Raw genomic sequence first — 53,290 nt, forward strand, 5'->3', positions numbered from 1 at the left:
CCTCGTCCCCCACACCACCAGTGGTATTGATGACTAGGTTCATTACAGGGTTGAATGAAGCTCCTCCATTTCCGCCGCCCTGCATATCCTTATTGCTAATCACCCGCCCGTTGTCACCCGGTATCATGTACTGACTGCCATTGTTGGCCTTGAAGATTTCAGGCTTACCCCTCTCTCCCACGCGATACATGGAATTAGCTGATACCGGACCTCCGTGTTCACGGCCTCCCCCATAAGATACCCCGCCTATTGAAGAAATTAATTGACCGCCCGCAGCAGCAACCTGAGCCATGGCGGCCATATTCCACGGGAATGGACCAGACGCCATTGCGTTTGAGATTGCCAGTTGAAGATTTAACCCAGCTTGGGCAACTGCGAATCCTTTGCTTACAGCGAAAAGTGCTTTATAGGCGGTGCTGCTTTCTCCAGCTGACTTGGCAACAATATCTGCTAGCCCACTAAACCCTTCGCCAATTCCTCCAAGAAGCATATTCATGCTGTCAAATTGCCGTTGATTCTCATCCTTGAGTATTTGCTCTCGATCCAGCGAGGCTTTTCTGGCAATAGCCGTTTTAGCATCTTCATACTGCTGAGCGGTAACCGCCCCCATTTGCTGATACTTCTCTAAAGCTTCTAACTTTCTCTGTTCATCAGCAGCAATCTGGGCCGTTGGATCTTCTACGGTGCCGCTGTAGGGGTCTCGGGTGGTATTGGCGGCAGCCACCTCCTGATTCACGAAGCGGGTTGCCTGCTCTGCTTGCTGTCTCGCCTTAAGTGCATTGGCCTGATCCCATATTTTGGCGGCATATTCACCAGCCTGTCTTATTTGATCATCCGTGGCTGCTTTGCCCAGAGACTGCTGTGCTTGCAGGACAGCCTGTGATCTCGACAGCTCTTGAGTAGAATCAGCGGTCAGCTCAGATTTTTGCCGTAGAGCCTCCAGCTTGTCAGTTACAGCCTGTTGCTCTGATTCGAGCTTTTTGGCTGTATTAGCAGCAGGTTTGTTGGCTTTTACTTGGGCGTCAGCTATTTTCTGACTCAAAACTGCATCAGCTTTTGCGTAAGTATCCTTATCCAATAGCTTTTTGTCGTAGTTGGTCTTTAACTGAGTTCGCTGAGTTTGTAGCTTCTCTATCTCTGATTGTCCTGCACTAATGATTGACTGTGCTGAGCTCGTGGCTGACTTTGCGGCCAAATTTTTAATATAATCTGGTGATTCTTTGCCTGTGGATTGGCCTGATGTAACTGCCTCAACTTCCTTAGCTGTTTGCTTGGTAAGGTTGAGAATTCGCTGCTCACCCTTCAGACGGTCAACAGTTGCCTGAGCTAGATCTACAGCATTTTTAACACCCGATTTTCTCGCTAGGTTAAGGGAGTTTTCAGCGATTTTAAGATTGTCTGCATTCTTAATTAACTTTTGTTCTATTTGATCGCCCGCTGATGCATTGCCGGTAACGAGATTAATTGTTAGCGCTGCACCATCAAGTAATTTGGCGAAGTATTTTGTCGCTCCGATTTTTTGGTCGACTTGCGCAGCAGCCATTCCAAGGCTGTTAACCAAGGCGTTGCTCGCCTGAGCAATTGTTCTTGGCATGTCTTCAAATTTAGAATTAACCTCATCGGTCTGACGATAAATAGCCTCAAGAACGGAGCCAATATCCAACTTTCCAGCAAGCATTAATTGTCTGAGTTGATCAAATGGTATGCCCATTCCATCCGCAATTTGACGTCCCAACTCGGGCATCTGTTCAATGATTGAATTGAACTCTTCAGCCTGAATGCGCCCAGATGCCATGGATTGCATAAACTGGCGTAAAGCATTATTCATTTCCTCCTGAGATGAGCCGCCAATTGTACCGATCTTTTGAAGTGTACTGACAAGCCTTTGTACGTCACCTGATGTTGCACCGACGCTTTTCAACGTCGCGCTCATTTGTGTGAATAAATTTACAGTCTCTTTCAGGTCCGAGCCGTTACGCGCAGATATAGCCAATAATGCCCTGAAATTTGCCTCGCCCTCTGCTGCACTTTTGGATGCCATTGTCACACGAGTAGATAGCAGCTCGAATTGCTGAGCCGTCTCCACAATTTTCATGGCGGCTTGGACAGTAATATAGGCCTTGACGGCAGATGCAAGACTGGTAAATCCCCCACCCAGACTATCGGTTCTTTTCTCCAGCCTATCCAGACTACCGCCAGCCTTGTCCGCTGCTCCATTCATTTTGTCTAATCGCGCATTAACATCACGCTGAGAATCGATTAACTTTTTAACTTCGAGTTCTACTTCATAGACGATGTTTCCCAACTGCTTATCGCTCGCCATTGATTTCTCCAGACATTAAAAAACCCGCACATGGCGGGTTGTTTACACTTAGCTTCACTCTAATCAGGCGACATCATGACCGCAGAACCTGCATACTATCGCCTCTTTTTTTATCTCTTCTGCGCAATAAGGACATTTCTTTGTTTCGGTGTTGATGACTTCTTCCGCTTGAGGGTTGACTGCTTCTACGGGATTGGTAAATGCCCATACTAGTGCAACAATCCATCCAAGCGCAGTCCATCCCAGAACCACTGTTAGCACCCATATTGCAGTTGAGTTTTTGTGTCCTCTGACACTTGCGATAATTCCAGGTAGAAGATAAAAAATTATACCCAGAGCAAAAACTATCATTTCTCCCATTAGTCACCCCATCCTTCCGATTTACGCTTTGATTCAATCACGTCGAGTGTATCAAAATCTTTTTGCTTTCGAAGGATAATAGCGTACTGCCGGTATCCATGGTGTGCGGGAAGTTCAAACGCCCATGCGTGTGTAGCCATGCCATTCTTTCTTTTTATAGTATTAAGCTCCTCCCATCTTTCATCATGCTTCCTTCTCAAGGCTTGCGATGTTAATGGAGCCAATGCTATTTGCTGCTTGCATAACTCAACTGTCTTATTCAGATTGTCGCCAACAGCTCGCAGTTTATAGTGTTTCTTGATTTTTTCCTGAAGACCGAAATGAAGTTGAATGATTTTGTCGTCGCTTAAATGACGCAGCCCATCCAGCCACTCCCCCTCTGTCATATCCCTATCCCCTTTGATAAATGTGCCAAAAGAGTAGCAGGGATCGGGCGACGACAAAACCCGCAGATAAGCGGGTTAGCAATTATAGTGGGTATTACCGTTTCAACCTGTCCATTTCCGTCTTCCAATCCTCATCAGGAAGATTGTAGAAAGATAGCTTTACCCGACCACTGATAAGCGCACATATCGCCGCCTCAGTGAAAATATAAACCCCACGCAATCGCGTAGATAACTTTGTGTAGGTTAAATCTATGGATAGACCACCTTTGAAAGTATCTTTCCCATCCGATATCTCTTCGGCTTTCTGTGCTGTTTTAGCGGAAAACGACATTGCTTATACCTCAAGTAAAATGAGTAGTGGGTTTCGGCAGGATGGATACGACTTTGTTGTAAACAGCGCTGACAACCTTAAAGAAATTGCCATTGCCATCATCGAGTCCAAGCCCTTCTGGGGTGCAGTCGCGTCTGCTATTTGGGCATTTAGCCGAAGACATAAACATAAGACCGTGTATGTCGAAAAGGATGGCTACAAGTTTAAGGCATCAGGCATGTCGCAGGAAGATCTCTCCAAAGCCATCACCGATGCGACCAAACTGGTTATAACTGAACGGGAAACCCGAGAGTAAAACAAAAAGCCCACCTGAGTGGGCTACTTGCTCAGCCTCTGCTTCTTCATCGCAAAATAGTCATCAACAACAGAATCGTACTCTTCCTTTGTGAATCCTTCCTGCTGCGGGTATTTGGCATTAAGAAGCATGATGAATTCCGTCATCGTCAGGTTTTCAGCCTCTTCACGTGTCATGCCGAAGTGATGGCGGGCCGCGTTGATGTACTCACTGGCGTGAAATTCAGTAGTCATACCACCGCCTTCATGGCGCTGTAGCTTGCGCACCTTAGCTTTGCCGACAACTCCGTGGGTCATCAGATTTTGCGCAAGGATTATCATATCCTGCGCAGGCAGCAGACCAGGCCGCCACATAATTCCTCGCCGCCGTGACTTTGCAGGCTGCATCCATCCCACCAGGTCGGTAATGTCATCGTCGCAACACGCCGTGAGCACAGTATGTGCCGCCATGATTGCTTTTCGCGTTAGCAACCCACTGTGGATGTATTTAAGTACGCAATCCGGTATACGACCTTTATGAGAATACGCAGCTACAGCCCGGCGCATGAGCGGTGTAACCTCGTCGTTGCAAAGGTCGTAAAACGTCTGGACAATTTCTGCTGGCTCGGCAATTCTGGACATTGCCAAAAAAGACGGACGGAAAAAATAATCCGCATCCCCTGCGCTAATCAGGCATTCTCCAAACTCTTTAATCGGTGTCATTCATCCTCCATAACCATTATCAAGGGCAACCGTAGCCACCCTTTGTAATGGTTATGCTGTAACTGTAACTGCACAGGTGGCGGTCTTGCCGCCATCAACAGTAGTTGCTGTGATGGTTGCTGAGCCTGCCGCTACACCGGTTACCAGACCGCTGGAATTAACCGTGGCCTTGCCTGCGTCAGAGGTTGACCAGGTTACCGTTTTATTCGCCGCATCAGATGGAGATACTGTCGCTGTAAGTTGACGTGTGTCATCAACGGGAATACTCGCCGTAGTCGGGCTAACAGTTACTCCAGTAACGGTGGTGTTATTGATATCCTCAACACTGACAGTTGAGCCATCGGCCACTTTAAACTCAGTGGTAAATGTCACGATATCGTCAGTGCCACCATCGTTGCTCAGAGCTGTGATGACCATGTAACCCTGAATCATCAACTGCCCAAAGAACATACGCACCCACATTGTCGGCTGACGGCTGGCATTAACTTCACCAACGTAATATTTGATGAATTTATACACACCATACTGGTCAGCCTTATCGTTAACCCGCACCTCACCCTCAAATGACAGGGTCAGGTCGTTGGAGGTGACGATATTCTCCACCCAACCTTTAGTATCATCAGCGGATGAAGTAGTCGTGTTGGGACTCATGTCGAATGTTTTCGACGTACCAGCGGCCAGGAGTTTAAAATCCGCCTCATCCGGCACGGCATCAGCGCAACCATCTGCCACTTCGACAATGACGGCGCGACCAAATAGCTTGGTATTATCGTTCTGGCAGACTGCCATAGATAAATTCCTCTCGTTTAGATATGAAAAAACCGCCCGTAGGCGGCTTGATTGGTATGTATTTGGTTACTCACCGTACAGGCAGGCAAATTGCAAACGCCAGACCATGCGCCCATCAGTAGTTAAAACTGGTGATGGCATACCGCCCATGTTGGTGATTTGCCCGACGCAAGTGTCGGTGAGGGGATTTTGTTGAACGTAGTCGATGATAGCCTGAGCATCAGCCTCTGATTTGGCGTATTCGCCTTTCGCCTTTCCTGAAATCAGGTCGACCAACACGTAATGGTCTGATCCGATATCCCGGTCTACTGCCGTGCCGCCATTTGGCCTGAATACGATGAATCTTTCGGCTAAATTTCCGCTATCCGTCCATAACAGTGACTGAACGGTGTAGTCAGTAGTTAGGTTGGCCCTTGTAATCATATTTTTTACGCGTTGATGCATAGGAGGAGTCACAAGCTCATCTCCCTCTTAATGGCCCTATCTATGGCATCCTTCATATCTTCGAATCCTTTGGTAAGGAACTCTTTCTGAGCTGTTGCCCGGCGGAAGGTTTGCGGAACATTCGGATCATGCACATAAATCGCGTAATTAGCCGAGTATCCCACCCTGCCAGTTACTTTAGCCCCGTTGACGTAAAGCTCACGGAACTGACTATTGAGCAGCGTAGACGTATCTATGGGGGTGTATAGCGCCGCCTGAGAGCTGCCGATAATCAATGCTGATTGAATGGCTCGGACTACCTTACGGCCCTGAACATCATGAATAATTCGGTTCAGATTAGCCTTTGCCTCGCGAATACCGTGAACTTTAGCGCCCATGGCTAGACTCCCGTCAAAATTGCGAAATCATCAGCCAAGCGCTCGAACGTATCGGCATACTGTATAACCTGCCTAACCTCATCAGCGCCGGCCACAATCGGATCAGACTCGGTTGACTCGCCAATCAGCAGGTAATCACCTGCCGCTGCCAGCGCATACTCAGTCCAGATAGTGTTCTTCACGACGATTTCAGCGCCCAGGCTGCCGATGCGCTTTGACAGGCCGCCCTCGTAATCACAGAGAATCTGCTCAGGCGGTTCGTAGCCTCGCGGGTCGCCATATTCATCATTACCTGCCAGCTTTCGCCAGATGGTCGCAGTGGCGGTATAAGACCAGTTAGCAACCGAAGACATGCCCTATTCCCTCCATCGCAGTACAATTGCGCCTGTCTCCCGGATTCGCGGGCAGTTGATGAACCACTCGCCGTCCGATTTAACATAGCCGGTCGTCTCCCGCCCGGTGTCCGTTAACACCCAAACACGGGCGAATGATCGTGGCATGCCATGCTTAACCGATTTCCAGTTCATGAATTGCGCCCAATAAAAAAGCCACCCTGAGGTGGCCTGATTGCGTTACGAACTATCGCCCGTGATTTTCGTGGAATCCATACTTAACTTCAGCCATCTTCCTTGCAGCTATCGCATCGTTTTTATCTACGAAATAGCCGAGATATACGAATTTGTTGCCGTGATAGATATAGGCCTTCCACTTATTATCGCGTGGCACATAGCTAACCCCTGCAACTCCGCTTGAATTATTAGCTGGCATTTTCTGGTTTGTGGCGTTACCGACAGGATCGGTCACTCGCAGATTGATTATCCTGTTGTCTGACCGGTCTCCATTGATGTGATCAATCCATCCTTCCGGGTATTCACCATAATGCATTGCCCATGCAATGCGATGAACACCCATCGGTTTTTTGGAGACTTCAACGCGCCAGTAACCTTTATTCATCGAACCGGCATTTTTACCAGCAAACCGTGCATTCCATGCAGCATGGTCCCGTTCTCTGCCGAAGTGTGTGATAGGCCGAACTTTCCAGACCATCAGGCCTGATAAGTGGTCATAAGAAAAACACTCATGCAAATACTCAATGCTGGGGCATTCAGAATTGTTCATGTAACCTCACAGTAGGTTTCACAGATGATGTGGTGCGGCAGGGAGGTCTGTGTTCCTCCTTTTCGACTGGCCGGTCTAGCCGCGTGCTTATTTTACCGCTTTCAGCACCCACCAACAACGAGAAAGAGCCCAACGCTGCTACCGGCGCTGATGGGTAACTCTCCTGCGCAGCCGCTGGTATCGAGTTTCGCCAGTGAGTCGCGCAACCAGGTGATGCTGTCATCGCCATATTCAAACGAACGGGACGCACCAGACGGCGCGCCCTGCGATTTGATGCGACGCGCGCCGGACGACGTAGCCATCAGCGCAGCGGCATACATCAGGATCAGCTTCGCTGTGCACTCGTCATGCCCCGCACCATCGAGGCACGGGATAATCTTGTTCACCACGCAGAGAATCGGATCGAGCAGCGCCGTCGGAATGGAGTAACCCAATTCACCGAGGAACGCCTGCACGTCTGCCGCCGTGATTGGGTCAGCCATGGTTATTTACCTTTTTTCTTGCTGGAGTTGTCCTCCGGCGGCTCCGCAGCATCAACGCCCGGCGAGGCCACCTCAAACATCTGATCGTCATCAGTGAGGATTTCCACCAACCCGGCATTCTCCCAACGGTGCGCAGTACCACGATCAACTTCCACCTTTGAACCAACCTCCAACTTTCGGAGGTTGGCACCAGTGAACAGGTTATTGCCAATTACCTTTACCAGTACCATTCGAACATCCTTAGCTGCTCGCGAAGAGCACGCCGTGTTTCAGGTTGATATCCTGCTTAACCATCAGGCCAGCAGCTCCCCAGGTGCGCCAGATATAATCGCTGTTGTAGAACTGGCGAGGGTCTGCAACGGTGCCAACGGCCTGACCAACAACAGGAGCAATGACACCAGCAGCCAGAGGCACTACCAGAATCTGGTTACCTTTTAGCTCAGCATCTTCTTTCACGGCAGCGATACCGGACAGCTTCAGGATTTCATCCAGTACGGTCCGTGTCTTGTTCTGGGTATCGAAGTACTGCTCCCAGTTAGACATAATTTCACTGGATACATACCAGGTCTGCTGGCCATATTGATGGTTCTGAAGTTTCAGGACATCACGCAGTGCAATGGCACCTTTGCGGATAGCATCAGGGTCGGTGCTGGTTGAAAAGTTGATGTTCAAACCAGATGCACCGAGATCAACCAGGCCGACGCGGTCATCGTTCTTCAAACCTTTCCACGTCTTACCGTCGAAGGTAACGAAGTTCCCTTCAGAGTCACGGAAGCCGTTGAACATGTAGTCCACAATTTTGCGACGAACGTCGTCAACCGAACCGCGTTGGGCATCAGCCAGCGATGCCAGGGCTGAACCTTTATTGAAGATTGGATCACGCCAGTGGAATTTAAAGCCGGAGTCATGCACCGGCACCATTGTGCCGTCGAAGCTGTACGCGCGAGCATCCAGCGCCGCACCAATTTGTCCAGACATCGAGGTGTGAGCCCAGCCACGACCGCCGGTACGTGCGTATTCGTACACCGACTCTTCCAGTCGTACGGAGCGAGACAGTGGCATCAGGTCGTTGAACAGTGTGAACTCAGTGTTCGGCTCGAACTGGGCCAGAACGGTCTGATCGTACGCACGATACATGCGACGAATATCATCTACTGCGTTCACAGCATCCAACTGGCCTTGCTCACCAAAGCGAGCCCGAGCGATGAAATCGGCCACGGCCTGGGCGCTCATATTGCGCGCCATCTCCAGTTCGCGGAACTGCGCCTGGTTTACTTCGAGGTTACCGGTTCGTTCACCGATAGAACGGGAAAATACAAGCATTCAGTTGCTCCTTACTTGATAACGACGCGCAGAAGATCCCCTGCGGCAACGGTGTACGCCGTGTCTTCTTCGACAAATGCGCGAATGGATTCATCGGCCCCGACAGCTTTCACTTGCCCATCAGCGATGGATAGCGGCTGGTCTTTTTTGTACGTACCGGCAGCGGCGCGTACGTTCAGGAACATTCCCTGCATCGGATGAATTCCCACCACCAGTTCATTAGCCGGGATTGCATCATCAACCGTCTGACAGCGCAGATAATCGAAGTCGGCGACATAGAGCATCGCCTTTTCGTTACCATCAACTGACGCAGTAAACTTGCCCTCGACGAAAGTACCGATGGTGCCGGGCTTAGTAGCCGCCGCAGCAGCACCTTCGCGGTTTAATAGTGGGTTGGGGAATACGCCGCCGGCGTGAATTACGTGTTTTCCATCTTTAGCCATTTTTTTACTCCGGCATTTCGCTGACTGATTGGGTGTTATTGGCCTGGCGGAATGCACCATTCAGGCCGGTGGATGTCTGGCACTGAGCAAACAGCTCTTTCAGCGGCTCTCCGTCCAGTGCGTTCACGGCGACATCGGTCATGCCGAACTTGGCTTTCACCGCAGCGCGCTGCTCTGACTTCTCTTTATCGGCATTAACGGTCATACCAGATTTAACCGCGGCGAGATCGTCAGCAAACGGCTTAAACCATGCCGGGGCTTCTGCCTGGTTGTTGGCGCGATCACGCTCCTCTTTTTCAGCTTTTTCGCGGGCGGCCTTCTCTTCAGGCGTTTCTTCTTTTTTGCTGTCAGCGTTTTCTGCCAGCATCTGGTTATATGCGTCCATCAGTTCGGCATCGGTTTTACCCTCAACCGATTTACCTTTGGCGTTCAGCGCATTAACGATGAGCTCTTTCATCGGGTCTGTTTCCTTCTGGGTTGAATCGCTGTTGGCGCCGAAAAACGCCTTTAGCTGGTTGAAAAATGTTTTGAATGCTGGGTCTTGCTGGTCCGGGGTGGTGGACTCTTCGAGATTGACGACCTCGATTTCGACCTCATCACCCTCGGAGTTAACGAAAATTCCAACGCCCTCATCCGGCGTTCCGGCGCCCGGCTCATCAAGCAGCACCGCCACATGGTCAAACATCATGTTGGTGGCGATCTCGTTGTACTTCTTACCCTTCGATTCGCCGTTGGCGGCAATGCCGGAATAAAGCAGGCCGGTGGAGATGTGGATTGGGTCGGAGTTGGTACCCGCCAGCATCTCATCCAGACGGTTAATGAGGCGCTTGCCCTTGTCGCTGGATTCGGCGTACTGGCGGTTGACGTACATGTCTCCCGTCACTTTTCCGTCGTTGTGACTGACGTTCTGAAGCCACGCCCCGACGTGGTACTCGTTCACCGCCCGAACATCTCGAGCCGACACATGCTTGCCGTCCACTTTCGGGTGGCCCAGCGGCATCGGATTACGCTCGAGCGTGTTGTAGGCCTTTTCGATTTCTGCTGCCGGGTACAACTTCCGGTTCATCACGATATCGTCCACGACAGGCGTGATGCCGCGAACCACGATATGTGGCTTGCCGTCGATGGTTTCAGTTGTGATATTTGAAGCGGAGTTGACGACGGTCAGCACGTTAACGCGGTTGCGTTTCATGCTTGGTCCTCGTTATTGGATTTTTCGTAGCATCGGCGCTCTACAGCACCAGGGGAAATAGTCCAGCGCAGTGACGCACTGGTAGCTCACGGTTCGACCGCAACCACAGCACCAATAAACAGTCACGCAGCCTCCTTGGTGGTCCACTGCTGACGCTCTTTCTTCAGCTTATCTTCCAGACCTTCGTTGAAGATGCTGCCGTCATCGTTGAGTAAGACCGGTATCTGACTGCAATAGCAGTTGTATCGGTTGCCATTCTCGGCGTAGAAGTCCCGAACTTCTTCGGTGGTGTAGACCTTGCCGTGACGGCCTCCATGCCACCATCGAGTCGTTGGCTTGAGCGCTGACAGCCATAGAAGGCCGGTATTCAGACCCAGCCTGTCAGATGCCCAGTCGGCTTCATTCCATTGTGCTTGTCGCAGCGCGCCGACCTGCTCAGTCTGAGCGATGTTCTTCGCCTTCGACATGCTGACATCGAGGCGTTTGCTGATAACGCTGGCCGTCTCGCGAGGATTTACCCCTCGCGCTACCGCATCGGTGATGATGCTGGTCAGGTCGCCGCGAGCTGTATCGCTGATAACCTTCCAGTCACTGAAAGTTGTCAGCCGTGCCGCTGCTATCTGGTTCAGATAACCGGGGCTGCTTAAAAGCTGCTGCATCGTCGTCTGACTGGCGTATACCTGAGACTGCACCGACAGGTTGGTGTAGGCGTTTAGTGTGCCTCGTTCATATCCCGCAATGACGTAATCCATCACCCATAGGTTCTGGCTGCCGCCATAAAGAAGTTCATCATCCAGAATCGACTGCACAACCTGCATCAGGTCGGCCAGCTCAGCGGCGGTCATGTCATAGATGAACTTACCGGCATTGACCTGGTACAGAGAAGGTTCTGCACCTTGGTTGTTGCACATCATCCAGGACTGCTGTGAGTTCGTTTCTCGATGCTGCCCTGTCAGCCTTATATCAAATAGTTCCTTTAGCCTGCGCTTAATGTTCAGATACCGGTCTTCGATATCATTGAACATCTTGCTGACCTGCCGCGATGACTGCGTAGGGTCAACTTTATTGCGCGGTACGATTGGCGTCCCGATTCTGGTTTGTGCTGTCATCATCTGTCAGCGGATCCTTATCGGTTTGCTTTACATCAGGGTTAGGTGGTTGCGCTACCTTGCGAGGCTCCAGTTCGCCGACTGCGCGGATTTCGTTTTCATCCACTGCCGGAGTGCCGTATGCCTGCTGAGTATCTTTCGCCACTACAGCCATTGCCTGCATGTTGGCAATCTTCTCTTTTTCGCTCGGTGCGAGAAGATCAGACCATGCCAGCGTGATCTCTCCGGATGATGGCGGGTCAATGACTCCAACCGTCCAGAAGCGTTGAAGCACGCTCTCAACCACCATCGACTGAAATCCCCAGCGGCGACCGTTGCAGCGCTTTGCCCAGTCCGTTTTGTCCTCATCGGAGGCAAGGCGCCCTGTCTGCTGACCGAACAGAATGGTGAACGGGCACTGAATCGAAGATGAAAACTCGTTGGCGGCCACCGTCCATGTAGGAGATGGATCAGCAGCTGCAACGGAGAGCACCGACGGCGTGCCGGCCTGCATTACCAGGGCGGCATCAGTGCCTCGGTTCATCTTGGAGACTTTGTCGTTGAGAGCTTCGCCAAGGTCTTTGTAGCCAGCGTCTGTGGCTGCCTTCGTCAGGTTCGAAATGTTGGTTTCTTTGTCGAACGCAATACCGAGCTGGCGGCTGGCATTCTTCAGGAACCCTTCTGCACTGCCGCCCGATACTTTTTCAAGGTCAAGCAGTTTGTTATATCCCGCGCGCAGGAAAGGCACACCAGAGAGCATGTTCTCGTCTTCTGAGCCTTCGCAAAGAATGATGATTCGCTCAGGGTGTACAGTAACGCTGCGCGCCGGTCCATACGTACCATCATCCCCTATTGGCTGCTCGTTAAAGTTGTACGAAACTGGCTGGCCGTACGTTTCTGAAAGCGTGTCGGTGTCGAAGTTGCCCGGCTTTATCTGCGACTCCCACGCGGGGAGCAGCTTAACAATGGCCTTGTCTTTCAGCAGCGCCACCACCGACCTGTCTACCGGCTCATGCCACTCCCTGCCGTCGCGGAACTGAATGAGCAATGCCGAGTACCGGCCAACAAGATTGCGGCGATCCGCATCCTTAATTTTCGGCCAGTGCTTCTTCAGCAGCTTAGTGGCTGACTTTTCCCAGTCCGTTGTCTCGGTTGACTCCTTGCCGTCGTCACCGTCGATGATAGTCGGGTTATCAACCCAGCACGAATCAAGAAGCTTATGTACGGCAGCAAACGCCACCGCGTTCCGCTCATAGGCCCGGTAGTAGCGGTCGAACTCGAGGCTGTTTGGATAACCGAACTCATCCCACAACTTCGTGCGTTTGGTGTTTCCCGGCTGACCTGCGTACAGCATGCGCTGCCGCCCGATAGCATCAGCAAGGGCATTAACGAGGAATGAAACCTCGCTTTGTTGTTCACTCACTGATGAGCTCCTTAGAAGAATACTGCGCCGACCTGCTTGTGGTTGTTCTTCGCTACTGCAAAGTAACGGAAGCCGTCAGCACCGTGTGATGTAAAGTCATGAAGCGGCTTGTCTTTCCAGCAACCGCGCTTGTCGTCCCACTCCTTGCGGTAACCTTCGAGGTGAGATATTCCCTCTGCACATTTATCCTCATCGAAGACGCAGGACGGGAGAATTTCACGCACCGACTCAATGCCAGTATCGACCCCCGTTTTCGGAACAACATTGAACGTCATCGAGTACACCTGACCATCGATTTCATATCCTTCCTGAGCAAGCTCTTTACGGGATTTTGCGTCAGCTCCGAACTCTCGGTTCTCGATGTCATGCGGCCCCCAGTGTTCGCCGTACTCATAGCCCCTGTCCTTCAGCACCTTCATATAGTGCCTAAGTCCCTCGCCAGAGTTTTCGTAGTAATCGATGATGTGGAACTCTTCGCCAACCTCACGAACGAACCAGATCGCCGTGGAATCGCCCACGCCGATATCCCAAAACGTGTGGACTGGCAGGTGTGAGTTATCCGGGATTTTGCCGATTCGCTTATTGGTGTAGAGCCAGCGGAACTGTTTGGCGTAGTACGCGCCCTCAACTGACTGCTGGAATGCCTCGGCCGGAATGGTCGGGTATTCGCGCTTCATGTCGTCGCCGAGCGTTTTCTCTTTGGCGTAGTACCATGCTTTCTGGCGTTCGTTGACGACTACGCCGTGCTTCGCCTCCATCTCGGAGAAATACTCAAGCAGGCGCGCCGGCAGAGGTTCAACAGGGTCGATTGCGTACTGTGGGTTCTTCCACCAGGAGAAGAAGAAAAATTTCCAGTCCAGTGCTGAAAGTGGCTTACCCTGGAGCAACGCTTTCTCTGCCGTCTGGCAGTAATCGAAAAAGTAACCCGCCCGACCCTCTGCCGTACTCTCGATTGTAGCGAAGCATCCCGTCGATACAGCTTCAAACGCACCAGTGACGATCTCACGGGCTTTGTCTGGATACTTGGCGCATATCTTCCCGAACTCGGAAACGTGCAGGTAACGCAGCGTACCGCCACGGAATGAAGTGCTGACATATAACGACCCACCCTTCTGAAATACCAGCTCCCCTGAAGAGTCATTGCTCGCCGGGTTCGCAGCTTTTATTTCTTTTGGCAGCTTGTCGTATGCGTATTTGACCTTCTCGCGGAACAGGCGCTTTGCGTCATTCAGCGTGTGGGCTATTAGCGCGCACTTCGCCGACTCGAACAGTGCCGCATCGAGCTGGATAATGCACACCTCAGTGGTGAATCCGAGCTGCCGAGCTTTCAGGATGATGTTACGGGTGTGGATCCCCTCGAAGTATTCCCGCTGTTCAGGTGTCATCCTGAAACGCGTTGGCTTTCCCTCTTTGTCGGTGATCCAGTAGAGATTATTCAGCCGCCAGTCTTTATCGGACAGCAGCTTGATGTGCTCAGGTTTCATTACGCCCCCTGAGACAGTGAATCCATAAGGTCAGAAAGTTGCTTAACAGAGTTGTCGCCTTCCGGCCCGTCGATATCGTAGGCTTGTCGCTCAAGTCCTATCAGGTTCTTCAGCGCGTCGCTCAGTGCCTTAGCCGACTTAACGCGCTCCGGCATGCTGATGACCTTGTGGTAAATCTCATTGAGCTTATCCAGGCCTTTGTCGTTGGGGTCAAGCATCAACTCTCCGAGCTTCTCCAGTGCGGCCACGTCTGCGCACTCTGCGCCAAGTTCATCAAACAGGGCGTTGGTTATCTGCCGGGCGCGCTTAATGTCCCCGCGATGCTCCATGCGGACGTTGGCTATTACCTCGGCCGTCGCCTCGATGAGTACGCGTTCGTTAAAAGTGACTTCACTGCGTACCTGTTTGCGTACCTCCGCTTTGCGTACCAAATCGTCAGCGCGTTCTTTCACCTTTGCATTGAGGTCACGCGACCAATCATCGCGCTTGGCACGCTTACGGATAGCCCCTTCGCTTATGCCATGTTGCGATGCTATTTCACGTAGAGACATCACCCCGGCCCGGTAAGCCGTCTCGATAGCCTCCCAATCCGGTTTTGCCATTACTGTTTCCTCAGGTTGTCATTATCGAAGCCCCTCAGCGAAGAGCTTCTGTAATGAAGAGCCGTTGTGAAAGTGGCTCTCTGAATCCTTGATGCTAATGGGTCATGCCCAGATAGCTTTCGTCTATTGGCATCGTCAATCGCCCTTTTTCATCGCGACCGCCAATGTCCTCAAGCATGTCGCCAAACTCATGAATTAGTGCATTCATATAACGAACTCCAAGTCGATTTAATCTTGGGGGCTTTCCACCACAAAACACTGCCCGAGGGTCTGGCTGGCTATCAACACTCAACAGTCGAATGTAAAAGCGAGCACGCCACGATTCATGTCGCCTTTCAGCAAGGTAACCATCAAGTAGCGGCATGAGAAAGTGGCGATCCACTTCTATGTCACCGGATGAATAGCGATAAACGGGCCGGCGGTTGGTAGCCATTAAATGCAATACATATGCCTCAGCAACTCGCCAGGCAAAGAATTCGTGAGGCTTTATGGCTTCCATTATTCAATCCCCGGCATGTTTATCTGAAGTCTGGCGTATGCTTCATGTCGATTGTTGACCAACTGACGCTTTCTGCCGCCAACACCCCAAAAGTTCATAGTGCGGGCGCAGTCACTCACAACCGCTGATTCCTCTTTGAAGATATGATCGGCCATATTTGCCTCGGCCATATAGCTGGCTATCGTGACCATCTCACCAGAGAAGAATTTGTCCAATACCGTGTAGACTCCAACCTTGAATGCAGGATCGATGTATCCGGCATACTCATAGGCGAGAAAACGGGTGACATAAGTTCCACCGCTACGACCTTTGATGATTCTAAATGGTGTAGATTCTCCACCTTTAACTAACTCATTGATAAATGAGCGAGTAACTGGGCTTCTTAAGAAGTCTGTTGGTCGAAGGTTGTCGACATTTTTACCAGCGGCTTTTGCCGCCTTCCAGATGTCGGTAATAGAAATGAGTTTTTCATCATCAATTCGCACGGGCGTATCGAACAATGCCAGTTCTTTCATTTGGTGATTTCCTATAGAAACGAGCCTCGTTGCCCAGAAACGACGCCCACAGAGAGGTCACCACCTATAACGGCGTTTCTCCGAGGCTAGTTTCTGTAAGACTCTGTGTTTGATATGCGCCGGGCATGGCGCGGAGGTTTACTGCATAAAAAAGCCCCGCTAATGCGAGGCTCTGGCTTTCTCTATTTTCCTAATCCCTGAAAAATTGTTATTCCCCTTTTCTATCGTCGCCAGCAGCGGCTCAATCCAGAGAACTGCCTTACAATAAGTCATTGAGTTGGCGGCAGCGGTACTATCATCGGCTGCGTTAGTGTTCCCGGTATCGGGGTGCATTGCGCTGGCACGTAAACGGTTCGCGTAGTTGAGCAGCCCGCCAGCGACATCAGCAGGAACAGGCAGATCACAGGTTTTTTCACGTCGGAGAATCTCCCGATATTCGATGACTGTTTTCTCGATGCCGGCATCTATCAGCGAGTTAAGATGGTTGGCATTCTCTGCCACCTGGTTAAACCGGTTAAAGTTGAAAGCCTGAGTGGTTATTACCATCGCCTGCAATGCGTTGTCACTGCGCAGTACCCGGTTGTCACTTTCTGATGTGGCCAGCGCGGCATTGCTGCGCGTAAGCAGTACGCAGAGCACCGCTATGACGATTACGACGATCACCAGCACGATAAAGCGCCAGCCGATTTTCAAATCCGCCAGCGTGATCATTTCAGACCATCCAGGCAGAGTTGCTTCTCCGCGTCACGGCGCTTAACCAGACCGGGCAAGATGTTTTCCCCTGCGTATACCCAGCGCGTGAACTGGTTGCATGCTGAAGTCCATGCAACTGGACCCTCGCGCAACATCGCGTAAAGTGTCGATTTCCGCATAGCGCCACAACCCACGTTGAAGGTGATAGAGGTAACAGCGGAGAATGTATCGTCGCTGAGTCGCTTGCCGCTGGCGTAGCTGTTAACACACCTCTCCGCCTCCAGAATGTTCATTTCCCAGTCGCGGGCGATTTGCTCATCCGTTTTTCGGACACCAGCTTTAACGCCGTGGGTATTTCCGATGCCGTCGGTCAGTATGCCAGCCGGGCATACATAGGGATCGCGTCGGCAGGATTCGGCGTTGCCTATTAACTCCAGGCCGCGCTCGTTAGTGCGAACATTGCCGGCACTAAGGATAATAGCGATAACCGTGCCTATGGAACATGCCACGCCTACCACGCCACCTGCTTTTTTAATCGCTGACATATCCCACCTTTTTCATAGCTTCTGTAACCACCTCGGCTGATGCCGGTCTTTCGTGCTCGGGCTTTTTCGCCACATCCTGGAGGTATTCTTCCAGTAGACGCGTACGTTTCTTTTCTTCCTCCAGACGAGCGCGTTCGTCCCGACGCTTCGCGTAGTACGTCTTTATTGTGAAGTACGCCGAAATCACCGCACCAATGATGAATACATAGTCCTGAAGAGAAAGAAGAGAAAAACCTGCGAGCATCGATGACCACCAGTAAGGGAGGTTGTGTCCGTCAGTAGGGTTCATTCGCTGCATATCCGCACCTCCGCTTGCTGGGGGCGCTGTGTTAGTCAAAGGAGTTCAGGCTCTCGGGCTGATTTAACAACAACACACGTCGAGGGTTTTTCCCGGAGCCTGAAAAGAAAAAGGGCAGCCAATTAAGCTGCCCGGAGTTATTCGTTGCACCACGTTATTTTGTGGTTCGCTTTATATAAGACATTCACCCGATGGAGTGACAAGCCACGCTGAATTAAATTCATCCTGAATGTCACTGCTGAGATGTTCCTTAATCCATAATTTAGACATATATGACATCTATTCGCCCACACTGTCCATCGTGGGCTTTTTTCCTGATTAGATACCTACAAGAATGGCTTTGCAGTCGTGATCCCAGTTAGCAGAGGTTCAGCAATCTGGCTCAGGACTCTCGCGTATGAGCTTCAACGTGTCGTGCAGCACGTATTCACTCAAAAGCCCTGGCCGGATTGCAGACATAAAAAAACCCCGCTGATGCGGGGCCTTGAATTCACTACCTGTCAATGAATACAACAATGACAAGATATCAGATTTACACGAAATATAGCCTTTTCAGTTCGGTTTTGCAAGATTTACATCCAAATTTGTCGCCTTCTGTTGTGAACGTGATCGCGAAACCGAAAGAAGAGCTTGGTTATCAAGCTGCACGAATGCTTGTTTCATCGCCAGCCAGTGCGGTAGGTAGGTTTCAGTCCAAGTTGCCTTTGCCACTCCTACCAGTTCAGCCAGCTTCTGATATTCATATGCCTCCTTCCCTGCCAGTTCTGCTTTGACATCCTGCGCCGCCAGCCAGATAAGCGCTTTCAGTCTGTCCATAGTTTTTCCGGCTACCTTCTTCTCTCCCATCTGCGCTTTGAACTCTGCCCACGCCCACTGTGTGATAGCCACCTGATACTCGAAACGGGTGTTCTCGCTGTAGCTCCACAGCAGCCATGCTTTCTGGTGTTCATCGAGTGACAACACAGCGCGCCGCCATGACGAAGTGCAATATTCGACGTGATTGACCAGGGGAATATGTGAGCCTTTGGCGCGAGATTGCTTACCGGGTATGGGCGGGTTGTCGAGCATTATCATCTTCCCGGTCACCTCATCCATTACGCGCGGTTTCTTACGCTTAAACGTACCGGTATCGAACTGGGCATTCTCCAGCCATGCCATTAACTGGCCTTTCGTTGCTCCACTCAGATCGGCAGTCGCTACGATCAACTGCTCACGCACATACTGCAAATATTGAACGTTCATTAATCGGCTTCCTTCTGAGGTTGTTTGTTCTGGCTGTGCTTTTCCACTGGCGGTTGTTTGGCTCTGGCTAAACTCTCGGCTTCGTACCTTTGGGATTCGGTTAAATTCATATGCCTAACCCCTCATTAGTCTTTTGAGCATTTGGTATTTTTCAGCATATCGAATTGCTCTAATCTTTATGCTGATCTTCTTTTTGAGCCTCTTGTGCTTAACCCATTCCCTAATTAGGAAGCAGGCCACCGCAATGAGATATGCCGATAGAAATACAGCGTCTGTCATGCGGCATCCTGTTGGCGCGCTCGACGCTTCTCAAGCTGTCGGGCTTTGCGTGTGAAAATGGATTTGATGCGTTGTAGGTATGGGATATCGAACCGGCGAGGCTCGTTGTCGGATTCAAGTCGCTCGACGCGCTCCAGGCCAATTCGTTCAATCAGGCGAATGCGGTACTCGACGGCATTGCCACTTAACTGGCGGTTGCACCGGGTACAAGCCGAGTGAACGTTAAACACGTTGAATTTGAGATGTGATGCCGCACCGCGGGAACGGTAATGACTGGCGTCAATGGCGCTTCCGGTCAGGTAGTTGTTTTTCCCAATGAGTGGATTACCGCAGCTGACACATTCTTTCCCATCATCGCGGATCCTGATGTACCGGTTGAATGCAGACTGAGCCTCTTTGTCCCATTGGGATTTCGTCTTGAAGGATTCGCGCATCTTCTGACGTCGGGCCCGGCCCTCTTTATCAGCCTGGTGCTTATCCTTGATGCGCTTAGCCTCGGCCTTCACCTTCTCTTTGGTGCGCAGTTCGATGGCATAGATAGCTCCGTGCGCAGGGCTGCACCAACGGATGTTGTCATATTGCGGAATGAACCACTCGTTGCAAACTTTGCACTTACGGCGGGATGGTTTACGCATCATGAAGCCCTCCCGAAGTAATCACCACGGTAGCGGACGTCTCGAAGCTGGATGTTCTGACTAACAGCGAATGCCTGGGTATATTCAATCAGGCTATTCATGCGTTTTACGCCCATTGATGATGTGCTTTCACGAATGGCTACCAGCTCACCCTCAAGGCCAGCGATAACCTTCCCCTGACCGCCGGTCGCAATGGAATGCCCGGATACCAGAATTGATTTCCACGACGGGAGCGACCACACGGAGCCAGCCCAGCGGATTTTTGCTTTCGAGAAATCTCCGCACAGAGCGTGGAACAAAGCATTTTGAGGAAGAGTACGCTTAGGGTCAGCAAAGCTAACCACAAGCGGCATAGAATCGCTTACGGGCTGCTTGTTGATGTAGTCAATGAGGTTGCGACGAACCTGTTCGTCACGGAGATAGAATTTTACGCCCACGCTTCACCTCCGCAGAGGTTAAACGCAGAATGCAGAAAATCACAGGTGCTGAAAAGCATCTGTGGCAGGTGTAAATATTCAAATTGTGGTCGCATTTAAGTCCCCTTAAATGCGCGAGAGTTACCGCCGGGCGTTCAACTCCGACGGCATCTCAATTATACCACCGAATGATGGTTTATCAATGTTGCTTGACGTTGAATTAGTAGTATGCGCCAACTGGCATAGCAATCATCTCGGATACAAAAATGCCGAACCTTTTAGCCGTTCCCTGAATGATTTCACCTGGTGAGTTAGCGCCACCACGGAATGTTTCCTCCTGACCGGTAACCACGTCTTTGTAGGTCAGGGTGATGATGTAGCGGAAAGTGGGAGCATCGTGTCGGTGGATTGGGCGGGTTGAAACGGGTTTTGTTACAGGCTCGCCAACCTCACGATCAAGAATATCCAGCACCCAGCGACGGAACTCTTTAGCAACAGGAGTGCGGGCAAACATGGCTATCAAGTGAGCTCCGCGCAGGGAGAAAATACGTACTGTTTTCTGATAATTCCCTGAGGCACTCAAATTGAGGGTCTCAGTCATATCGTCGCGAAACTCATCTGAGTTGCGATCATAAATCTGAGTAACGGCATCGGATTTTTTGTATCCAAGTGCCTGAGCTATCTCAACGGCGGTGAGCCAGATTTGATTATTTCGTTTTACGGGGGTGAATTTTGTATCGTGTAATGCGAGCTGATTTTTCATAGTGATAATCTCGTTTTGAATTTGAGTTATCACCACCAGTGACGCCAATCATGGTGGTGAACTGTGCAAGGTTGGCGTAACCGGTCAAACGAAATCCGGCGCTTCCGAAGAAGCCCTCACACAGCCCACCATAAATCGCGAATGTGACTGTGCTTAGCGCATAAAAAAACCGCTTACGCGGCCATGCGTCGTTTTGATATCCGGGACGCCAATCCCGACAACCGATTTTGCGGCTGCACAGAGAATATAGCCTCGGACATCTGTTTGTGTCAATTACTCACGCCGCTTTGCGATAAAGCTGTTCACATGAAGTCTGACACTAAGCCGGAAAGAACAAGACCGGCAATAATCGTAAATGCAGATATCAACCCGCACACTGGGGTTCCCCATTCAATACCCCCAGCAAGCGCCACAAATAACCCAGCAAAGAGCACAGAGATAAATGTAAAAATGAACTTGCTCATCAGCTTTCTCCTTCGATAACCTGGATGCCAGCAGCGGACAGACACTTCTCAACCGCATCAAGGCAGCAGTTCCACGTATGCGCAGTGAATGGCACGTTTGAGATATCAACTCGCGGTGGCAGCTTCACGGTGACGGTGCGGGACTCCAGCGCAGGGGGTACGGTGTAAAGCGCAATATCACGCCCCTGTGAGTTATCAGGGAATCCGCGAAGATATAGCCCGGTGGCCTGCATGTTGGTGATTTCACATTTCTCAGTCCACGCCACCGGCTCAGTGGTGGCCTTCTCCAGCTCCCCGATGCGCTGCTGCGCCTTCTCCAGCGCCTCTACCAGCGCCAGAACGTTGGATGTTTCGACATACAGGAAGCCATTCGCTAACGTGGCTTGCTGTTTCATGCGCTGCGCCAGTACGGTGATATCGTTCATTGGGCTGACTCCTGGTTATCTGCAAGAACTAAACGACCATCACATAGTGCCTTGATGATTTCCTGATACTCCCACCCGAAGTACATGCTCTCGACGTAGACACGCAGAGGTGGATAATCATGCTGCTTACGGCGAATGAAAGCCTCTGCTGCTTCGCGGGTAAAGTGAGCGTTGATGTTATGCCATTCTTTACGAGTCCCGCATACAGTGTGTCCGTCAAGGTCAGCCAGCACTTCCCACTGAGCTTCTTCATCGAGATCGGTAAAGGCCGTATCACACTGGTCAATGCAGAAGGCGTTTAACTCTTCCTGATCATGTTCATCAAGATCGTCCCAATACTCTTGCGGGCAGCCCCATTCGCATTCTTCGAAATGTACTATCTTCGATTCGCCGTACTCCTCCGCCAGGCCATAAATGGTTTCCTGCTTCTGAACCATGAAAATCGGATCGGCGGTAATGTGACGATTTACACCTTCGCCTCGGTGGTGATACTTCAGGCGCTCAATGAAATCGGCGAAGGTTTCTGGCGTCAGCTTTGCGCCATTTGCGATTGAATCACTCATGCTCGGCTCCTTGTCGTAACCAGATGCACACAGCGCCATCTTCAGTGTTATGGATAGAGCCGACAAACCAACCTTCACCAGCAGGCGCTTCAGGCTGCCAGGTAGAGATATCGTAACCATCAACGTCAGGGGCGATATCTTCTTCATCGCGATATTCCACGACCCACTGTAGGCCTTGTGCTTTCATCCAGTCATTGAATTCATCAGTTGGAATGTGCTCACGACCATCACAGAACGCTTCGTAAATCGGGTGAGTCCAATAACCGTATTGGTCACGGTCAACTGGCATAGCTACGATTTTTGTATTCATGATGTGGCTCCTTGGCGTAACTGGGCGGCTTTCCCATCAAACAGGAAGTCGATATGGTCAATTGAGTCACTCGCTACGGCTGACTTCGCCAACTCCTTCGCTTCAATCCACACCTGCGCCCGCGCTTCAGCCAGGTACGCGTCGGTTGCCGGGGTTTCGACATCCAGCAGAAACTGAAACTCATGCAGCGTCTGCCCATCGATGAAGTCACCGGAATCAGAGCTGATAGTGGCGTTGAGTTTCTCGTAGACCTTGCATGCTTCGTTTAGCACTTCACGACCTTTAGATTTCAGCCCCGCATTCTCCGCTACCACCGCAGCCAGTTGCTGCTCTGATGCTTTGGATGCTGCTTGCCACCCTTCCCACATCGCCGCCACCATTATGAACCAGACGTTCCCACAACCTTCCTTCTTGTGGTCGAAAAACCAGTTCACGTACTCCATGCTCATGTCGTGTTCTGCTGCCAGTTGCTCTCTGATGTTCATGCTCTCTTCACTCCGAATGTTTTAACCAGTGCCGACTCCATGCGACCTACGCAGGAGCGAATAGTGAATTTGTTCATGCCCTTTCACCCCGACCAACAAACCAGTTGAGTGCCTTGACGATCAGCGGGTTTTCCCACCACTCATCGATGAAACGGCGTTTGTTTTTATCTCGATAAAATTCCGGGCCGCAGTAGTGATGCCAGGTCATGAAGACGCACGTACCATCCTCAAGCCTCAGTCTGATGAAGCGGTATACGGTGATAGTCCCGTTAGGAATTCGAATGCATGTCATGTTGCCCCCTCCCATACACCGCCAGCACCCTGCGCATCGCCTCGCTCTGGCGACACTCCTGGAAAATTAAGTTCGTACTCACTCGACCTGCTTTCTCGTCTTCAGTAGCTAACCGGTAGTAGACCGTTCTCCACTTTCTGGAATCGACGACAATCAAGCGTTCTCTGGACATTGCGCTGCTCGCATGGTTGATGCACTCCTGACGACGTCCGTAGACTCTCGCCACTTCTGCTGAACTGAAGGTTTTGTGTGTCTTCAGGTATTCGAGGATTAACTGTCTGGCGGTCATGACTGGCTCCTGTAGCTATCCCAGGTGAATGACAAGGTGCATCCGCCGCCGTCGTTCATGCGGTCAATGACGCGTTCTCCGATGAATGCTGAAAGCTCATCCTTGGTCTGATTGCTAATCAGGATGGTGGGCTTCATGCGCTCGTAGCGGGTGTTGATGATTTCGAACATGATGAGCTTCTCAGCGTCGCTGCCGAACTGGACGCCAACTTCGTCGATAATCAGCAGGTCAGGCCTGGTGAAAGAGCGGATTACCTCATCCTCAGTACGTGTCGACCCTTTTGTCCAGGTTGACTTGTACTCTCTGGCAATCTTCAGCGCTGTGGTGAATAACGCAGAGCTTTGATGTTCAGTAATCGCGTGCCTAGCGATGCCAAATGCAAGATGGTTCTTTCCAGTGCCAGGCTTCCCGCACATCACCAGTCCACCGCCCTTCTGTAACCGTTCAGGCCACTTGTTTGCGTATGCCTGGCAGACTCTCAGCGCTCTACTGGCGTCTTCGTTTACCGGCTCATAGTTCTGAAGGGTGCAGGACAGGAAGCGATTTGGTATGTCCAGGCTGTCCAGCAGTCGCTCAACGTTGCGCTTGCGAGAATCCTCATCGATGCGAATCTTCTCAGCCTGTAGCTTGATAAGTTCATCTCGCATACACCCCGGGCAGATGCTTGGACGCGGAGGTATTTTGATAACAGTTCCTGTGTAGATCCGGGTTCTGCATTCAAACTCTCCGTGTTTATCACAGGTCTCTGTGCTGACTGTGATTTCAGTGTCGTTAATCGGAACGGGAGGCTTGGCAAGTTCTGCGATTCGACTTTCAAGGCTCGTTATTTTTTCATCCAGCGTCATGATCACTCCTGTGCCCATGCAGGCATTTCAGTTTTCCCGTAGTCCTTCGATGCGAAACCTTCAGACTGAAGCCCGTTAGCGACCTTGCGAGCAGGGCGTTGCGCAGCCTGCTTGTTCTGATAGCTGAGTTTCTGGCTGGCAGTGATGAACCAGTTTTTCGGCTTCTCGTGAGTGAATTCGATATCCAGCTTCTGAAGTTCGTAGTTCAGGTCAATCAGCGGATAGAGATTCTTCCAGGCCTGATAGTCCTTGTGGTTCAGTCGGACGATCTGCCCTTCGAATGCATATCGACTTGAGATTTCGTGAACATCTGCACTTTCTTCCCGGTCACCGTCGCAAGTCGCGTCAGCGGCTTGGGTGTTAGAAAGGGAATCAGGAATCAGGTTAAGGGAATCAGGAATCAGGTTAAGGGAATCAGGAATCAGGTTAAGGGAATCAGGAATCAGGTTAAGGGAATCAGGAATCAGGTTAAGGGAATCAGGAATCAGGTTAAGGGAATCAGCAGGATTTAAATTGTTCTCTACTGGTTCTTGCACTGTACTTGCATGGTGCTTTTCTGGTGCTTCATTGTTTTCAATGACTTGAGGTGATTCTGCATCCTTATTGTCTTCTTCTTTATCATTCTTGCACTGTTCTTGTCCGGTGCTGTCATTGTTCTCTACTGGTTCTGGTATCTCACTTGCAGCTTCTTTGCAGTGAGGATTCTGGTGCTTCTTCCAGTTTGAGATCTGGATAAAACCATCTCCATTAACCTGGTAACGGTTGATGAATTTACGCTGATGTAACTGTTGAAGAAGTTCATCACAGTCAACGTTATCGAATGGAAGGACGAGCGCTTTAACCTTTTTTGGGCGATCATCCAATCGCCCTTCTTTGTCAGCTATAGTCCACAACCCGGCAAAAAGGAGGCGGGCATATGGAGAACACTCGGCTAATTCATCATTGGTGAAAAAGCCTGGTTTGATATTTCTTGAACGTGCCATTTAGCCACCTTTAGTACGGGAGTTCTTCTTGAGCCTCACGAATGCGTTCAGACACCCACTCCTTGAACGTTGTCCAGTTAGGTACTGTTTTCGCAAACTCGGTAAGCTCATCGAGATCTAAGTCGTATGAAAGCCATGCCTTGAGGTAACTCATCACATGGTTTTGATTGATATATATTCGGTTTTTAAGGATTCCTCTGATGTATAGAATCCTTTGTTCTTCTGGAGGTTTTCTTTTTGTCGCTGCTATGCGAGGGATGTACTCAAAGAATTCACCAGTAAGCTCATGGGTTATTTCTTGGGTAAGTTTTTTGTCTGCGGCAAGTTCGATCGCATCCAGGATTTCTTCAACCTTGTATATTCGAAGCCATCTCTTTATTGACTTTCGCCCATTGTCATTGACGGTAAATGGCGCTATGCAATCTTCAATTTTGGTAACGACGATATCAATAACATCGTCTTTCAGGCTCTTAAGGCCATCTCGCCATTGGATCATCATCTCCAGTTGCTCTCGCTTGGTATTAAGCTCCTGGAGTTGCTGTCTTTGCTTTTCCATTATTGAGTGGTCGTTGAGCAACTTGTCACTTTTGCCGCCGTTGCAACTGTCGCAGGAAGTGACAAGGTTCATCATGTCGTTATCGCCGCCCTTACTGACGGGGTTGATATGATCGACATGAAGGATGACATCTGGTGCGGAATTCCCGCAGTACTGGCATTTGAAGCCGTCGCGCTTGAAAACCTCAAACCGTATTTTCTTGGTAATGCCAGAACGAATCTTTTTTACCTGGTCTGGTGAAGGTTTTTTTGCCATAATTACTCCTGTGAATTGTTTCAGTTAATTCCACCTGAAGGCCGCATCTGTTACAGCAGAGCGGCTTTTTTCATTTCTGATGGTCATGTTTCAAAATTCCCTTTCACCCCATCGCGGTTAACAATCAGAACTCAATGCATAAGGCATTAACCTGATTGCGATTAACCATGTTTCGCATATGTTGATTAGATGTTGATAAATAGTTAACACCAATCACTAAATGCATCGTGCTTTAGTTAAATGCCATCCCGAAACAGGCTGGCGAGCGAATTGTTAAAGAGCGTTACTGCTATGCGGTTTGCTGTTCTGCTTTTGGGAACAGCTTTGGTAAATCTGGGCGAATCTGATGTGCCTGAATCGCTCCACCAGTTGCGCTAACAATGCCGCCAACATGCTCAGGAGCAACCTTCGCCTTGTTGTGTAGCCACTTGTAAACGGCCTGCTGAGATACTTCGCAGGCATCGCCCAGTTTTTTTTGAGAACCGACGATGGTAATCGCGGTTTTAATTACTGGGTTCATAACAACCTCCGTGGTTAACATGAGTAAATAATAAAACTGTGGTTGTATTTAGTCAACAACCATTTTCGTTTGCTGATAGAAAACTCTGGTTGTACATTGCGCCTATGAACACGACACTTGCTGAAAGACTTAAAGAAGCCAGATCATTACGAGGCCTTACTCAAAAGGCGCTCGCAGATCTGGTTGGGGTTAGCCAGGCGGCTATCCAGAAAATTGAAACTGGGAAGGCAAGCCAGACGACAAAAATTGTCGAGTTATCCAATTCCCTGAATGTCAGGCCTGAATGGCTTAGCTCTGGCGTGGGTGAAATGGTAGCTGGAGGGCAGAAATCACTACCTGTAGCGAAAACTGATGATGCGCAAGACATCTTCAGGGTTGACGTTCTAGACCTGACAGTGAGTGCTGGGCCGGGGTCTTTTATGATTTCTGAGTTTGTTGAAGTCCTGCACGCAATTGAATTCACCACAGAACACGCGCGCTCTCTTTTCGGAAATCGCTCACAGAATGACGTAAAAGTAATGACCGTAGACGGCGATAGCATGTGCCCAACCATTCAATCTGGGGACAGGCTATTTTTTGATGTTTCTGTGAGGAATTTCAAAGTTGATGGGGTATACGCATTTGTCTTTGGTCAGCATTTCCACGTAAAACGCCTACAGATGCAGGGTCTTCAGTTGGCTGTGCTCTCAGATAATCCGGCATACAAAGACTGGTATGTAACGGAAGATAATCAGGACCAGCTATACATCATGGGCAAGGCGCTGATTCACGAATCGATAGCGTACAACAAGCTGTAGTGGCCTGAAGAGACGTTTGGGTAGTATCCAATGGCGATTTTAATTTGAGGCATAAATGGATTTAAGCTGGATACCTGAAGCATTCAAAGAAGTTAGACTCCTTTGGGAGTCTATCTACGATAAATCACCGCCGTTGGCCTACTTTGTTGTGATAGCAATATTCTTATTTCCGTTTTATTGCTTGCATACATGGTCAACATTCGGTAGGCGAGAGAGTGTTTTAGATGGTAAAGTTAAGGAGGCAAGAAAAAAATCAAAAGCACGGGACAAAGAAAGGGGGAAGAGATGATTATCGCCATGTTTGCAGTTGTAATGCTTTACGCATACTGGTACGCATGCCGCGCCACCTCTCTTAAGGAAAAGGAAAAGCTATCAAAGATCACTGTAACTTATCTGAGTGATGACTCGGTATCCAGCAAAATGAAAGATGTGGCTTATGCTTCATATCTAGGCGCTGGAAAGTGGTGGTTCTTCCCTGCACTGTGCATTCTTGCCCCATTCGTCTTCCTTGTCGCCAAAGAAAAAGACACAGAAAAAGCGGACGAACTCATAACCGAGGGTGACGGCGTAAATCTTCAGGATGTTACGAATTCAGTGATAGCGGTTAACATGAAGAGAAACCCTATCATCTCTGTTTTTTTTGCAGCAGCCTGTGCTTTATTAGTTGCTGTGGCAATTTGGTTTAGGGTGCTATTTGGTGGGCTAAAGAAGATACCAAGCGTTAGCTCAAGCATCTTGTCCGCAATGGACATCATCATCTCGTTAAAGAAAAAAGCGCACATCTAAACTCAAACCCGGCCACCGCGCCGGGTTTTCTTTGCCTTCCGACACCACAAGACCACCACCTGCCCGCCAGTGTAACTCATTGATAATTAAGATACCGAATTGACTCCTACCGCATTTGCCCGCCAGATGGGCAGCACCTAAATCCCGATTTACTCCTGCACTTTTCTGCTGCTCCTGCACCCTAACCTTTCGGCAAGCTCAGCACGTCAATAGCCAGCTCGACAGCCAAATCCGCATCCTCCTCCTGCCATAACACCTGAATCATTTCTATCAGCGCCTCTCTGGTCGGCTCGCGCTGCTCAACCAACACCTGCATGACAGCCATGCCAAGAATCTCAACTATCTGTGGGTGAAGCCCCGCGAAAAACTCCTCTTCACTATTCATAAATACGCCCTCAGTGATGTTTTTTTGAGCATACCACCAAGATCAGATAAAAATAAATCCCTTTTAATTACAACCAAGTACAACCAAAATAGCCACAAATACAACTATCGTTGTTGACTACAAAACAACTATGGTTTTAAATAAGCACATCGCAACAACACCGCGATGCGGCAACAGAAACACGCCGCGCCAGACTCCGGTCGGGCTGCTCATTAAAAATATGATTCCTCCCTGTTGCGGGGAGGCCGAAGAAAGTGCTTCGGGGTGATGTGAATTGCAGCTGCATAGACAGCAATCGTGAAGGTAAGCACCACGACGCATTACCACCAAAGCACTTACTGAGGGCACAGATATGAACTCAAGGCAGCGTTACAAGGCTAAACGCGCAGCAGAGCACCGCGAGCGCAAAGAGTATTGCCAGAAGATAGAGCGTGCATTTTCACGGCTATCAGAAGGTTGCAGCAATCGCGTAATCCGTGCCACTTCGCTAGGCAGTCTGCGAGACAGCAGCGCAGGAGGCTCGGTATGCCTGCCAGATGTAGCGATATTCGCCGCAGGCCATCGCGGCAAGACTAAAAGCATTTATCCGGCGAGGTAACTCATGAAAAAACTACTTATTCCGGCACTCGTTATCTTCTTATCCGCGTGCTCAGGCTCAACTCGTCCTGATGGGTGGTGCGCTACAAGTGCTGACGGCATTTGTGTTGTTAAGTGGATGAACGGAAAAAAGGTTCCATCTGGTGAGGTTGATTTCCGATATGGCGGCCTATCCATTTCAAATGGGAAATAAGCGGAACCGTGAACAATCACGGCTCAAAAGAGTGGTTCTAGGTAAATATGGGATATCACTGATAAGTGAGGTGGGAATGTTAACAGTAGCCGCAAACGAAGAAATGAAGATGTCCAGCCTGAATTTCTGAAAAACATCATCAATCCGTCTCGTGTTGAGGCAGGCGAAAAGCCGGTTCGCCCGTCTGATTTTCACGCTCGGGTTAATGATGAAATTGACGAAGAATTGAACTACGAAAATTTCGTAGTTGGGAAAACAGGGCATAAAACACACTACGCCATACTTAACATGGAGCAAATGACGCTTGTCGGCATGAGAGAGTCCAAATCGGTCCGTCGCTCAGTGCTCGCCAAACTAAAAGTGATGCACAGTCCTCAAATTCCCCAGTCCCTGCCGGAGGCGCTAAGGCTCGCCGCCGATCTGCAGAGCAGAAGGCGGAGTTAGAAACTAAGTTGGCTATAGCATCCCCTAAGGCTGAGTTTTACGACAGGTACGCGGATGCATCAGGAACATTTGGATTCCGACAGGTGTGCAAGGCGCTTGGCGAGAAAGAGAGTGTTGTTCGCTCTGTGCTGGTTGAGAAAGGTGTCATGTACCGATTGGGTGGACATCTCACACCTTATCAAAATCATATTGACGCAGGAAGATTCACGGTTAAGACGGGAGAGGCAAGCAACGGACACGCTTTCACGCAGGGAAGATTTACAACCAAAGGCGTGGTTTACGTGGCGGGGTTGATTGCTGATTGCAAACTAAAGGCTGCCAGCTAAGGCGGCCTTTTTATTGGTAACTGCGAGATAAGTGAGGTGAGATGTGGAAATTGAGATGCCAGATAGTTTCGACCCGGGTTGGCAGCAAACAATGCTTAGGCAGTTAGCAGGGAACATCGAATCTCTTAAGAGAGAGACGATGAGCCTGACGAATTGCTTATCGACTGCGAGGAGATTGTCGAAGCTCTTCGCGAATACTCAGGATATTAACAGGTCGCCTAACTGGCGGCCTTTTTATTGGTAACTACAGAGGGTAAGAGGATGGCAAGGCTGATTGTTCTTCTCATGTTGATGACGAAGAAGAAGTGGAAATCGCGACAGACCAGTTTGGTGACAACCTCACGTTTAGTAGCTGGCATGAGGCTGATGAATGGTGCGCCAGAAACACAAGGGGAGATGGGTGAAGACCATCAACCTAGATGACGACGACGACGATGAATGACCCGCTCCGGCGGGTTTTTATTGCCTCATACCTCACCGCATTTACGAGTGCGGTCAGTTATGACACACGGCGGCTATCCACCGCTAACTAACTTTGATGCGCACTAGATGCGCGAGAGTTCACGTTCCGCTAGCAAAGCGTCATCAGCATCACTAAGGAAATACATATGACCAAGAAATTCGAACTTGTAGCTGAATTAACTAAAGAGTTTTTCGGCAAAAAATTATTCCGCATTCGCGCACTCATCTCTTTCGGTGATGTTGAAAAGGGTGAGCTGGGTGGCTGGGTAGAGAAGAGGAATGTCTGGATCATGGCGGCAATGCGCGGGTGTCCGGCGATGCGCAGGTGTCCGGCGATGCGCAGGTGTACGGCGATGCGCGGGTGTTCGGCGATGCGTGGGTGTTCGGCGATGCGTGGGTGTCCGGCGATGCGCAGGTGTACGGCGATGCGTGGGTGTACGGCGATGCGCAGGTGTACGGCGATGCGCGGGTGTTCGGCAATGCGTGGGTGTACGGCGATGCGCAGGTGTACGGCGATGCGTGGGTGTTCGGCGATGCGTGGGTGTCCGGCGATGCGCAGGTGTACGGCGATGCGTGGGTGTACGGCGATGCGCAGGTGTACGGCGATGCGCGGGTGTTCGGCAATGCGTGGGTGTACGGCGATGCGCAGGTGTACGGCGATGCGCGGGTGTACGGCAATGCGCAGGTGTTCGGCAATGCGTGGGTGTCCGGCGATGCGCATTGGCTCATCAACGGACCAATTGGATCAGGGAATGGTTTCCTTACAGCTTTCCGGCAGCGTGATAACTCCATCATCGTTAATCGCGGTTGTTTCACAGGAACTATCGAAGAGTTCGAAACGCAGTGTCGTTACGTCATGGAGATAACATTCATGGCAGATTTACCGTGCACTTATTACGGTAATCAAATTGCGATGGCAGAAGTTGAAGCAGAATAACCACGTTCAGCGGCGCGGCTTAAGCGCGGAGATGATTATGAGCCTACATCATTACGGCACTCAGGAAGTAAACCGTGGAGCTGTTCAGCCAGGCATGCTCGTTAAGCATAAAGACAGCACCTGGACAGCATCGGCTAACAAACGCGGAAAACTCTACCTGCACCGAGGCTGTGAGCGAACCTTCACTCGCGACCTTATCGTAGAAGTTTATCTCAATGGCACCGGTGGCGGCCTAAGCCACTAATCAATCTCCCCCATTCACTTTCTCTGGCAGTCATTCAGATGCCGGGCAGCGCTTACACACAATTCAGGAGCTGATTATGTCGCTCGCCACAACAGTGGAAGAAAGCAAAAAACAACGCCGTCACTTCACGCTATCCGCTCTTGCAGCGCGAGCTATTGGCAACCGCAAATTGATGAGCGCAGAGCTTAATCTGGCGCGGATTGAGGTGATGAATCAACGATATTTCCTCGGGCCATGCCCGTTCTGAGGTGAAGCATGGATTTGAATAAATTTGATGAGCCATTCGCTGCTGATGATATCGAATGGCGAATCCAACAAAGCGGTAAAACAAGTGCTGGAAAGGTGTGGGCCATGGTTCTGGCCTACGTGACCAACCGGGCAATCATGAAGCGCCTGGATGATGTTTGCGGTAAAGCTGGCTGGAAGAACGAATACCGCGACATTCCGAATAACGGCGGTGTCGAGTGCGGTATATCAATCAAAGTTGGTGACGAGTGGATCACCAAGTGGGATGCCGCAGAGCAGACGCAGGTCGAGGCGGTCAAGGGTGGACGCTCAGGCGCAATGAAACGCGCAGCGGTGCAGTGGGGAATCGGACGATATCTGTATGACCTTGAAGAGGGATTCGCACAGACGTCTACCGATAAAGCACAAGGCTGGAACCGGGCAAAACTCAAAGACAACACGACGTTTTACTGGATGCCACCTGCATTGCCAGCGTGGCCACACCTGCCTCACAAAGCCAGCAGAGGGAAGTCGAAAACAACAAAAACGCCGAATCGGTTGATGTTGAAAAAATACTGAGAGAATTCAGTGAATACGCAACAACGGAAACGGATAAGAAAAAATTAATTGAGCGGTATCAGCATGACTGGCAATTGATGGCTGGAAATGAAGAGGCTCAGAACAAATGCGTTCAGGTAATGAACATCAGGGTAAACGAACTTAAACAGGCGGCATAAATGGCGAGTAGAGGCGTTAATAAGGTGATCATCTTAGGCCGGGTCGGACAAGACCCGGAGGTTAGATACTCACCATCAGGAACGGCGTTCGCGAATCTGACAGTAGCAACGTCAGAACAGTGGCGAGACAAGCAAACTGGCGAGCAGAAGGAGCTAACCGAGTGGCATCGCGTGGCGGTTGTCGGGAAACTTGCTGAGGTAGTCGGGCAGTACGTAAAGAAAGGAGATCAGGTTTACTTCGAAGGGATGCTCCGCACTCGGAAATGGCAAGACCAGTCAGGCCAAGATTGTTACACCACTGAGGTTCACGTTGGCATTAATGGCGTGATGCAGATGCTAGGCGGCACTGGTGACAGCAAACAGCAAGCAGCCAGTAAGCAAACTCAGAAACCGCAGCAATCAGCGTCACAACACAGCGAACCGCCAATGAACTTCACTACGATATTCCTTTTGCGCCGGTAACCTTCCCTTCCCTGGTCACGCTATCCACGCAATTTAAGGAATAACATGAACCACCTTATGGTTGACCTTGAAACAATGGGCAATGGGCCTTACGCGCCTGTCATTTCAATTGGCGCTGTTTTCTTCTATTGAAAAACTGGAGATGTTGGTAAGGGGTTTTCGGATAACGTATCGCTTGAATCGTCCATGCAGTACCGCGCACGACCTGACGCATCAACAATCCTTTGGTGGATGCAGCAAGGCGAAGATGCTCGCAAGTCACTTCTGCATGAAACGTTCGCCCTGAATTATGCGCTGGATAATTTCTCTGAATTTATCGCAGAAAACACCAATCAGAAATACGTGCAGGTGTGGGGTAATGGCGCTTCATTCGATTGTGTCATCCTCCGCAACAGCTACGCCCTCACCGGTCAGGGCGTTCCATGGCAGTGGTGGAATGACCGTGATGTGCGAACCGTTGTTGAGCTAGGAAAAGCGATTGGCTTCGACCCTAAGCGCGACATGCCATTCGAAGGAACACGCCACAATGCGCTTGATGATGCCATTCATCAGGCCAAGTACGTTTCAGCCATCTGGCAAAACTCACCAAGTAAATTCACGGAGATAACACCATGTCAGCACCTCTATCTGGGGCGGGATATCTACGCCCACCGAAACGTCTTGGCAGCAAAGAAGAAGTGCTACAAATGCTCCGAGAGCACGTTATGAGCGGCATGAAGGGAGTCGAAGAGACACGCGAGCAGCGCATGGACAGAAAGACCACGGAGCTTCATGAGGCGGTCGTGTGGCGACGCAATACGGTTACCGGACCTCGCTTCGTCGCTATCGGACCGATGCGTCCAGGCCGTGAGGATGAGCGATTCAAGCTCTACCGTACTCGGTTTGGGATGGTGAGCAATGACTAATCGCATGACACCAGAGCAAGACAACGCCGTCCGCGCACAAGGTCGTAAGTGCGTAGCAGAAATTATGCAGACGATGAAATGCAGGCCTAAGCCGAAATGGAATGCAGTCGTGCCGCCAATCTTAAAGAAGCATCACGAGGCGATACAGGCATTAGGCATAAGCCTCATCGAGTTCAATAGCATTATTGGTCGAATGCAGGGCCGGTACGGTGTTGATTCATGACCAAACTATCGCAAATCATCAGGGAGCATAGCAATGAAAACTGAATTGGCAAATAACAACCTGCCTGTCATCTGCGGCGTTGATATCAACACAGATGCAGAAGGCCGCTTTAACCTTAACGCTTTGCATAAAGCCAGCGGTGGTCGAGATGCAAAGCGCCCTAAGTCTTGGCTTGCTACCAAACAGGCGCAAGAGCTAGTTGACGAGCTAAGGCAGAATCCTGCCTTTGGTGAAGATGTAATCAAAATCATCAAGGGCGGCACTGCTCCAGGACATTTGCCCATGAATTGCTCGCCATTGAGTACGCTGGGTGGATTTCCCCTGCTTTCCGCTTGCAAGTGAACCAAACATTCCTCGACTTCAAAGCCGGTAAATTGCAAACCGCATTTGACCCGATGGCGGCGTTTAATGATGCGGCATTCCTTCGCGGCACTCTTCTGAGCTATAGCGAAAAGGTTATCGCGCTTGAGCACAAGGTTGAAGAAATGCAGCCGGATGTGGAGGTGCTGGAGCGCATTGCTAAAGCAGAAGGCAGCATGTGCATCACAGGCGCTGCAAAGCATCTTCAGGTTCAGCCTAAATTCTTGTTCAAGTTGATGTCTGAGAGCCGCTGGATTTACAAACGGGCTGGCGGGAAAGCGTGGCTTGCATATCAGGATCGCATTCAGTCTGGGGTTCTGAGCACAAGGTGACCACAGTAGAGCGCTCTGATGGTAGTGAAAAGGTTGTTTCGCAGGTTCTGGTTACGCCAAAAGGGCTGACAAAACTTTCTAAAATGCTGGTTATTAATGGCGTTGCAGCATAATGGAGTGAGATATGGAAGAGTGCAAGTGCTGCCTATGCGGAAAAGACTTGGATGGATATTCCTCATGCGAATACAGGGGGTTCATCTCTTGTATAGATTGCCTCGACAAGGTGATTAAAAAGGTAGATATCAGGCGCGCAGAAATTATATCCAGAAGCGATGCTATAACCGCCTATTTGCCGGAAAAACAATATTATAACGGAGAATTATGACGTGGCCGACATCATTGATTCAGCATCAGAAGTAGAAGAGTTACAGCGTAATGCTGCACTGGCTGCGCACAGGATTAACCGGGATGCAGTATCGGCTATTCGCTGTAGTGATTGCGACGAAGAGTTGCCGGAGGCTCGCCGGATTGCTTACCCCGGCTGCACGATGTGCGTTGATTGCCAAGCTGATGCAGAGAAACGGAATCGGAGGATGTGATGGGGATAAAACGATGAGGTCATTCAGGCAAATAATACACGGGTGTAAAAAGCATAAATATAGGTTTTTCAGGCGCGTAAGATGGTATGAGGAAGAGTTTCAATCGGGCATGCGCTCTAAGTGGATTTGCGTTAATTGCTATGAACTCACACATATGGAGATGAAGGTGCATGGCAAGTATCTTCCAGATTAACCCTTCCCTTTTCACGCAGGGATCATCCAATGTTCCAGCTAATCCAACGCGGTCAGATATACGCTGACCATTCAGGTTGGCCGGTAATAATCCACTCAGTCACATCAAAGATAGTCCGATACTGGCGACAGGGACGGATTAACACCGCTTCAATTGACCGCTTCAACAATCAATTCGAACCGCTAGACCATCACGAGGCGCAGCAGATACGCGCCGAACTTGAAACAGCAGAGCATCTTAAGAAGCTACGCGCTATGCAGCGGGTGGCTTGAGGAATAACAATCTATGCAAAATTTAATGAACATCCATCAAAGTTTAACAATGTCCAGTCGTGAAATTTCCGAGCTAACTGGGAAGCGCCACCCTGATGTAAAGCGTGACATAGAAGTCATGCTGGATCAGCTTAGCGAAGATGTGAGCAATTTTGCGCGTATCTATTTCGATACAATGAATCGCAAGCAAACCGAGTATCAACTCGACCGCCGTCACGTTGAATGCCTGCTGACAGGTTACAGCGCAACGCTGCGCATGAAAGTTATTGACCGTTGGCAGGAGCTGGAGGAAGCAGCATCGGGAACGACAAAGATGTCACAAGCAGAACTTATCGCAGCAATGGCGATGGCAAATGTGCAGCAAGAGCGACGCCTGAACCAAGTAGAGAGCAAAGTCGAATCCGTCACCGAGACAATAGAGCAGATTAAGCAAGGAACAATACCGCAGGGTTATCAGGGCTACAGCCATTTACACGCAACCTACGGCCTGAGTAACGCCAAATGCAAACAATTGGTTATGGCGTGGTCAGTTCCACATAAAAGGTTCCTCATGTTGCACCTGGTGGGCAGGTAACACAGATGGCTGTTGTTCACGAAGACGCATTCAGTGCCGCCCTCAAAGTTATGATGAGTGAAGCTGAGCGACGCGGAACACAGTGGTATCACTCAAAAATGGGGCGCTTCTCTATTGCAGGATGGGACGTTGCCGCATGAACCAACTGATAGCTGATTCACTGAGTCGGCTATTGGGTGCGAAAGCCCATCATCCCCTGATGTTATTGCCCACTCCGGTGGGCATTTTTTTGCCTGGAGATAACCATGGAGCAATACAGCCTCACTCTCGATGAGGCCTGTGCATTTCTGAAAATATCCAGACCAACCGCGACGAACTGGATCCGCACTGGCCGACTGCAAGCAACACGAAAAGACCCTTCCAAACCAAAGTCCCCTTACCTTACCACCAGACAGGCCTGCATTGCGGCACTCAACTCACCGCTGCATACTATCGACGTGAGCGCGGCGGATGCATTTAAAGAGGAAAGAAAATGTCCATCTTCCGCAGAGGTGAAATATGGTACGCCTCGTACTCGCTCCCGGGCGGGAAGCGAATTAAGGAATCTCTTGGCACAGCGGACAAGCGGCAAGCTCAGGAACTGCACGACAAGCGAAAGGCAGAACTCTGGCGAGTAGACCGACTGGGCGACTTCCCGGATGTGTCGTTCGAAGAAGCATGTTTGCGCTGGTTGGAAGAGAAATCTGATAAGAAGTCTCTCGACTCAGACAAAAGCCGGATCGAGTTCTGGCTGATTCATTTTGAGGGGGTGAGGCTGAAGGATATTACTGAGGCGAAGATTTACGCTGCGGTAAGCAGGATGCAGAACAGGAAAGCGAAGGAGATTTGGCAGAGCAAGGTTGAAGCGGCGAAGAGGAAGGGGCTGGATGTTCCAATTTTCGAGCCTAAGCCCGTCACCACCGCAACGAAGGCCAAGCACCTGGCAATGATGAAGGCGCTACTCCGTGCCGCAGAGCGTGACTGGAAGTGGCTGGAGAAAGCGCCGGTTATCAAAGTACCAGCAGTGAGGAACAAGCGCGTCAGGTGGCTTGAGCATGATGAGGCGAAACGTCTTATTGATGAATGTCCGGATCCGCTGAAATCTGTCGTTAAGTTTGCGCTGGCTACCGGACTTCGTCGGTCGAACATCATCAATATGGAATGGCAACAAATCGACATGCAGCGTCGCGTTGCCTGGGTGAACCCGGAAGACAGTAAATCAAACCGTGCTATTGGCGTAGCGCTGAATGATACCGCCTGTAAGGTTTTACGCGATCAGATTGGTAATCATCATAAATGGGTGTTCGTGCATTTGAAATCGGGATACCGAGGTGATGGGACATCAACGCCTTCAGTCAGAAAAATGAGAGTCGACGATAACCGGGCATGGGGGGCTGCTTGTAAACGAGCTGGCATTGAAGACTTCCGATTTCACGACCTGAGACACACGTGGGCCAGTTGGCTGATTCAATCCGGAGTTCCGCTGTCAGTTCTTCAAGAAATGGGCGGATGGGAGAGTATCGAAATGGTGCGCCGATATGCTCACCTTGCACCAAGTCACCTGACAGAACACGCCCGCCAAATTGACTCAATTTTTACCGATAATGTCCCAAATATGTCCCACGGAGGAAATAAGGAAGAAACGAAAGAAGCGTAAACCATTGAATTTAAATGGTGCGCCCTGCAGGATTCGAACCTGCGGCCCACGACTTAGAAGGTCGTTGCTCTATCCAACTGAGCTAAGGGCGCACTGGGGGAACTGATGCTTCACTCTGAGGTGAGGCGCGTGGAATTATACGGTCACTGGCAGGTGAGTCAATCCATTTTCTAACGAAACCTGCGTTGAAAACAGGGATGAGCAAAGCTCAGGCAACTATTGCTCAATAGTTCAACAAAATCACTTTCCGGCGAAAACTCGCAAACGAAAACTGACAGCGAGCCTCGCATCTGACAAAATATGTCCATCCCCCCTTTCGTTAATGACAGATGGAATAATTCCCCTGATGGCAGCAAAGATTATTGACGGTAAAACGATTGCGCAGCAGGTGCGCTCTGAGGTTGCGGAAAAAGTGAAGGCACGCATTGCCGCTGGTTTTCGCGCCCCTGGGCTTGCCGTAGTGTTGGTTGGTAGCAACCCTGCCTCGCAAATTTATGTCGGCAGCAAGCGCAAAGCCTGCGAAGAAGTGGGGTTCGTCTCCCGCTCCTATGACCTGCCGGAAACCACCAGCGAAGCGGAACTGCTGGCGCTGATTGATACCCTGAATGCAGATACCACCATCGACGGTATTCTGGTGCAATTGCCGCTGCCAGCCGGCATCGACAACGTCAAAGTGCTGGAACGTATTGATCCTGACAAAGACGTTGACGGCTTCCATCCTTATAACGTTGGCCGCCTGTGCCAGCGCGCGCCACGCCTGCGCCCGTGTACGCCGCGCGGTATTGTGACGCTGCTTGAGCGTTACAACATCGACACCTACGGCCTGAACGCGGTCGTGATTGGCGCCTCCAACATTGTTGGTCGTCCAATGAGCATGGAACTGCTGCTAGCTGGCTGCACCACCACCGTCACTCACCGCTTCACCAAGAATCTGCGCCATCACGTTGAAAACGCAGATCTGCTGATTGTTGCCGTGGGCAAACCGGGCTTTATTCCGGGCGAGTGGATTAAAGAAGGGGCGATTGTTATTGATGTCGGGATTAATCGTCTCGAAAACGGTAAAGTAGTCGGCGATGTGGTGTTTGAAGATGCCGCCGCGCGCGCGTCTTACATCACCCCAGTGCCGGGTGGCGTTGGGCCAATGACCGTCGCTACCCTGATTGAAAACACCTTACAGGCTTGTGAAGAGTATCACGACGTGGAGAAGGCATAAGATGGCAACATTTTCTTTGGGTAAGCATCCGCATGTGGAACTCTGTGACTTACTGAAACTGGAAGGCTGGAGCGAAAGCGGCGCACAGGCGAAAATCGCTATCGCTGAAGGCCAGGTTAGCGTTGACGGCGCGGTAGAAACCCGCAAACGCTGCAAAATTGTCGCCGGTCAGACAGTCAGTTTTGACGGACACAGCATAACCGTTACCGCTTAAAACCTCCCTTTACCCGGCTTAGCTTTGCGAGCCGGGTTTTCTCCCTCTCCTGCATAACAATGCCTCACATTCGCCAGCCAGTGATGACTTCAAAGATGCGAGAGGTGTGATTGACTGAAGCAGGCATTGAACAACCCTCTCCTTTTAGAGAGAGGGTTTGGATGAGGGGATATATTACTTACGACGCCAGGTGGTTCCCTGCGGGCCATCTTCCAGCACGATGCCCATCTCGTTAAGACGGTCACGCGCCGCATCTGCCGCAGCCCAGTCTTTCGCTTTACGCGCATCCAGACGCTGTTGGATAAGCGCTTCAATCTCCGCCACTTCACCATCATCCGCCTGCGCACCGCTTTGCAGGAAGGCTTCCGGCTCCTGCTCCAGCAGGCCCAGCACCGCAGACAGCTTACGCATATGCGACGCCAGCGCATTCGCAGCGTTGATGTCTTCCGCTTTCAGGCGGTTAACTTCACGCGCCATATCGAACAGCACGGAATAGGCTTCTGGCGTATTGAAGTCATCGTCCATCGCTTCAATAAAGCGCGCTTCGAAGGCTTCGCCGCCCGCCGCTGCCACCGATTTGTCAGTACCTCGCAGAGCGGTATACAAACGCTCCAGCGCCGAACGCGCCTGCTTGAGGTTCTCTTCGCTGTAGTTAAGCTGGCTGCGATAGTGGCCCGACATCAGGAAGTAGCGAATGGTTTCGGCATCGTAATACTTCAGCACATCGCGCACGGTAAAGAAGTTACCCAGCGATTTTGACATTTTCTCGCGGTCAACCATCACCATGCCGGAGTGCATCCAGTAGTTAACGTATTCGCCGTCGTGCGCACAGGTAGACTGCGCAATTTCGTTTTCATGGTGCGGGAACATCAGGTCAGAACCGCCGCCGTGAATATCAAAATGGTTGCCTAGCTGTTTGCAGTTCATCGCGGAACATTCAATATGCCAGCCCGGACGGCCTTCGCCCCACGGGGAAGGCCAGCTCGGCTCGCCTTCTTTCGACATTTTCCACAGCACGAAGTCCATCGGGTTACGCTTAACGTCCACCACGTCAACGCGCGCACCCGCCTGAAGCTGGTCCAGATCCTGACGAGACAGTTTGCCGTAGTTGACATCGGTTGGAACGGAGAACATCACATCGCCGTTGTCTGCAACGTATGCGTGGCCTTTGGCAATCAGTTGTTCGGTGATTTCGATGATTTCATGGATATGGTGCGTAGCGCGCGGCTCGCTGTCCGGGCGCAGAATATTCAGCGCATCAAAATCTTTGTGCATTTCAACGATCATTCTATCGACAAGCTCAACAAAGCTCTCGCCATTCTCGTTGGCACGTTTAATGATTTTGTCGTCGATATCGGTGATGTTACGCACGTATTTCAGCTTATAGCCGAGGAAACGCAGATAACGCGCCACGACGTCAAAAGAGACAAAAGTGCGGCCATGACCAATGTGACAGAGATCGTAAACGGTGATACCACACACGTACATGCCGACTTCACCGGCGTGAATAGGCTTAAATTCCTCTTTCTGGCGTGTCATTGTATTGAAGATTTTTAGCATCGAAAATTCCATGTTTACGTGTGTGAACTGGGCTTGCGCCTGAAACGGTTTATTCTACCCGTAATTCAACCTTGAAGCAGCACACATTGCAAGGTGATCGATGTGCGCGGTTATGCTATAACAAGCGCCTATATGCCGCTCAAAAGCGGGCTAAAGCACCACTATAAACGGAACAGGATGCAGAAATGGTTACTTTCCACACTAATCACGGCGATATCGTAATCCAAACGTTCGACGACAAAGCGCCGGAAACAGTTAAAAACTTCCTGGACTATTGCCGCGAAGGTTTCTACAACAACACAATTTTCCACCGTGTCATCAACGGTTTTATGATTCAGGGCGGCGGTTTTGAACCGGGCATGCATCAGAAAACCACCAAAGAAGCTATCAAAAACGAAGCCAACAACGGTCTGAAAAACACCCGTGGTACGCTGGCAATGGCGCGTACTCAGGCTCCGCACTCCGCAACCGCACAGTTCTTCATCAACGTGGTTGATAACGACTTCCTGAACTTCTCCGGCGAAAGCCTGCAAGGCTGGGGCTACTGCGTATTCGCAGAAGTCGTCGAAGGGATGGACGTGGTTGATAAAATCAAAGCTGTCGCCACTGGCCGTAGCGGTATGCATCAAGACGTACCAAAAGAAGACGTAATTATCGAAAGCGTGACCGTCAGCGAGTAATTGGTGGCGACACTCTTTATTGCAGATTTGCATCTGCAAACAGAAGAACCGGCGATCACCGCCGGTTTTCTGCGTTTTTTGCGCGGTGAAGCGCGTCAGGCCGATGCGCTGTACATTTTAGGCGACCTGTTTGAAGCCTGGATTGGCGACGATGATCCCAACCCGCTGCACCGCGAAATCGCCTCTGCCATCAAATCGCTGGTCAACGCTGGCGTCCCCTGCTATTTCATTCATGGCAATCGCGACTTCCTGCTGGGCAAACGCTTTGCCCGTGAAAGTGGGATGCAGTTGCTCGCCGAAGAAAAAGTCCTCGATCTGTACGGACGCCGCGTGCTGATTATGCACGGCGACACGTTATGCACCGACGACCCCGGCTACCTCGCGTTTCGTCGCAAAGTCCACACGCCGTGGATTCAACGGTTATTCCTCACCCTACCGCTGTTTATCCGCAGTCGCATCGCGCAGAAAATGCGAGCTGGCAGTCAGGCTGCCAACAGCAGTAAGTCGATGGACATCATGGACGTTAACCCGCAAGCCGTGGTGGATGTGATGGAAAAACATCATGTTCAATGGCTGATTCACGGGCATACGCATCGCCCGGATGTCCACACGCTCCACGCCAACGGCGACACGGCGTATCGCGTGGTGCTGGGTGCGTGGCACAGCCACGGCTCAATGGTAAAAGTCAGCCCTGAAGAGGTCGAACTGATCCCCTTCCCGTTTTAAACTTCCCCTTTGATTTGCCCATAGCAAGGCTACGCAACCGTTTTCCTTGCCCATTTTCCGTGTTATTCTCTGTGGCCTCTAACGTCGTGTGCAGCACACCCACAGGAGTTTTAAGACGCATGTCTTCCCGCAATAATCCGGCTCGTATCGCTATCGTGATGGGCTCCAAAAGCGACTGGGCTACCATGCAGTTCGCCGCAGAAATCCTCGATGCTCTGAATGTTCCTCACCACGTTGAAGTGGTTTCCGCCCACCGCACCCCCGATAAACTGTTCAGCTTCGCTGAAGAAGCCGAAAACAACGGTTATCAGGTGATTATTGCCGGTGCTGGCGGCGCGGCGCATTTACCCGGAATGATTGCCGCTAAAACACTGGTTCCCGTGCTGGGCGTGCCGGTACAAAGCGCGGCGTTAAGCGGCGTCGATAGCCTCTACTCTATCGTGCAAATGCCACGCGGTATCCCTGTGGGGACGCTGGCGATTGGTAAAGCGGGCGCCGCCAACGCCGCCCTGCTCGCCGCACAGATTCTGGCGCAGCATGATGCGGAGCTGCATCAACGTTTGGCGGCATGGCGTCAGGCGCAAACCGACGAGGTGCTGGATAACCCAGACCCGCGAGGTGCGGCATGAAACAAGTTTGCGTACTGGGCAACGGTCAGCTAGGCCGTATGTTGCGCCAGGCCGGTGAACCGCTGGGCATCGCCGTCTGGCCGGTCGGTCTGGAAGCAGACCCGGCAGCCGTGCCGTTTCAACAAAGCGTGATTACCGCTGAAATTGAACGTTGGCCAGAAACAGCGCTAACGCGCGAACTGGCAGAACATACTGCGTTCGTGAACCGCGACGTGTTCCCGATTATCGCCGACCGTCTGACGCAAAAGCAGCTTTTCGATAAGCTCAACCTGGCAACCGCGCCGTGGCAACTGCTGGCAAGCCAGCAAGAGTGGCCTGCGGTATTTGAGCGTCTGGGGGAGTTGGCTATCGTGAAACGCCGTACCGGTGGCTACGATGGTCGCGGGCAGTGGCGTTTACGCGCCGATGAAACCGCACAGTTGCCGGATGAGTGCTACGGCGAGTGCATCGTTGAACAAGGGATTAACTTCTCCGGCGAAGTGTCGTTGGTAGGCGCGCGCGCCCACGACGGTAGCACGGTGTTTTATCCGTTAACCCACAACCTGCATCAGGACGGTATTCTGCGCATGAGCGTGGCCTTCCCACAGGCCGATGCCAAACAGCAAGCGCAGGCAGAATCAATGCTCAGCGCCATTATGCAGGAACTAAACTACGTCGGCGTGATGGCGATGGAGTGCTTTATCACGCCCGCAGGGCTGCTGATTAACGAACTCGCGCCACGGGTACACAACAGCGGCCACTGGACGCAAAACGGCGCGTCCATCAGCCAGTTTGAGCTGCATCTGCGTGCCATTACCGGCCTGCCGCTGCCACCGCCGGTGGTTAACAGCCCGTCAGTGATGGTGAACCTGATTGGCACGGCGCTGAATTACGACTGGCTGAAGCTGCCGTTAGTGCACCTGCACTGGTACGACAAAGACGTTCGCCCAGGCCGCAAAGTGGGCCACCTGAACCTCAACGACAGCGACACCGGCCGCCTGAGCGCGACGCTGGAAGCACTGGTTCCACTGCTGCCAATCGAGTACGCCAGCGGTATCGCCTGGGCGCAATCTCGCCTGAAGTAAGCCTTAAATGCCGGGGAGATGAACTAATCCTTCCCCGGCCCCCTCTGTGAAGCGTAAAATCCTGCCAGCATCGCAATACCCCCACTTTTGTTGATAGAAGGATTTCTCCATGAATAATGGGACGGATTACTGCGCTATTTTACGCGCGGAAACGCCCATCATTGACGTTCGCGCGCCAATCGAGTTTGCACAAGGCGCAATGCCTGCGGCGGTGAATTTACCGCTGATGACCGACGATGAACGCGAGGCTGTTGGTATCTGCTATAAACGCCAGGGGCCAGACGCGGCACTGGCGTTGGGGCATCAACTGGTTGCAGGCGAGACTCGCCAACAGCGCATTGATGCGTGGCTCGACGCCTGTCGCCAGGCTCCGCAAGGTTATCTGTGCTGCGCGCGCGGCGGGCAGCGTTCGCACATTACCCAAAGCTGGCTGAAAGAACACGGCGTTGACTACCCGCTCATCGTTGGCGGCTATAAAGCGCTGCGCCAGGCCGCGATTCAAGCCACCGAAACGCTGGTTCGCCACCCGATAGTGTTAATTGGCGGCTGCACGGGGAACGGCAAAACGCCGCTGGTACGCCAGCAACCGCAGGGGATCGACCTCGAAGGATTAGCGCATCATCGCGGTTCTTCATTTGGCCGCACGCTTAATGCCCAGTTCTCACAGGCCACTTTTGAAAACCATTTGGCAACGGCATTGCTAAAAGGCGCGCATCAACAAGAAAACGTGCGCTGGGTGCTGGAAGATGAGGGCCGAATGATTGGCGCGAATCACTTGCCAGAATGTTTGCGTGAAAGAATGGCGCAAGCCCCAATTGCGGTGGTTGAAGACCCGTTCGAGCTGCGCCTGGAGCGTCTACGCGAGGAGTATTTCACCCGTATGCACCATGATTTCACCGCCGCGTACGGCGAGGAGCAAGGCTGGGAGGAATATAGCGCTTACCTGCATCACGGGCTGTTCGCCATCCGCCGTCGTCTGGGGTTGCAACGCTTTGCCGAACTGACCGCAACACTTGACGACGCGCTGGCAGAACAACAGCGCAGCGGCTCTACCGAAGCGCATTTCGCCTGGCTTGTACCGCTGCTGCAAGAATATTACGACCCGATGTATCGCTATCAGCTAGAGAAAAAAGCCGACAAGATTGTCTTTCGTGGCACGTCACAAGCGGTGGTGCATTGGTTATCAACGCATCCTTAAGCCTGTCGGTGAGCTTATCTCGCCGGATATGGCGATGACGCTGGCAATTTGCGGGTAAGTTTTGGCGAACGAAAGAGGAAACAAGCGGCGGGACAACGTAATAAGGGCGGCATGATGCCGCCCTGAATAACACTTAGAAATCGTAACGCAGACGCACCAGGTTCATATCACCCAGGTCATCGGTGCTGGAGGTGAACACGTGTTCGTAATCAACACGGAAACCGTAATCCAGCTGGAAGCTGATACCCAGGCCATTGTCGATACGCTGGTAGTTACGACCATTGACGTATTCGATGCGGTCGCCCATGAAGTACGGTTGAACGGATTTCAGACCATACTGGCCAACCGGGAATTTGTAACCCGCGAAGTATTCCAGACCCCATGCATCACCGGCAAAGTAGTCGTTAACAGACACTTTTTTGGTGGTCATGAAGTTCTGGTACCAGCCGCCGCCCAGAGAGAACGTCCAGTTATCCGGTGTCCAGCTGAAAGCCGTACCGAGGATGTTCTGATCGTAGGTTTTGCTGTCTTCACCGCGCATTTCCGCACGAGTGTAGTTCCAGGAAGTCCCCCACGCCAGGGTATCGGTGATGTGGTAATCCACACCCAGGGAACCACCGCCTTTACGCTTGTAGCGCAGGCCATTGTTCGGATTGTAGTCATCGCTGAACAGGTAAGAAGCGTAGAGATCAACGTCACCTACCGTTTTCTTATATTTCAGAGATTTACGGGTACGATAAGAACCATCGTAGTCACCGTTGATACCGTTGCCTGAAGCCTGACCAATCATGTCATAGTCCCAGATATCGGTTTTCGCGCCCACAACATCATAGTAAATGCTGTTCTGTTGGCCGAAGGTCAGCGTACCCCAGGTATCGCTTTTCAGACCGGTGTACAGCATACGGCGAGTGGTGTTGTTCGCGCCTTCGGCATAGTGGTTATCCCAGTCGAACAGCGCCGGAATGTTCACACCCAGCTCGTAGTAGCTGACCCAGCTAATGTCATCAAACAGGTAGTAATCAGCCGCGAAACGGAAACGAGTACCGCCGTCGAAGCCGTTACGTTTGTAGCCGTTTTTACCATCGTCGCCGTTCATGTTCTGGAACTGCGGACGGATACTCCCGCCAACGGTAAAGTTCAGGCGGCTCAGGGGGTTGCCAGCCTGTGGATCCTGCTTGAGCAGGGTGATTTCAGCTTGAGATGCGAAAGACGTCAAAGCCACTGCTGCGCCGATCGAGAATGCCAGCGCTTTAATTTTTATTGTCATTATTGTTCCTTGATAAATTTCTCGTCATGTATCTGACAAGCAAATATTATCGTTTATTAATAAATTCTACCTCGCTGATTTTTAATGAAACGTGCGACTTAGGGTTCCAGATTTACCGAATGGTGCCATAAAACGAAGGAAGCGGCGAAAAGGCGAGCGATTTTTGGGTGTTAACGGGTAAAAATAAGAAAGCCCGGCAATCACGCATTTACCGGGCCAGAGAAGAAAAAACGCGGCCAGTTAACCGGAAAACTGGCGGAACAGCGCGCGGCCTTTCAACAGCCGCAGGCCTAAACTCGCGCTGCAAAGAGACAATAACAGCGCCCCACACAGCGGCAATGCCAGCCATAAGCGCCAGTCCGGCGACCACGGGAAATCAAACACTTTACTTTGCAGCAACGCCAACGCAGTTTCAGCGCCTATCGCCGCCACCAGGCCGGAAATAGCCCCCAGCAGTGCAAACTCCGCCCACAGCGTGGTACGCAGCAGCTTTTTCCCCGCCCCAAGCGTGCGATAAACCGCCAACTCCTGATGCCGCTGACGCATTCCCACCTGCACTTGCGCCAACAGCAGCAGTACGCCGCAGGCGGTGACCAGTACAACCATCACCTCCAGCGCGCGGCTCACCTGTGCCAGCACCTGGCCGACCTGTTTCAAAATCGCGCCGATATCCAGCAGGCTTACGGTTGGAAATTCGCGGTTTAGCTGCGTCAACAGCGTATTGTCGTGATCCCAGCGGAAGCTGGTTAGCCAACTTTGCGGCTGCCCATCCAGCGCGCCATCCGGGAAGATAAAGAAGAAGTTAGGCCGCAGGCTTTCCCAGTCCACTTTACGAATACTGCTTACTTTGGCGCTAAAGTCCTGGGTATCGCCCGTAAACGTTACGCTATCGCCAGGACGAATATTCAGCCGCTGCGCCAGCCCTTCTTCAATGGAAACCTCCCCGGCTTTTGGCGGCCAAACCCCAGCCACCAGCGGGTTATGCTCAGGCCGCTGGCTCTGCCACGTCAGGTTCAGCTCACGGTTTAGGGACTCATCTTTATTGCCCTCAGTGCTATGCGCATTAATCTGCGTCAGCCGCGCACGGACAATCGGGTAAAACGTGGACGGGATAACCTGATGCTCGGCCAGGAAACTTTTCACCTCACTCACCTGCTCTGGCGCAATATTGATCAGGAAATAGTTCGGGCTTTCTGGCGGTAACTGCTGCTGCCAACGGTCGAGTAAATCACCGCGCAGCACCAACAGCAGCGCCAGCAGCATAAACGACAGTGAAAACGCCGCCAGTTGGCTGAGTGTTGACCACGGCTGACGCAGCAGGCGGTTCACCGCGAGGCGTAAAGGCAGCGCGCGCAGTGTCAGGCGCTTGAGTACTTTCAGCAGTAGCCAACCCACCAGGCCACACAAAGCCGCCAACACCACGGCTCCTGCCAGCACCGACCACAGCAGCGGGCTACCGCCCATCAGCCAGGCCAACAGCGCCACGGTTATCGCCCCCACCAGCGGCAGATAAATATTGAGCGGCCAGACGTTCGCCACCACATCCTGGCGCAGCACGCGCAGCGGCTGGGTTGCCAGCAACAAACGATACGGACGCAGCCCTACCAGCAGGGAAATCGTCACCATCGAACCTATCGCCCATAGCCACGGCCACAGGCTGGCGGCAGGTAATGCGGCAGGTAAAACCGGCTTCAGTAACGCTAACAGCACCGCTTCAAACAGCAATCCCATCACGCCGCCCGCCAGCGCAGACAGCGCCAGCAATAGCCCCCACTGGCCGACAATCAACTTGCGTAATTGTGATCGCCCCGCCCCCAGCGTTTTCAGTATCGCCACCAGATCGTAGCGGCTGCGGCAGTAATGCCCCATCGCCACCGCCACGGCCGCAACCGCCAACAGCAGTGTTAACAGCGCTGAAAGCAGTAAAAATTGCTGCGAACGCTGGAGGGATTTCCCCAGCGCGCTATCATCCTGATTCGGGCCAAACCAGCGATGTTCCGGTTTTAGCTGCGGCAACAGCCATGCTTCGTAGCTCGCTAACTGCGGCAGCGAACCGGCAAATTTATAGTTCCAGCTCACTCGGCTACCGGGCTGCACCGCGCCCGTTTTCGCCACATCCGCCAGATTCATCATCAACCGGGGCGCTATCTGGAATGGGTTAAACCCGCTGTCTGGCTCCTGTATCACTTCTCCGGCAATGCGCAAAGTGGCATCGCCGACATCGAGGTTATCGCCAATTTTGAGATTTAGCAGCGCCATGAGACGTGGTGACAGCAGCACCGTTCCGGCCTGCGGCTTGAGTCCCGCCGGTTGCGTTTGCAGTTCGCCATACAGTGGATAACGGTTATCCACCGCTTTGACATCCGCCAGCTGCGGCGTGTCTCCTGCCCAGGTCATAGTGGAAAAGCTTATCTGCTCGCCCACCGTCAGCCCCAGCTCACGCGCTTTTTCCAGCCATTGCGGGGCGATCTCACGCGAACTACGCAGCGCCCTGTCGCCCGCCATATAATCACGGCTTTGTTGATTCAGCCCTTTGTCCATGCGGTCGCTGATACTGCCCAGCGCCAGTACACAGGCCACCGCCAGGCTCAGCGCCAGCCAGACAATCAGCAGCGACGGCGAGCGCCACTCCCGCCAAAACCAACGTAAGGTCATACTTCCTCCCGCAGTTGCCCATCGACCAGGCGCAATCGTCGGTCACAGCGCGCGGCAAGCTGGGCATCATGAGTGACCAGAATCAGCGTCGTGCCATGCTCTCGGTTGAGGGAAAACAGCAAGTCAGCAATTTTATCGCCGGTTTGGCGGTCAAGGTTGCCGGTAGGTTCGTCAGCAAACAGCAGCGCCGGACGGCCATTGAACGCGCGCGCCAGCGCCACACGTTGCTGCTCGCCACCGGAAAGCTGCATCGGCAAATGGTTTAAGCGCTTGCCCAGCCCAAGCTGTTCCAGCAGCGCTTTAGCCCCCTGTCGGCTTTGGTTATCGCTTTCGCCACGCAGTAATGCGGGTAGCTCGACGTTCTCCAGCGCGTTCAGGGTGGGAATCAGCATAAAAGATTGAAAAACAAAGCCAACATGTTGAGCGCGCAGGCGGGCGCGGGCTTCTTCATCCATATTATTCAGCGACTGACCTAACAGCTTTACTTCGCCACTGCTGCCATCATCCAGCCCGGCGAGAATCGCCAGCAACGTGGACTTTCCAGAACCGGACTCACCAATTAAAGCAAGGGTTTGCGCCGGTTTGACAATCAGGTTAACTCCGGTAAGGATGGAAAGTTCCTGCTCCCCCTGACCGACGGACTTCTTCAGATGATGAACTTCAAGTACGTTTTCCGCTGGCATTTGCCTGTCCTGTTTTTGATGCTGTTAAGCTTTCGCGCCGCCGCAGCGGACACCCTGTTAGTCCTTGGCGACAGCCTGAGCGCGGGCTATCGCATGGCGGCCAATTCCGCCTGGCCGGCTTTATTGAATGATAAATGGCAGCCCAAAATTAACGTGGTCAACGCCAGTATTAGCGGCGACACCGCTCAACAGGGGCTGGCGCGCCTACCGGCACTGCTCAAGCAGCATCAGCCGCGCTGGGTGCTGGTTGAGCTGGGTGGCAACGACGGTCTGCGCGGTTTTCCACCGCAACAAGTCGAAAAAACGCTGCGCACCGTGCTACAACAAGTGAAAGCCGCCAATGCCGAGCCGTTATTAATGCAAATTCGTCTGCCAGCAAACTACGGACGCCGTTATAATGAGGCTTTCAGCGCGGTTTACCCGCAGCTTGCCAGCGAGTTCACTATTCCACTGCTGCCCTTCTTTATGGAAGAGGTTTATCTCAAACCGCAGTGGATGCAGGATGATGGCATTCATCCCAACCGTGACGCCCAGCCGTTTATTGCCGACTGGATAGCGACACGTCTGGCTCCATTAGTTAATCACGCCGCCGGAAAGTAAAGCGGTGTCTTCAGGTAAAGTTATGCAAAAATCGGTCTTAATTACAGGATGTTCCAGCGGGATTGGCCTTGAAAGCGCGCTTGAGCTTAAACGCCAGGGGTTTCGCGTACTGGCCGCCTGCCGCAAACCCGATGATGTAAAACGTATGGACGGTATGGGGTTCACCGGTATTTTACTCGACCTGGATAGCCCAGAAAGCGTCGATAACGCCGCCGATGAAGTGATTGCCCTCACCGGCAACCAGCTATTCGGCCTGTTTAATAACGCCGGATACGGCGTGTATGGCCCATTAAATACCATCAGCCGTGCGCAAATGGTGCAGCAATTTTCCGCCAACTTTTTCGGCGTCCATCAGCTCACTATGCGCCTGCTTCCCGCCATGATCCCACACGGTGAGGGGCGCATTGTGATGACCTCATCCGTGATGGGGCTAATTTCGACACCAGGCCGTGGGGCGTATGCCGCCAGTAAATATGCGCTGGAAGCGTGGTCTGACGCGCTGCGCATGGAGCTGCGCCACACTGGGGTGAAAGTGAGCCTGATTGAGCCAGGCCCTATTCGCACGCGCTTTACCGAAAACGTCAATCAAACCAGCGACACACCGGTGGAAAACCCGGGTATCGCTGCGCGCTTTACGCTCGGCCCAGATGCGGTGGTCGAAAAGGTGCGTCATGCATTTATCAGCGACAAGCCTAAGCTGCGCTACCCGGTCACGCTGGTGACTCATGCGGTTGGCTGGCTAAAACGGCTGTTGCCGGGTCGCGTGATGGACAAAATTCTGCACGGCTAAGTTGAAGCGCGCGCATTTGCCCCCATCTCGAATACAAACCGACTATAGAGAATTACTCATGTCCGTACAGAATATTGTTAACATTACCGAAGCTAACCTCCACCAGACGCTGGAGCAGTCCGTTGCGACGCCCGTGCTGTTCTATTTTTGGTCTGAACGCAGCCAGCATTGTCAGGAACTAACGCCGGTGCTGGAAAACCTCGCCGCGCAATATAACGGCCAGTTTGTTCTGGCGAAGGTTGACTGTGACGCCGAGCAGATGGTTGCCTCGCAGTTTGGCCTGCGCGCTATCCCAACGGTTTACCTGTTCCAGAACGGCCAGCCGGTCGATGGTTTCCAGGGGCCGCAGCCGGAAGAAGCCATCCGCGCGTTGCTCGATAAAGTGCTGCCGCGCGAAGAAGAGTTAAAAGCGCAGCAGGCGCTGGCGCTGATTGAAGAAGGTAATCACGCCGAGGCCCTGCCACTGCTGAAAGACGCCTGGCAGCTCTCCAACCAGGACAGCCAGATTGGCCTGCTGTTGGCGGAAACGCAAATTGCGCTCAACCGTTCAGAAGACGCAGAAGCGGTGCTGAAAACGATTCCGTTGCAGGATCAAGATACCCGTTATCAGGGGCTGGTCGCACAAATTGAATTGCTGAAACAGGCCGCCGATACGCCAGAAATCCAGCAGTTGCAGCAGCAAGTGGCGGATAACCCAGACGGCGCAGCGCTGGCGTCGAAACTTGCTTTACAGTTGCATCAGGTTGGGCGTAACGAAGAAGCGCTGGAACTGCTGTTTAGCCATCTGCGCAAAGATTTGGGCGCAGCCGATGGTCAGGCGCGCAAAATGTTGCAGGAAATTCTGGCCGCGCTGGGTACTGGCGATGCGCTAGCTTCCAAATACCGCCGCCAGCTTTATTCACTACTGTACTGATCGCCCCCCAGCACAGCGCCTGATGGCGCTGTGCTTATCAGGCCTACGCAGGTTTGTACGCCACCATTTGTAGGCCGGATAAGGCGCTTGCGCCGCCATCCGGCAATCTGCATCGTTCTTGCCTGATGGCGCTGCGCTTATCAGGCCTACGCGGGTTTGTACGCCACCATTTTGTGCGCCGCCATCCGGCACAGCACTCGGTGGCCTACGATTTTTTCAACTGCGTCACCACTAACTGGTGGCGAGCATTGTAAAACTTCCTATAAGTCAGATAGCAGGCAATAATCGTTGACAGGCTGGCGGTTGACAGCAGCATAAACGTCACCATTATCTGATACTTAATGGCTTTAACTGGGTCTATACCCGCAAAGATAAGCCCCGACATCATCCCCGGCAAGCTCACTAAGCCTACCGTTTTGGCGGAATCCACCGTCG

The 53,290-nt window shown here is 51.7% G+C and carries 72 protein-coding genes, 1 tRNA gene and 4 pseudogenes (2 of these 77 only partly in view); 31 read left to right on the top strand and 46 right to left on the bottom strand.

What is annotated here, in order from left to right; genetic code table 11:
* The 3 genes from AC6I4B_RS16815 to AC6I4B_RS16825 form a co-directional block, all read right to left on the bottom strand.
* Positions 1–2,323 carry the 5' portion of a tape measure protein gene (locus AC6I4B_RS16815; RefSeq protein WP_497766805.1) on the bottom strand. The gene continues 92 nt to the left of window position 1, outside the view, so only the first 2,323 of its 2,415 coding nucleotides appear in the window; the start codon lies at positions 2,321–2,323; the stop codon falls past the left edge of the window.
* A gap of 63 nt (positions 2,324–2,386) precedes the next feature.
* A complete protein-coding gene (locus AC6I4B_RS16820; protein ID WP_497766807.1) occupies positions 2,387–2,683 on the bottom strand; it encodes a superinfection immunity protein in 297 nt (98 codons plus the stop codon).
* On the bottom strand, positions 2,683–3,069 hold the full coding sequence (locus tag AC6I4B_RS16825; RefSeq protein ID WP_497766808.1) for a hypothetical protein: 387 nt from the start codon (positions 3,067–3,069) through the stop codon (positions 2,683–2,685). Before AC6I4B_RS16825 ends, AC6I4B_RS16820 begins: the two co-directional genes overlap by 1 nt.
* Before the next feature lie 251 nt (positions 3,070–3,320).
* Between AC6I4B_RS16825 and AC6I4B_RS16830 the strand changes: the two genes are divergently transcribed.
* Complete coding sequence (locus AC6I4B_RS16830; protein ID WP_497766810.1) at positions 3,321–3,695, top strand: hypothetical protein; 375 nt, start codon at positions 3,321–3,323, stop codon at positions 3,693–3,695.
* A 23-nt stretch (positions 3,696–3,718) separates the two neighbouring features.
* Here the strand turns inward: AC6I4B_RS16830 and AC6I4B_RS16835 are convergent, their stop codons facing one another.
* The 36 genes from AC6I4B_RS16835 to AC6I4B_RS17010 all read right to left on the bottom strand — a co-directional run bounded on the left by AC6I4B_RS16835 (position 3,719) and on the right by AC6I4B_RS17010 (position 27,034).
* Complete coding sequence (locus AC6I4B_RS16835) at positions 3,719–4,396, bottom strand: DUF6246 family protein (protein WP_497766811.1); 678 nt, start codon at positions 4,394–4,396, stop codon at positions 3,719–3,721.
* Between the two features lie 51 nt (positions 4,397–4,447).
* Positions 4,448–5,185 carry an Ig-like domain-containing protein gene (locus tag AC6I4B_RS16840; RefSeq protein WP_497766813.1) on the bottom strand — a complete coding sequence of 246 codons (738 nt, stop codon included), beginning with the start codon at positions 5,183–5,185 and terminating at the stop codon, positions 4,448–4,450.
* 66 nt (positions 5,186–5,251) lie between these two features.
* The gene (locus tag AC6I4B_RS16845; RefSeq protein WP_497766814.1) at positions 5,252–5,641 is read right to left on the bottom strand and encodes a phage tail termination protein; all 390 of its coding nucleotides are present in this window, start codon (positions 5,639–5,641) and stop codon (positions 5,252–5,254) included.
* Positions 5,638–6,006, bottom strand: a complete 369-nt coding sequence (locus AC6I4B_RS16850) for an HK97 gp10 family phage protein (RefSeq protein WP_497766816.1) — start codon at positions 6,004–6,006, stop codon at positions 5,638–5,640. Before AC6I4B_RS16850 ends, AC6I4B_RS16845 begins: the two co-directional genes overlap by 4 nt.
* 2 nt (positions 6,007–6,008) lie before the next feature.
* Positions 6,009–6,359 carry a hypothetical protein gene (locus AC6I4B_RS16855; protein WP_497766818.1) on the bottom strand — a complete coding sequence of 117 codons (351 nt, stop codon included), beginning with the start codon at positions 6,357–6,359 and terminating at the stop codon, positions 6,009–6,011.
* A gap of 226 nt (positions 6,360–6,585) precedes the next feature.
* A complete protein-coding gene (locus AC6I4B_RS16860) occupies positions 6,586–7,125 on the bottom strand; it encodes an HNH endonuclease (protein WP_497766819.1) in 540 nt (179 codons plus the stop codon).
* Positions 7,126–7,226: 101 nt separating this feature from the next.
* A complete protein-coding gene (locus tag AC6I4B_RS16865) occupies positions 7,227–7,607 on the bottom strand; it encodes a DUF7370 family protein (protein ID WP_497766821.1) in 381 nt (126 codons plus the stop codon).
* Between the two features lie 2 nt (positions 7,608–7,609).
* On the bottom strand, positions 7,610–7,837 hold the full coding sequence (locus tag AC6I4B_RS16870; protein ID WP_497766822.1) for a hypothetical protein: 228 nt from the start codon (positions 7,835–7,837) through the stop codon (positions 7,610–7,612).
* 10 nt (positions 7,838–7,847) lie between these two features.
* Positions 7,848–8,930 carry a major capsid protein gene (locus AC6I4B_RS16875; RefSeq protein ID WP_497766824.1) on the bottom strand — a complete coding sequence of 361 codons (1,083 nt, stop codon included), beginning with the start codon at positions 8,928–8,930 and terminating at the stop codon, positions 7,848–7,850.
* Positions 8,931–8,941: 11 nt separating this feature from the next.
* Positions 8,942–9,373: a hypothetical protein gene (locus AC6I4B_RS16880; protein ID WP_497766825.1), complete on the bottom strand. Its 432-nt coding sequence runs from the start codon at positions 9,371–9,373 to the stop codon at positions 8,942–8,944.
* Between the two features lie 4 nt (positions 9,374–9,377).
* Positions 9,378–10,565, bottom strand: coding sequence for a DUF2213 domain-containing protein (locus tag AC6I4B_RS16885; protein WP_497766827.1), 1,188 nt, complete (start codon positions 10,563–10,565; stop codon positions 9,378–9,380).
* Between the two features lie 122 nt (positions 10,566–10,687).
* Positions 10,688–11,674, bottom strand: a complete 987-nt coding sequence (locus AC6I4B_RS16890) for a phage minor head protein (protein WP_497772211.1) — start codon at positions 11,672–11,674, stop codon at positions 10,688–10,690.
* Entirely contained in the window at positions 11,628–13,076 is a 1,449-nt protein-coding gene (locus tag AC6I4B_RS16895) for a DUF1073 domain-containing protein (protein WP_497766828.1), read from the bottom strand. Before AC6I4B_RS16895 ends, AC6I4B_RS16890 begins: the two co-directional genes overlap by 47 nt.
* 11 nt (positions 13,077–13,087) lie before the next feature.
* Positions 13,088–14,560: a terminase gene (locus AC6I4B_RS16900; RefSeq protein ID WP_497766830.1), complete on the bottom strand. Its 1,473-nt coding sequence runs from the start codon at positions 14,558–14,560 to the stop codon at positions 13,088–13,090.
* Entirely contained in the window at positions 14,560–15,162 is a 603-nt protein-coding gene (locus tag AC6I4B_RS16905; protein ID WP_497766831.1) for a hypothetical protein, read from the bottom strand. Before AC6I4B_RS16905 ends, AC6I4B_RS16900 begins: the two co-directional genes overlap by 1 nt.
* Before the next feature lie 94 nt (positions 15,163–15,256).
* Positions 15,257–15,661, bottom strand: a complete 405-nt coding sequence (locus tag AC6I4B_RS16910) for a hypothetical protein (protein ID WP_497766833.1) — start codon at positions 15,659–15,661, stop codon at positions 15,257–15,259.
* The gene (locus AC6I4B_RS16915) at positions 15,661–16,176 is read right to left on the bottom strand and encodes a KilA-N domain-containing protein (protein WP_497766834.1); all 516 of its coding nucleotides are present in this window, start codon (positions 16,174–16,176) and stop codon (positions 15,661–15,663) included. Before AC6I4B_RS16915 ends, AC6I4B_RS16910 begins: the two co-directional genes overlap by 1 nt.
* Positions 16,177–16,335: 159 nt before the next feature.
* Positions 16,336–16,887, bottom strand: coding sequence for a hypothetical protein (locus AC6I4B_RS16920; protein WP_497766836.1), 552 nt, complete (start codon positions 16,885–16,887; stop codon positions 16,336–16,338).
* Complete coding sequence (locus tag AC6I4B_RS16925) at positions 16,884–17,414, bottom strand: lysozyme (protein WP_497766837.1); 531 nt, start codon at positions 17,412–17,414, stop codon at positions 16,884–16,886. Before AC6I4B_RS16925 ends, AC6I4B_RS16920 begins: the two co-directional genes overlap by 4 nt.
* Positions 17,401–17,712, bottom strand: a complete 312-nt coding sequence (locus AC6I4B_RS16930) for a phage holin family protein (RefSeq protein WP_497766839.1) — start codon at positions 17,710–17,712, stop codon at positions 17,401–17,403. The genes AC6I4B_RS16925 and AC6I4B_RS16930 overlap by 14 nt, the downstream gene beginning before the upstream one ends.
* 552 nt (positions 17,713–18,264) lie before the next feature.
* On the bottom strand, positions 18,265–18,954 hold the full coding sequence (locus AC6I4B_RS16935) for a bacteriophage antitermination protein Q (protein ID WP_497766840.1): 690 nt from the start codon (positions 18,952–18,954) through the stop codon (positions 18,265–18,267).
* The gene (locus AC6I4B_RS16940) at positions 18,954–19,064 is read right to left on the bottom strand and encodes a PPVAKH motif-containing phage-derived small protein (RefSeq protein ID WP_497766842.1); all 111 of its coding nucleotides are present in this window, start codon (positions 19,062–19,064) and stop codon (positions 18,954–18,956) included. The genes AC6I4B_RS16935 and AC6I4B_RS16940 overlap by 1 nt, the downstream gene beginning before the upstream one ends.
* A 165-nt stretch (positions 19,065–19,229) precedes the next feature.
* Entirely contained in the window at positions 19,230–19,868 is a 639-nt protein-coding gene (locus AC6I4B_RS16945; RefSeq protein WP_497772212.1) for a recombination protein NinG, read from the bottom strand.
* Positions 19,868–20,305 carry a recombination protein NinB gene (locus AC6I4B_RS16950; RefSeq protein WP_497766843.1) on the bottom strand — a complete coding sequence of 146 codons (438 nt, stop codon included), beginning with the start codon at positions 20,303–20,305 and terminating at the stop codon, positions 19,868–19,870. Before AC6I4B_RS16950 ends, AC6I4B_RS16945 begins: the two co-directional genes overlap by 1 nt.
* A 199-nt stretch (positions 20,306–20,504) precedes the next feature.
* Positions 20,505–21,047 (bottom strand): BRO-N domain-containing protein, encoded by a 543-nt coding sequence (locus AC6I4B_RS16955; protein ID WP_497766845.1) that lies wholly within the window; start codon positions 21,045–21,047, stop codon positions 20,505–20,507.
* 302 nt (positions 21,048–21,349) lie between these two features.
* Entirely contained in the window at positions 21,350–21,511 is a 162-nt protein-coding gene (locus AC6I4B_RS16960) for a hypothetical protein (RefSeq protein ID WP_497766846.1), read from the bottom strand.
* Positions 21,511–21,936, bottom strand: a complete 426-nt coding sequence (locus AC6I4B_RS16965) for a hypothetical protein (RefSeq protein ID WP_497766848.1) — start codon at positions 21,934–21,936, stop codon at positions 21,511–21,513. Before AC6I4B_RS16965 ends, AC6I4B_RS16960 begins: the two co-directional genes overlap by 1 nt.
* Entirely contained in the window at positions 21,933–22,499 is a 567-nt protein-coding gene (locus tag AC6I4B_RS16970) for a hypothetical protein (protein WP_497766850.1), read from the bottom strand. Before AC6I4B_RS16970 ends, AC6I4B_RS16965 begins: the two co-directional genes overlap by 4 nt.
* Positions 22,492–22,809 carry a hypothetical protein gene (locus tag AC6I4B_RS16975; RefSeq protein WP_497766851.1) on the bottom strand — a complete coding sequence of 106 codons (318 nt, stop codon included), beginning with the start codon at positions 22,807–22,809 and terminating at the stop codon, positions 22,492–22,494. Before AC6I4B_RS16975 ends, AC6I4B_RS16970 begins: the two co-directional genes overlap by 8 nt.
* Entirely contained in the window at positions 22,806–23,294 is a 489-nt protein-coding gene (locus AC6I4B_RS16980; RefSeq protein WP_497766853.1) for a hypothetical protein, read from the bottom strand. The genes AC6I4B_RS16975 and AC6I4B_RS16980 overlap by 4 nt, the downstream gene beginning before the upstream one ends.
* A gap of 73 nt (positions 23,295–23,367) precedes the next feature.
* The gene (locus AC6I4B_RS16985) at positions 23,368–23,502 is read right to left on the bottom strand and encodes a hypothetical protein (protein ID WP_497766854.1); all 135 of its coding nucleotides are present in this window, start codon (positions 23,500–23,502) and stop codon (positions 23,368–23,370) included.
* Between the two features lie 61 nt (positions 23,503–23,563).
* Entirely contained in the window at positions 23,564–23,875 is a 312-nt protein-coding gene (locus tag AC6I4B_RS16990) for a protein ren (protein ID WP_497766856.1), read from the bottom strand.
* A complete protein-coding gene (locus AC6I4B_RS16995; RefSeq protein WP_497766858.1) occupies positions 23,872–24,720 on the bottom strand; it encodes an ATP-binding protein in 849 nt (282 codons plus the stop codon). Before AC6I4B_RS16995 ends, AC6I4B_RS16990 begins: the two co-directional genes overlap by 4 nt.
* A gap of 2 nt (positions 24,721–24,722) precedes the next feature.
* Entirely contained in the window at positions 24,723–25,703 is a 981-nt protein-coding gene (locus AC6I4B_RS17000; RefSeq protein WP_497766860.1) for a hypothetical protein, read from the bottom strand.
* Between the two features lie 10 nt (positions 25,704–25,713).
* Entirely contained in the window at positions 25,714–26,514 is an 801-nt protein-coding gene (locus AC6I4B_RS17005; protein WP_129397284.1) for an HNH endonuclease, read from the bottom strand.
* Between the two features lie 289 nt (positions 26,515–26,803).
* Positions 26,804–27,034, bottom strand: coding sequence for a transcriptional regulator (locus tag AC6I4B_RS17010; RefSeq protein WP_497766862.1), 231 nt, complete (start codon positions 27,032–27,034; stop codon positions 26,804–26,806).
* Positions 27,035–27,138: 104 nt separating this feature from the next.
* On the opposite strand from AC6I4B_RS17010, the gene AC6I4B_RS17015 reads away from it, so the two are divergent.
* Positions 27,139–27,831, top strand: coding sequence for a S24 family peptidase (locus tag AC6I4B_RS17015; protein WP_497766864.1), 693 nt, complete (start codon positions 27,139–27,141; stop codon positions 27,829–27,831).
* A gap of 285 nt (positions 27,832–28,116) precedes the next feature.
* Positions 28,117–28,617: a hypothetical protein gene (locus AC6I4B_RS17020; protein ID WP_497766865.1), complete on the top strand. Its 501-nt coding sequence runs from the start codon at positions 28,117–28,119 to the stop codon at positions 28,615–28,617.
* A 181-nt stretch (positions 28,618–28,798) separates the two neighbouring features.
* Here AC6I4B_RS17020 and AC6I4B_RS17025 read toward each other — a convergent pair whose 3' ends face one another.
* The gene (locus AC6I4B_RS17025) at positions 28,799–29,002 is read right to left on the bottom strand and encodes a hypothetical protein (protein ID WP_497766867.1); all 204 of its coding nucleotides are present in this window, start codon (positions 29,000–29,002) and stop codon (positions 28,799–28,801) included.
* Between the two features lie 352 nt (positions 29,003–29,354).
* Here AC6I4B_RS17025 and AC6I4B_RS17030 point away from each other — a divergent pair, with 352 nt between their 5' ends.
* The 18 genes and pseudogenes from AC6I4B_RS17030 (at position 29,355) to AC6I4B_RS17115 (ending at position 38,663) form a co-directional block, all read left to right on the top strand.
* Positions 29,355–29,600, top strand: a complete 246-nt coding sequence (locus tag AC6I4B_RS17030; RefSeq protein WP_497766868.1) for a transcriptional antitermination N peptide — start codon at positions 29,355–29,357, stop codon at positions 29,598–29,600.
* Positions 29,601–29,603: 3 nt separating this feature from the next.
* The gene (locus AC6I4B_RS17035; protein WP_497766870.1) at positions 29,604–29,792 is read left to right on the top strand and encodes a hypothetical protein; all 189 of its coding nucleotides are present in this window, start codon (positions 29,604–29,606) and stop codon (positions 29,790–29,792) included.
* 76 nt (positions 29,793–29,868) lie between these two features.
* Positions 29,869–30,562, top strand: a pseudogene (locus tag AC6I4B_RS17040) (phage antirepressor KilAC domain-containing protein).
* Positions 30,563–31,331: 769 nt separating this feature from the next.
* A complete protein-coding gene (locus AC6I4B_RS17045) occupies positions 31,332–31,961 on the top strand; it encodes a hypothetical protein (RefSeq protein ID WP_497766872.1) in 630 nt (209 codons plus the stop codon).
* A 37-nt stretch (positions 31,962–31,998) separates the two neighbouring features.
* Positions 31,999–32,205, top strand: a complete 207-nt coding sequence (locus tag AC6I4B_RS17050) for a cell division inhibitor protein (protein ID WP_497766874.1) — start codon at positions 31,999–32,001, stop codon at positions 32,203–32,205.
* Positions 32,206–32,281: 76 nt separating this feature from the next.
* The gene (locus tag AC6I4B_RS17055) at positions 32,282–32,452 is read left to right on the top strand and encodes a hypothetical protein (RefSeq protein ID WP_497766876.1); all 171 of its coding nucleotides are present in this window, start codon (positions 32,282–32,284) and stop codon (positions 32,450–32,452) included.
* A gap of 8 nt (positions 32,453–32,460) precedes the next feature.
* Positions 32,461–33,167: pseudogene (locus AC6I4B_RS17060) on the top strand (Rad52/Rad22 family DNA repair protein).
* Complete coding sequence (gene ssb / locus AC6I4B_RS17065; protein ID WP_497766878.1) at positions 33,168–33,629, top strand: single-stranded DNA-binding protein; 462 nt, start codon at positions 33,168–33,170, stop codon at positions 33,627–33,629.
* 45 nt (positions 33,630–33,674) lie between these two features.
* A pseudogene (locus tag AC6I4B_RS17070) lies at positions 33,675–34,208 on the top strand (3'-5' exonuclease); the annotation flags it as partial.
* A gap of 330 nt (positions 34,209–34,538) precedes the next feature.
* Positions 34,539–34,757 (top strand): hypothetical protein, encoded by a 219-nt coding sequence (locus AC6I4B_RS17075; protein WP_497772214.1) that lies wholly within the window; start codon positions 34,539–34,541, stop codon positions 34,755–34,757.
* A 33-nt stretch (positions 34,758–34,790) separates the two neighbouring features.
* Positions 34,791–35,099, top strand: a complete 309-nt coding sequence (locus AC6I4B_RS17080) for a KilA-N domain-containing protein (RefSeq protein WP_497766880.1) — start codon at positions 34,791–34,793, stop codon at positions 35,097–35,099.
* Positions 35,045–35,449, top strand: coding sequence for a phage antirepressor KilAC domain-containing protein (locus AC6I4B_RS17085; protein WP_497766881.1), 405 nt, complete (start codon positions 35,045–35,047; stop codon positions 35,447–35,449). The genes AC6I4B_RS17080 and AC6I4B_RS17085 overlap by 55 nt, the downstream gene beginning before the upstream one ends.
* A gap of 326 nt (positions 35,450–35,775) precedes the next feature.
* On the top strand, positions 35,776–35,988 hold the full coding sequence (locus AC6I4B_RS17090) for a TraR/DksA family transcriptional regulator (RefSeq protein WP_497766883.1): 213 nt from the start codon (positions 35,776–35,778) through the stop codon (positions 35,986–35,988).
* Between the two features lie 222 nt (positions 35,989–36,210).
* On the top strand, positions 36,211–36,453 hold the full coding sequence (locus AC6I4B_RS17095) for a DUF4222 domain-containing protein (RefSeq protein WP_497766885.1): 243 nt from the start codon (positions 36,211–36,213) through the stop codon (positions 36,451–36,453).
* Positions 36,454–36,466: 13 nt separating this feature from the next.
* A complete protein-coding gene (locus AC6I4B_RS17100; RefSeq protein ID WP_497766887.1) occupies positions 36,467–37,027 on the top strand; it encodes a Rha family transcriptional regulator in 561 nt (186 codons plus the stop codon).
* A 5-nt stretch (positions 37,028–37,032) separates the two neighbouring features.
* Positions 37,033–37,167, top strand: coding sequence for a hypothetical protein (locus tag AC6I4B_RS17105; RefSeq protein WP_497766888.1), 135 nt, complete (start codon positions 37,033–37,035; stop codon positions 37,165–37,167).
* Between the two features lie 105 nt (positions 37,168–37,272).
* A pseudogene (locus AC6I4B_RS17110) lies at positions 37,273–37,365 on the top strand (helix-turn-helix domain-containing protein); the annotation flags it as partial.
* A gap of 134 nt (positions 37,366–37,499) precedes the next feature.
* Positions 37,500–38,663, top strand: a complete 1,164-nt coding sequence (locus tag AC6I4B_RS17115; protein ID WP_497766890.1) for an integrase — start codon at positions 37,500–37,502, stop codon at positions 38,661–38,663.
* Between the two features lie 15 nt (positions 38,664–38,678).
* Here AC6I4B_RS17115 and AC6I4B_RS17120 read toward each other — a convergent pair.
* A tRNA-Arg gene (locus AC6I4B_RS17120) sits at positions 38,679–38,755 on the bottom strand.
* A 254-nt stretch (positions 38,756–39,009) separates the two neighbouring features.
* Here AC6I4B_RS17120 and folD point away from each other — a divergent pair.
* Both folD and ybcJ read left to right on the top strand, forming a co-directional pair.
* On the top strand, positions 39,010–39,876 hold the full coding sequence (gene folD / locus AC6I4B_RS17125) for a bifunctional methylenetetrahydrofolate dehydrogenase/methenyltetrahydrofolate cyclohydrolase FolD (protein WP_497766892.1): 867 nt from the start codon (positions 39,010–39,012) through the stop codon (positions 39,874–39,876).
* A 1-nt stretch (position 39,877) separates the two neighbouring features.
* Positions 39,878–40,090 (top strand): ribosome-associated protein YbcJ, encoded by a 213-nt coding sequence (gene ybcJ, locus AC6I4B_RS17130; protein WP_497766894.1) that lies wholly within the window; start codon positions 39,878–39,880, stop codon positions 40,088–40,090.
* Between the two features lie 174 nt (positions 40,091–40,264).
* Here ybcJ and cysS read toward each other — a convergent pair whose 3' ends face one another.
* Positions 40,265–41,650, bottom strand: coding sequence for a cysteine--tRNA ligase (gene cysS, locus AC6I4B_RS17135; RefSeq protein ID WP_497766896.1), 1,386 nt, complete (start codon positions 41,648–41,650; stop codon positions 40,265–40,267).
* 185 nt (positions 41,651–41,835) lie between these two features.
* On the opposite strand from cysS, the gene ppiB reads away from it, so the two are divergent.
* From ppiB to mnmH, 5 genes are all read left to right on the top strand, one after another.
* Positions 41,836–42,330 (top strand): peptidylprolyl isomerase B, encoded by a 495-nt coding sequence (ppiB, locus tag AC6I4B_RS17140; protein WP_497766897.1) that lies wholly within the window; start codon positions 41,836–41,838, stop codon positions 42,328–42,330.
* A 3-nt stretch (positions 42,331–42,333) separates the two neighbouring features.
* Positions 42,334–43,056, top strand: coding sequence for a UDP-2,3-diacylglucosamine diphosphatase (lpxH, locus tag AC6I4B_RS17145; RefSeq protein WP_497766899.1), 723 nt, complete (start codon positions 42,334–42,336; stop codon positions 43,054–43,056).
* A 119-nt stretch (positions 43,057–43,175) separates the two neighbouring features.
* Positions 43,176–43,685 carry a 5-(carboxyamino)imidazole ribonucleotide mutase gene (gene purE, locus AC6I4B_RS17150; RefSeq protein WP_497766900.1) on the top strand — a complete coding sequence of 170 codons (510 nt, stop codon included), beginning with the start codon at positions 43,176–43,178 and terminating at the stop codon, positions 43,683–43,685.
* Positions 43,682–44,749, top strand: a complete 1,068-nt coding sequence (gene purK, locus AC6I4B_RS17155; protein WP_497766902.1) for a 5-(carboxyamino)imidazole ribonucleotide synthase — start codon at positions 43,682–43,684, stop codon at positions 44,747–44,749. The genes purE and purK overlap by 4 nt, the downstream gene beginning before the upstream one ends.
* Positions 44,750–44,858: 109 nt before the next feature.
* Positions 44,859–45,947 carry a tRNA 2-selenouridine(34) synthase MnmH gene (gene mnmH, locus AC6I4B_RS17160; RefSeq protein WP_497766903.1) on the top strand — a complete coding sequence of 363 codons (1,089 nt, stop codon included), beginning with the start codon at positions 44,859–44,861 and terminating at the stop codon, positions 45,945–45,947.
* Between the two features lie 133 nt (positions 45,948–46,080).
* Here mnmH and AC6I4B_RS17165 read toward each other — a convergent pair whose 3' ends face one another.
* From AC6I4B_RS17165 to ybbA, 3 genes are all read right to left on the bottom strand, one after another.
* Complete coding sequence (locus AC6I4B_RS17165) at positions 46,081–47,214, bottom strand: porin (RefSeq protein ID WP_497766905.1); 1,134 nt, start codon at positions 47,212–47,214, stop codon at positions 46,081–46,083.
* A 240-nt stretch (positions 47,215–47,454) separates the two neighbouring features.
* A complete protein-coding gene (gene ybbP / locus AC6I4B_RS17170; protein ID WP_497766907.1) occupies positions 47,455–49,869 on the bottom strand; it encodes a putative ABC transporter permease subunit YbbP in 2,415 nt (804 codons plus the stop codon).
* Positions 49,866–50,552, bottom strand: coding sequence for a putative ABC transporter ATP-binding protein YbbA (gene ybbA, locus AC6I4B_RS17175; protein ID WP_497766909.1), 687 nt, complete (start codon positions 50,550–50,552; stop codon positions 49,866–49,868). The genes ybbP and ybbA overlap by 4 nt, the downstream gene beginning before the upstream one ends.
* Between ybbA and tesA the strand changes: the two genes are divergently transcribed.
* From tesA to AC6I4B_RS17190, 3 genes are read left to right on the top strand one after another with little or no spacing between them, the layout of a single operon-like run.
* A complete protein-coding gene (gene tesA, locus AC6I4B_RS17180) occupies positions 50,520–51,152 on the top strand; it encodes a multifunctional acyl-CoA thioesterase I/protease I/lysophospholipase L1 (protein ID WP_497766910.1) in 633 nt (210 codons plus the stop codon). The genes ybbA and tesA overlap by 33 nt on opposite strands.
* A gap of 22 nt (positions 51,153–51,174) precedes the next feature.
* On the top strand, positions 51,175–51,942 hold the full coding sequence (locus AC6I4B_RS17185; protein ID WP_497766912.1) for an SDR family oxidoreductase: 768 nt from the start codon (positions 51,175–51,177) through the stop codon (positions 51,940–51,942).
* 58 nt (positions 51,943–52,000) lie between these two features.
* Complete coding sequence (locus tag AC6I4B_RS17190; protein ID WP_497766913.1) at positions 52,001–52,855, top strand: co-chaperone YbbN; 855 nt, start codon at positions 52,001–52,003, stop codon at positions 52,853–52,855.
* Positions 52,856–53,060: 205 nt separating this feature from the next.
* On the opposite strand, the gene fetB is transcribed toward AC6I4B_RS17190, so the two are convergent.
* On the bottom strand, positions 53,061–53,290 hold the 3' end of the coding sequence (gene fetB, locus AC6I4B_RS17195) for an iron efflux ABC transporter permease subunit FetB (RefSeq protein WP_497766915.1). Its footprint extends 553 nt past the window's final position; 230 of the gene's 783 nt are visible here — the last part of the coding sequence; its start codon lies beyond the right edge, outside the window — the gene reads right to left on this strand; it ends in the stop codon at positions 53,061–53,063.

Source organism: Kluyvera fluvialis, assembly GCF_059725275.1.

Coding starts and splice junctions, on each gene's coding strand:
- AC6I4B_RS16820 (WP_497766807.1), bottom strand. CDS start 2,683: ATGGGAGAAATGATAGTTTTTGCTCTGGGTATAATTTTTTATCTTCTA.
- AC6I4B_RS16825 (WP_497766808.1), bottom strand. CDS start 3,069: ATGACAGAGGGGGAGTGGCTGGATGGGCTGCGTCATTTAAGCGACGAC.
- AC6I4B_RS16830 (WP_497766810.1), top strand. CDS start 3,321: ATGGATAGACCACCTTTGAAAGTATCTTTCCCATCCGATATCTCTTCG.
- AC6I4B_RS16835 (WP_497766811.1), bottom strand. CDS start 4,396: ATGACACCGATTAAAGAGTTTGGAGAATGCCTGATTAGCGCAGGGGAT.
- AC6I4B_RS16840 (WP_497766813.1), bottom strand. CDS start 5,185: ATGGCAGTCTGCCAGAACGATAATACCAAGCTATTTGGTCGCGCCGTC.
- AC6I4B_RS16850 (WP_497766816.1), bottom strand. CDS start 6,006: ATGGGCGCTAAAGTTCACGGTATTCGCGAGGCAAAGGCTAATCTGAAC.
- AC6I4B_RS16855 (WP_497766818.1), bottom strand. CDS start 6,359: ATGTCTTCGGTTGCTAACTGGTCTTATACCGCCACTGCGACCATCTGG.
- AC6I4B_RS16860 (WP_497766819.1), bottom strand. CDS start 7,125: ATGAACAATTCTGAATGCCCCAGCATTGAGTATTTGCATGAGTGTTTT.
- AC6I4B_RS16865 (WP_497766821.1), bottom strand. CDS start 7,607: ATGGCTGACCCAATCACGGCGGCAGACGTGCAGGCGTTCCTCGGTGAA.
- AC6I4B_RS16870 (WP_497766822.1), bottom strand. CDS start 7,837: ATGGTACTGGTAAAGGTAATTGGCAATAACCTGTTCACTGGTGCCAAC.
- AC6I4B_RS16875 (WP_497766824.1), bottom strand. CDS start 8,930: ATGCTTGTATTTTCCCGTTCTATCGGTGAACGAACCGGTAACCTCGAA.
- AC6I4B_RS16880 (WP_497766825.1), bottom strand. CDS start 9,373: ATGGCTAAAGATGGAAAACACGTAATTCACGCCGGCGGCGTATTCCCC.
- AC6I4B_RS16885 (WP_497766827.1), bottom strand. CDS start 10,565: ATGAAACGCAACCGCGTTAACGTGCTGACCGTCGTCAACTCCGCTTCA.
- AC6I4B_RS16890 (WP_497772211.1), bottom strand. CDS start 11,674: ATGACAGCACAAACCAGAATCGGGACGCCAATCGTACCGCGCAATAAA.
- AC6I4B_RS16900 (WP_497766830.1), bottom strand. CDS start 14,560: ATGAAACCTGAGCACATCAAGCTGCTGTCCGATAAAGACTGGCGGCTG.
- AC6I4B_RS16905 (WP_497766831.1), bottom strand. CDS start 15,162: ATGGCAAAACCGGATTGGGAGGCTATCGAGACGGCTTACCGGGCCGGG.
- AC6I4B_RS16910 (WP_497766833.1), bottom strand. CDS start 15,661: ATGGAAGCCATAAAGCCTCACGAATTCTTTGCCTGGCGAGTTGCTGAG.
- AC6I4B_RS16915 (WP_497766834.1), bottom strand. CDS start 16,176: ATGAAAGAACTGGCATTGTTCGATACGCCCGTGCGAATTGATGATGAA.
- AC6I4B_RS16920 (WP_497766836.1), bottom strand. CDS start 16,887: ATGATCACGCTGGCGGATTTGAAAATCGGCTGGCGCTTTATCGTGCTG.
- AC6I4B_RS16925 (WP_497766837.1), bottom strand. CDS start 17,414: ATGTCAGCGATTAAAAAAGCAGGTGGCGTGGTAGGCGTGGCATGTTCC.
- AC6I4B_RS16930 (WP_497766839.1), bottom strand. CDS start 17,712: ATGCAGCGAATGAACCCTACTGACGGACACAACCTCCCTTACTGGTGG.
- AC6I4B_RS16935 (WP_497766840.1), bottom strand. CDS start 18,954: ATGAACGTTCAATATTTGCAGTATGTGCGTGAGCAGTTGATCGTAGCG.
- AC6I4B_RS16940 (WP_497766842.1), bottom strand. CDS start 19,064: ATGAATTTAACCGAATCCCAAAGGTACGAAGCCGAGAGTTTAGCCAGA.
- AC6I4B_RS16945 (WP_497772212.1), bottom strand. CDS start 19,868: ATGCGTAAACCATCCCGCCGTAAGTGCAAAGTTTGCAACGAGTGGTTC.
- AC6I4B_RS16955 (WP_497766845.1), bottom strand. CDS start 21,047: ATGAAAAATCAGCTCGCATTACACGATACAAAATTCACCCCCGTAAAA.
- AC6I4B_RS16960 (WP_497766846.1), bottom strand. CDS start 21,511: ATGAGCAAGTTCATTTTTACATTTATCTCTGTGCTCTTTGCTGGGTTA.
- AC6I4B_RS16965 (WP_497766848.1), bottom strand. CDS start 21,936: ATGAACGATATCACCGTACTGGCGCAGCGCATGAAACAGCAAGCCACG.
- AC6I4B_RS16970 (WP_497766850.1), bottom strand. CDS start 22,499: ATGAGTGATTCAATCGCAAATGGCGCAAAGCTGACGCCAGAAACCTTC.
- AC6I4B_RS16975 (WP_497766851.1), bottom strand. CDS start 22,809: ATGAATACAAAAATCGTAGCTATGCCAGTTGACCGTGACCAATACGGT.
- AC6I4B_RS16980 (WP_497766853.1), bottom strand. CDS start 23,294: ATGAACATCAGAGAGCAACTGGCAGCAGAACACGACATGAGCATGGAG.
- AC6I4B_RS16985 (WP_497766854.1), bottom strand. CDS start 23,502: ATGACCTGGCATCACTACTGCGGCCCGGAATTTTATCGAGATAAAAAC.
- AC6I4B_RS16990 (WP_497766856.1), bottom strand. CDS start 23,875: ATGACCGCCAGACAGTTAATCCTCGAATACCTGAAGACACACAAAACC.
- AC6I4B_RS16995 (WP_497766858.1), bottom strand. CDS start 24,720: ATGACGCTGGATGAAAAAATAACGAGCCTTGAAAGTCGAATCGCAGAA.
- AC6I4B_RS17000 (WP_497766860.1), bottom strand. CDS start 25,703: ATGGCACGTTCAAGAAATATCAAACCAGGCTTTTTCACCAATGATGAA.
- AC6I4B_RS17005 (WP_129397284.1), bottom strand. CDS start 26,514: ATGGCAAAAAAACCTTCACCAGACCAGGTAAAAAAGATTCGTTCTGGC.
- AC6I4B_RS17010 (WP_497766862.1), bottom strand. CDS start 27,034: ATGAACCCAGTAATTAAAACCGCGATTACCATCGTCGGTTCTCAAAAA.
- AC6I4B_RS17015 (WP_497766864.1), top strand. CDS start 27,139: ATGAACACGACACTTGCTGAAAGACTTAAAGAAGCCAGATCATTACGA.
- AC6I4B_RS17020 (WP_497766865.1), top strand. CDS start 28,117: ATGATTATCGCCATGTTTGCAGTTGTAATGCTTTACGCATACTGGTAC.
- AC6I4B_RS17025 (WP_497766867.1), bottom strand. CDS start 29,002: ATGAATAGTGAAGAGGAGTTTTTCGCGGGGCTTCACCCACAGATAGTT.
- AC6I4B_RS17030 (WP_497766868.1), top strand. CDS start 29,355: ATGAACTCAAGGCAGCGTTACAAGGCTAAACGCGCAGCAGAGCACCGC.
- AC6I4B_RS17035 (WP_497766870.1), top strand. CDS start 29,604: ATGAAAAAACTACTTATTCCGGCACTCGTTATCTTCTTATCCGCGTGC.
- AC6I4B_RS17050 (WP_497766874.1), top strand. CDS start 31,999: ATGAGCCTACATCATTACGGCACTCAGGAAGTAAACCGTGGAGCTGTT.
- AC6I4B_RS17055 (WP_497766876.1), top strand. CDS start 32,282: ATGTCGCTCGCCACAACAGTGGAAGAAAGCAAAAAACAACGCCGTCAC.
- ssb (WP_497766878.1), top strand. CDS start 33,168: ATGGCGAGTAGAGGCGTTAATAAGGTGATCATCTTAGGCCGGGTCGGA.
- AC6I4B_RS17075 (WP_497772214.1), top strand. CDS start 34,539: ATGACACCAGAGCAAGACAACGCCGTCCGCGCACAAGGTCGTAAGTGC.
- AC6I4B_RS17080 (WP_497766880.1), top strand. CDS start 34,791: ATGAAAACTGAATTGGCAAATAACAACCTGCCTGTCATCTGCGGCGTT.
- AC6I4B_RS17095 (WP_497766885.1), top strand. CDS start 36,211: ATGTTCCAGCTAATCCAACGCGGTCAGATATACGCTGACCATTCAGGT.
- AC6I4B_RS17100 (WP_497766887.1), top strand. CDS start 36,467: ATGCAAAATTTAATGAACATCCATCAAAGTTTAACAATGTCCAGTCGT.
- AC6I4B_RS17105 (WP_497766888.1), top strand. CDS start 37,033: ATGGCTGTTGTTCACGAAGACGCATTCAGTGCCGCCCTCAAAGTTATG.
- AC6I4B_RS17115 (WP_497766890.1), top strand. CDS start 37,500: ATGTCCATCTTCCGCAGAGGTGAAATATGGTACGCCTCGTACTCGCTC.
- folD (WP_497766892.1), top strand. CDS start 39,010: ATGGCAGCAAAGATTATTGACGGTAAAACGATTGCGCAGCAGGTGCGC.
- ybcJ (WP_497766894.1), top strand. CDS start 39,878: ATGGCAACATTTTCTTTGGGTAAGCATCCGCATGTGGAACTCTGTGAC.
- cysS (WP_497766896.1), bottom strand. CDS start 41,650: ATGCTAAAAATCTTCAATACAATGACACGCCAGAAAGAGGAATTTAAG.
- ppiB (WP_497766897.1), top strand. CDS start 41,836: ATGGTTACTTTCCACACTAATCACGGCGATATCGTAATCCAAACGTTC.
- purE (WP_497766900.1), top strand. CDS start 43,176: ATGTCTTCCCGCAATAATCCGGCTCGTATCGCTATCGTGATGGGCTCC.
- purK (WP_497766902.1), top strand. CDS start 43,682: ATGAAACAAGTTTGCGTACTGGGCAACGGTCAGCTAGGCCGTATGTTG.
- mnmH (WP_497766903.1), top strand. CDS start 44,859: ATGAATAATGGGACGGATTACTGCGCTATTTTACGCGCGGAAACGCCC.
- AC6I4B_RS17165 (WP_497766905.1), bottom strand. CDS start 47,214: ATGACAATAAAAATTAAAGCGCTGGCATTCTCGATCGGCGCAGCAGTG.
- ybbP (WP_497766907.1), bottom strand. CDS start 49,869: ATGACCTTACGTTGGTTTTGGCGGGAGTGGCGCTCGCCGTCGCTGCTG.
- tesA (WP_497766910.1), top strand. CDS start 50,520: ATGATGAACTTCAAGTACGTTTTCCGCTGGCATTTGCCTGTCCTGTTT.
- ybbA (WP_497766909.1), bottom strand. CDS start 50,552: ATGCCAGCGGAAAACGTACTTGAAGTTCATCATCTGAAGAAGTCCGTC.
- AC6I4B_RS17185 (WP_497766912.1), top strand. CDS start 51,175: ATGCAAAAATCGGTCTTAATTACAGGATGTTCCAGCGGGATTGGCCTT.
- AC6I4B_RS17190 (WP_497766913.1), top strand. CDS start 52,001: ATGTCCGTACAGAATATTGTTAACATTACCGAAGCTAACCTCCACCAG.